Source organism: Nostoc sp. PA-18-2419 (assembly GCF_005869855.1).
In the GTDB taxonomy this organism is placed as follows: domain Bacteria; phylum Cyanobacteriota; class Cyanobacteriia; order Cyanobacteriales; family Nostocaceae; genus Nostoc.
On record NZ_SZNH01000002.1, the window covers coordinates 115,343 to 173,013 of the forward strand.

The 57,671-nt window shown below is 39.8% G+C and carries 49 protein-coding genes and 1 pseudogene (2 of these 50 running past the window's edge); 21 read left to right on the forward strand and 29 right to left on the reverse strand.

Going from position 1 to position 57,671, the window contains the following annotated elements:
• The 3 genes from zwf to FCR06_RS02420 all read left to right on the forward strand — a co-directional run.
• Nucleotides 1-477: the final stretch of a glucose-6-phosphate dehydrogenase gene (zwf, locus tag FCR06_RS02410; protein WP_138497270.1), read on the forward strand. The gene continues 903 nt to the left of window position 1, outside the view; only the last 477 of its 1,380 coding nucleotides appear in the window; the start codon falls outside the window, past its left edge; the stop codon is at nucleotides 475-477.
• Nucleotides 478-741: 264 nt separating this feature from the next.
• The gene (locus tag FCR06_RS02415; RefSeq protein ID WP_138497271.1) at nucleotides 742-1,746 is read left to right on the forward strand and encodes a zinc-binding dehydrogenase; all 1,005 of its coding nucleotides are present in this window, start codon (nucleotides 742-744) and stop codon (nucleotides 1,744-1,746) included.
• 111 nt (nucleotides 1,747-1,857) lie between these two features.
• Nucleotides 1,858-2,256, forward strand: a complete 399-nt coding sequence (locus FCR06_RS02420; protein WP_138497272.1) for a nuclear transport factor 2 family protein — start codon at nucleotides 1,858-1,860, stop codon at nucleotides 2,254-2,256.
• 82 nt (nucleotides 2,257-2,338) lie between these two features.
• Here the strand turns inward: FCR06_RS02420 and FCR06_RS02425 are convergent, their stop codons facing one another.
• The 5 genes from FCR06_RS02425 to FCR06_RS02445 all read right to left on the reverse strand — a co-directional run bounded on the left by FCR06_RS02425 (nucleotide 2,339) and on the right by FCR06_RS02445 (nucleotide 6,625).
• On the reverse strand, nucleotides 2,339-2,827 hold the full coding sequence (locus tag FCR06_RS02425) for a hypothetical protein (RefSeq protein WP_138497273.1): 489 nt from the start codon (nucleotides 2,825-2,827) through the stop codon (nucleotides 2,339-2,341).
• Nucleotides 2,828-3,168: 341 nt separating this feature from the next.
• Entirely contained in the window at nucleotides 3,169-3,735 is a 567-nt protein-coding gene (gene hpsU / locus FCR06_RS02430) for a hormogonium polysaccharide biosynthesis acetyltransferase HpsU (RefSeq protein WP_138497274.1), read from the reverse strand.
• Between the two features lie 38 nt (nucleotides 3,736-3,773).
• Complete coding sequence (locus FCR06_RS02435) at nucleotides 3,774-4,727, reverse strand: glycosyltransferase family 2 protein (RefSeq protein WP_138497275.1); 954 nt, start codon at nucleotides 4,725-4,727, stop codon at nucleotides 3,774-3,776.
• Nucleotides 4,728-4,751: 24 nt separating this feature from the next.
• Entirely contained in the window at nucleotides 4,752-5,684 is a 933-nt protein-coding gene (locus FCR06_RS02440) for a glycosyltransferase family 2 protein (RefSeq protein WP_138497276.1), read from the reverse strand.
• Nucleotides 5,685-5,818: 134 nt separating this feature from the next.
• Nucleotides 5,819-6,625, reverse strand: coding sequence for a hypothetical protein (locus tag FCR06_RS02445; RefSeq protein WP_138497277.1), 807 nt, complete (start codon nucleotides 6,623-6,625; stop codon nucleotides 5,819-5,821).
• 389 nt (nucleotides 6,626-7,014) lie between these two features.
• Between FCR06_RS02445 and cobU the strand changes: the two genes are divergently transcribed.
• Nucleotides 7,015-7,563 carry a bifunctional adenosylcobinamide kinase/adenosylcobinamide-phosphate guanylyltransferase gene (gene cobU / locus FCR06_RS02450; RefSeq protein WP_138497278.1) on the forward strand — a complete coding sequence of 183 codons (549 nt, stop codon included), beginning with the start codon at nucleotides 7,015-7,017 and terminating at the stop codon, nucleotides 7,561-7,563.
• Between the two features lie 56 nt (nucleotides 7,564-7,619).
• Complete coding sequence (locus tag FCR06_RS02455; protein WP_138497279.1) at nucleotides 7,620-8,039, forward strand: hypothetical protein; 420 nt, start codon at nucleotides 7,620-7,622, stop codon at nucleotides 8,037-8,039.
• 314 nt (nucleotides 8,040-8,353) lie between these two features.
• On the opposite strand, the gene FCR06_RS02460 is transcribed toward FCR06_RS02455, so the two are convergent.
• From FCR06_RS02460 to FCR06_RS02475, 5 genes are all read right to left on the reverse strand, one after another.
• Nucleotides 8,354-8,800 carry a tellurite resistance TerB family protein gene (locus FCR06_RS02460; protein ID WP_138497280.1) on the reverse strand — a complete coding sequence of 149 codons (447 nt, stop codon included), beginning with the start codon at nucleotides 8,798-8,800 and terminating at the stop codon, nucleotides 8,354-8,356.
• Nucleotides 8,801-8,974: 174 nt separating this feature from the next.
• Nucleotides 8,975-9,112, reverse strand: coding sequence for a hypothetical protein (locus FCR06_RS32355; RefSeq protein ID WP_180267350.1), 138 nt, complete (start codon nucleotides 9,110-9,112; stop codon nucleotides 8,975-8,977).
• A gap of 553 nt (nucleotides 9,113-9,665) precedes the next feature.
• Nucleotides 9,666-10,586, reverse strand: a complete 921-nt coding sequence (locus tag FCR06_RS02465) for a histone deacetylase (protein ID WP_138497523.1) — start codon at nucleotides 10,584-10,586, stop codon at nucleotides 9,666-9,668.
• Between the two features lie 195 nt (nucleotides 10,587-10,781).
• Nucleotides 10,782-11,471 (reverse strand): SAM-dependent methyltransferase, encoded by a 690-nt coding sequence (locus tag FCR06_RS02470; RefSeq protein ID WP_138497281.1) that lies wholly within the window; start codon nucleotides 11,469-11,471, stop codon nucleotides 10,782-10,784.
• Nucleotides 11,472-11,596: 125 nt separating this feature from the next.
• Nucleotides 11,597-12,178, reverse strand: coding sequence for a dual specificity protein phosphatase family protein (locus FCR06_RS02475; protein ID WP_138497282.1), 582 nt, complete (start codon nucleotides 12,176-12,178; stop codon nucleotides 11,597-11,599).
• A 337-nt stretch (nucleotides 12,179-12,515) separates the two neighbouring features.
• Between FCR06_RS02475 and FCR06_RS02480 the strand changes: the two genes are divergently transcribed.
• On the forward strand, nucleotides 12,516-13,259 hold the full coding sequence (locus FCR06_RS02480) for a DUF561 domain-containing protein (RefSeq protein ID WP_138497283.1): 744 nt from the start codon (nucleotides 12,516-12,518) through the stop codon (nucleotides 13,257-13,259).
• An 87-nt stretch (nucleotides 13,260-13,346) separates the two neighbouring features.
• Here FCR06_RS02480 and FCR06_RS02485 read toward each other — a convergent pair whose 3' ends face one another.
• Nucleotides 13,347-14,495 carry a DegT/DnrJ/EryC1/StrS family aminotransferase gene (locus tag FCR06_RS02485; RefSeq protein ID WP_138497284.1) on the reverse strand — a complete coding sequence of 383 codons (1,149 nt, stop codon included), beginning with the start codon at nucleotides 14,493-14,495 and terminating at the stop codon, nucleotides 13,347-13,349.
• A 323-nt stretch (nucleotides 14,496-14,818) separates the two neighbouring features.
• Between FCR06_RS02485 and FCR06_RS02490 the strand changes: the two genes are divergently transcribed.
• A complete protein-coding gene (locus FCR06_RS02490; RefSeq protein WP_138497285.1) occupies nucleotides 14,819-15,595 on the forward strand; it encodes an ABC transporter permease in 777 nt (258 codons plus the stop codon).
• Between the two features lie 111 nt (nucleotides 15,596-15,706).
• On the opposite strand, the gene FCR06_RS02495 is transcribed toward FCR06_RS02490, so the two are convergent.
• Complete coding sequence (locus FCR06_RS02495) at nucleotides 15,707-17,518, reverse strand: hypothetical protein (RefSeq protein ID WP_138497286.1); 1,812 nt, start codon at nucleotides 17,516-17,518, stop codon at nucleotides 15,707-15,709.
• Nucleotides 17,519-18,291: 773 nt separating this feature from the next.
• Here FCR06_RS02495 and FCR06_RS02500 point away from each other — a divergent pair.
• Nucleotides 18,292-19,515, forward strand: coding sequence for a succinate--CoA ligase subunit beta (locus FCR06_RS02500; protein WP_138497287.1), 1,224 nt, complete (start codon nucleotides 18,292-18,294; stop codon nucleotides 19,513-19,515).
• Between the two features lie 301 nt (nucleotides 19,516-19,816).
• Nucleotides 19,817-20,698, forward strand: a complete 882-nt coding sequence (locus FCR06_RS02505; RefSeq protein WP_138497288.1) for a succinate--CoA ligase subunit alpha — start codon at nucleotides 19,817-19,819, stop codon at nucleotides 20,696-20,698.
• Between the two features lie 71 nt (nucleotides 20,699-20,769).
• Here FCR06_RS02505 and FCR06_RS02510 read toward each other — a convergent pair whose 3' ends face one another.
• The 5 genes and pseudogenes from FCR06_RS02510 to FCR06_RS34730 form a co-directional block, all read right to left on the reverse strand.
• Nucleotides 20,770-22,977: a tetratricopeptide repeat protein gene (locus FCR06_RS02510; protein WP_138497289.1), complete on the reverse strand. Its 2,208-nt coding sequence runs from the start codon at nucleotides 22,975-22,977 to the stop codon at nucleotides 20,770-20,772.
• Between the two features lie 495 nt (nucleotides 22,978-23,472).
• Entirely contained in the window at nucleotides 23,473-23,643 is a 171-nt protein-coding gene (gene psb34 / locus FCR06_RS02515) for a photosystem II assembly protein Psb34 (RefSeq protein WP_138497290.1), read from the reverse strand.
• Nucleotides 23,644-23,798: 155 nt separating this feature from the next.
• Nucleotides 23,799-25,829, reverse strand: coding sequence for a glycine oxidase ThiO (gene thiO / locus FCR06_RS34545; RefSeq protein ID WP_138497291.1), 2,031 nt, complete (start codon nucleotides 25,827-25,829; stop codon nucleotides 23,799-23,801).
• 193 nt (nucleotides 25,830-26,022) lie between these two features.
• Complete coding sequence (locus FCR06_RS02525; protein ID WP_138497292.1) at nucleotides 26,023-26,418, reverse strand: hypothetical protein; 396 nt, start codon at nucleotides 26,416-26,418, stop codon at nucleotides 26,023-26,025.
• A gap of 40 nt (nucleotides 26,419-26,458) precedes the next feature.
• Nucleotides 26,459-26,770 (reverse strand): annotated as a pseudogene (locus FCR06_RS34730) ((2Fe-2S)-binding protein).
• Nucleotides 26,771-26,846: 76 nt separating this feature from the next.
• On the opposite strand from FCR06_RS34730, the gene cimA reads away from it, so the two are divergent.
• The 3 genes from cimA to FCR06_RS02545 all read left to right on the forward strand — a co-directional run bounded on the left by cimA (nucleotide 26,847) and on the right by FCR06_RS02545 (nucleotide 31,681).
• Entirely contained in the window at nucleotides 26,847-28,577 is a 1,731-nt protein-coding gene (gene cimA, locus FCR06_RS02535; protein WP_138497293.1) for a citramalate synthase, read from the forward strand.
• Nucleotides 28,578-29,079: 502 nt separating this feature from the next.
• Nucleotides 29,080-30,519, forward strand: coding sequence for a gas vesicle protein GvpD (locus tag FCR06_RS02540; protein WP_138497294.1), 1,440 nt, complete (start codon nucleotides 29,080-29,082; stop codon nucleotides 30,517-30,519).
• A gap of 61 nt (nucleotides 30,520-30,580) precedes the next feature.
• Nucleotides 30,581-31,681, forward strand: a complete 1,101-nt coding sequence (locus tag FCR06_RS02545) for a sensor histidine kinase (protein ID WP_138497295.1) — start codon at nucleotides 30,581-30,583, stop codon at nucleotides 31,679-31,681.
• A 270-nt stretch (nucleotides 31,682-31,951) separates the two neighbouring features.
• Here the strand turns inward: FCR06_RS02545 and FCR06_RS02550 are convergent, their stop codons facing one another.
• A complete protein-coding gene (locus FCR06_RS02550; RefSeq protein ID WP_138497296.1) occupies nucleotides 31,952-32,185 on the reverse strand; it encodes a hypothetical protein in 234 nt (77 codons plus the stop codon).
• A 160-nt stretch (nucleotides 32,186-32,345) separates the two neighbouring features.
• Here FCR06_RS02550 and FCR06_RS02555 point away from each other — a divergent pair, with 160 nt between their 5' ends.
• On the forward strand, nucleotides 32,346-34,457 hold the full coding sequence (locus FCR06_RS02555) for an NAD(P)/FAD-dependent oxidoreductase (RefSeq protein ID WP_138497297.1): 2,112 nt from the start codon (nucleotides 32,346-32,348) through the stop codon (nucleotides 34,455-34,457).
• Nucleotides 34,458-34,525: 68 nt separating this feature from the next.
• Here the strand turns inward: FCR06_RS02555 and FCR06_RS02560 are convergent, their stop codons facing one another.
• A complete protein-coding gene (locus tag FCR06_RS02560) occupies nucleotides 34,526-36,007 on the reverse strand; it encodes a hypothetical protein (protein WP_138497298.1) in 1,482 nt (493 codons plus the stop codon).
• 1,010 nt (nucleotides 36,008-37,017) lie between these two features.
• Between FCR06_RS02560 and FCR06_RS02565 the strand changes: the two genes are divergently transcribed.
• The 3 genes from FCR06_RS02565 to FCR06_RS02575 all read left to right on the forward strand — a co-directional run bounded on the left by FCR06_RS02565 (nucleotide 37,018) and on the right by FCR06_RS02575 (nucleotide 40,664).
• Nucleotides 37,018-38,472, forward strand: a complete 1,455-nt coding sequence (locus FCR06_RS02565) for an aminotransferase class V-fold PLP-dependent enzyme (protein ID WP_138497299.1) — start codon at nucleotides 37,018-37,020, stop codon at nucleotides 38,470-38,472.
• A 42-nt stretch (nucleotides 38,473-38,514) separates the two neighbouring features.
• On the forward strand, nucleotides 38,515-39,786 hold the full coding sequence (locus FCR06_RS02570) for a sulfite oxidase (RefSeq protein ID WP_138497300.1): 1,272 nt from the start codon (nucleotides 38,515-38,517) through the stop codon (nucleotides 39,784-39,786).
• 86 nt (nucleotides 39,787-39,872) lie between these two features.
• Nucleotides 39,873-40,664 (forward strand): sulfite exporter TauE/SafE family protein, encoded by a 792-nt coding sequence (locus FCR06_RS02575; protein ID WP_138497301.1) that lies wholly within the window; start codon nucleotides 39,873-39,875, stop codon nucleotides 40,662-40,664.
• A gap of 36 nt (nucleotides 40,665-40,700) precedes the next feature.
• Here FCR06_RS02575 and FCR06_RS02580 read toward each other — a convergent pair whose 3' ends face one another.
• The 3 genes from FCR06_RS02580 to FCR06_RS02590 all read right to left on the reverse strand — a co-directional run bounded on the left by FCR06_RS02580 (nucleotide 40,701) and on the right by FCR06_RS02590 (nucleotide 44,158).
• On the reverse strand, nucleotides 40,701-42,200 hold the full coding sequence (locus tag FCR06_RS02580; protein WP_138497302.1) for a hypothetical protein: 1,500 nt from the start codon (nucleotides 42,198-42,200) through the stop codon (nucleotides 40,701-40,703).
• 59 nt (nucleotides 42,201-42,259) lie between these two features.
• Nucleotides 42,260-43,033: a TIGR03943 family putative permease subunit gene (locus tag FCR06_RS02585; RefSeq protein ID WP_138497303.1), complete on the reverse strand. Its 774-nt coding sequence runs from the start codon at nucleotides 43,031-43,033 to the stop codon at nucleotides 42,260-42,262.
• 72 nt (nucleotides 43,034-43,105) lie between these two features.
• Nucleotides 43,106-44,158, reverse strand: a complete 1,053-nt coding sequence (locus FCR06_RS02590) for a permease (protein ID WP_138497304.1) — start codon at nucleotides 44,156-44,158, stop codon at nucleotides 43,106-43,108.
• A gap of 965 nt (nucleotides 44,159-45,123) precedes the next feature.
• Here FCR06_RS02590 and FCR06_RS02595 point away from each other — a divergent pair.
• Nucleotides 45,124-46,482: a sensor histidine kinase gene (locus tag FCR06_RS02595; protein WP_138497305.1), complete on the forward strand. Its 1,359-nt coding sequence runs from the start codon at nucleotides 45,124-45,126 to the stop codon at nucleotides 46,480-46,482.
• 267 nt (nucleotides 46,483-46,749) lie between these two features.
• Here FCR06_RS02595 and FCR06_RS02600 read toward each other — a convergent pair whose 3' ends face one another.
• Nucleotides 46,750-47,073 carry a type II toxin-antitoxin system RelE/ParE family toxin gene (locus FCR06_RS02600; RefSeq protein WP_138497524.1) on the reverse strand — a complete coding sequence of 108 codons (324 nt, stop codon included), beginning with the start codon at nucleotides 47,071-47,073 and terminating at the stop codon, nucleotides 46,750-46,752.
• A gap of 5 nt (nucleotides 47,074-47,078) precedes the next feature.
• Nucleotides 47,079-47,342: a type II toxin-antitoxin system ParD family antitoxin gene (locus tag FCR06_RS02605; RefSeq protein WP_138497306.1), complete on the reverse strand. Its 264-nt coding sequence runs from the start codon at nucleotides 47,340-47,342 to the stop codon at nucleotides 47,079-47,081.
• A 172-nt stretch (nucleotides 47,343-47,514) separates the two neighbouring features.
• Here FCR06_RS02605 and FCR06_RS33325 point away from each other — a divergent pair, with 172 nt between their 5' ends.
• The 3 genes from FCR06_RS33325 to FCR06_RS02615 all read left to right on the forward strand — a co-directional run bounded on the left by FCR06_RS33325 (nucleotide 47,515) and on the right by FCR06_RS02615 (nucleotide 50,368).
• Entirely contained in the window at nucleotides 47,515-48,309 is a 795-nt protein-coding gene (locus tag FCR06_RS33325; RefSeq protein ID WP_223280016.1) for a hypothetical protein, read from the forward strand.
• Entirely contained in the window at nucleotides 48,306-49,526 is a 1,221-nt protein-coding gene (locus FCR06_RS33330) for a hypothetical protein (protein ID WP_223280017.1), read from the forward strand. The genes FCR06_RS33325 and FCR06_RS33330 overlap by 4 nt, the downstream gene beginning before the upstream one ends.
• Nucleotides 49,527-49,627: 101 nt before the next feature.
• Nucleotides 49,628-50,368: a type I restriction enzyme HsdR N-terminal domain-containing protein gene (locus FCR06_RS02615; protein WP_138497307.1), complete on the forward strand. Its 741-nt coding sequence runs from the start codon at nucleotides 49,628-49,630 to the stop codon at nucleotides 50,366-50,368.
• A 411-nt stretch (nucleotides 50,369-50,779) separates the two neighbouring features.
• Here the strand turns inward: FCR06_RS02615 and FCR06_RS02620 are convergent, their stop codons facing one another.
• Nucleotides 50,780-52,993 carry a phosphoketolase gene (locus FCR06_RS02620; protein WP_138497308.1) on the reverse strand — a complete coding sequence of 738 codons (2,214 nt, stop codon included), beginning with the start codon at nucleotides 52,991-52,993 and terminating at the stop codon, nucleotides 50,780-50,782.
• A 189-nt stretch (nucleotides 52,994-53,182) separates the two neighbouring features.
• On the opposite strand from FCR06_RS02620, the gene FCR06_RS02625 reads away from it, so the two are divergent.
• The gene (locus FCR06_RS02625) at nucleotides 53,183-54,559 is read left to right on the forward strand and encodes a cytochrome P450 (RefSeq protein ID WP_138497309.1); all 1,377 of its coding nucleotides are present in this window, start codon (nucleotides 53,183-53,185) and stop codon (nucleotides 54,557-54,559) included.
• 106 nt (nucleotides 54,560-54,665) lie between these two features.
• On the opposite strand, the gene FCR06_RS02630 is transcribed toward FCR06_RS02625, so the two are convergent.
• The 4 genes from FCR06_RS02630 to FCR06_RS02645 all read right to left on the reverse strand — a co-directional run.
• Nucleotides 54,666-55,889: an ABC transporter substrate-binding protein gene (locus FCR06_RS02630; RefSeq protein ID WP_138497310.1), complete on the reverse strand. Its 1,224-nt coding sequence runs from the start codon at nucleotides 55,887-55,889 to the stop codon at nucleotides 54,666-54,668.
• 85 nt (nucleotides 55,890-55,974) lie between these two features.
• A complete protein-coding gene (locus FCR06_RS02635) occupies nucleotides 55,975-56,712 on the reverse strand; it encodes a peptidoglycan-binding protein (protein WP_138497311.1) in 738 nt (245 codons plus the stop codon).
• 112 nt (nucleotides 56,713-56,824) lie between these two features.
• Nucleotides 56,825-57,220 (reverse strand): hypothetical protein, encoded by a 396-nt coding sequence (locus FCR06_RS02640; RefSeq protein WP_138497312.1) that lies wholly within the window; start codon nucleotides 57,218-57,220, stop codon nucleotides 56,825-56,827.
• 196 nt (nucleotides 57,221-57,416) lie between these two features.
• On the reverse strand, nucleotides 57,417-57,671 hold the end of the coding sequence (locus FCR06_RS02645; RefSeq protein WP_189523300.1) for a hypothetical protein. Its footprint extends 486 nt past the window's final position; 255 of the gene's 741 nt are visible here — the last part of the coding sequence; the start codon falls outside the window, past its right edge — the gene reads right to left on this strand; its stop codon occupies nucleotides 57,417-57,419.

Here is a 57,671-nt window from a genome sequence, read left to right on the forward strand (position 1 = left end):
ACGTGGCGGTGGTCAGGAGTTCCTATTTACATCAGGGCTGGGAAGAACTTGCCTGTTAAAACTACTGAGGTCATGGTCAAGCTCAAGTGTCCACCTCTAGATGTGTTCCAGGAAGAAGGAAAAGAAAACACTAATTATGTTCGTTTTTTATTAGAGCCGGAGGTAATTGTGGCATTGGGTACTCGTGCCAAAATCCCTGGAGAAGACATGAGCGGCTCTGCGGTTGAACTGTTGTCCTTTTACGGAGGTGGCAACGAGATGGAACCCTATGAACGTTTATTGGGTGATGCTATGCGAGGCGATCCCACCTTGTCTGTACGGGAAGATACCGTAGAAGAGGAATGGCGAATTGTCCAGGCAATTCTCGATAACGTTACACCCGTTTACGAGTATGAGCCAAATACATGGGGCCCGCCTGAGTCAGATAAACTGCTCTTGCCAAGCGATCGCTGGTATAATCCTTTGGCAAAAGAGTAGCATATATTACTCAAAAATTTAAAACTTGTTGTTGTTTCTATTTCAGGCACTTTTTGGACTTTGGATAAAAAGAAGCTGGTTGGCTAATTCATATAAACCGCAATTTCTGGGGTGAGACGCTACGACATCTCAAAGCTTTGAGGATAGCGATCGCAATTCGCTAACAAAGTCAATATTTACAGGAACACAGCTTTTTTATCAAAGTCCAATACTGACTGACATGAAAAATAATAATTGATGAATAAGCTAAACCTAAAGTTTGGAATGAACCTAAAAACTTACAAAAAATTAATAGCAAAGCAAATTAACCAAGATTTTAAATCTGCCGTTGAAATTGTTGAAATTCCTATTTCAAAACCTGCTGCTAGTGAACTTTTAATTCAAAACAAGTTTGCTGGCGTTAACGGTGGCTTTGATACCTTACTTTGTCGTGGGGAGGTTCCCTATGTCAACTTAATGCCTCCCTTTGATTTAGGTGTGGAAGCTGTGGGAGAAGTTATCGCTATGGGTGAAAATGTTCAAGATTTTCAAATTGGTGATGCTGTAGTAACTACCATACGTGGTGGTTATCGAGAATATCAGGTTATCGATGCAAATTTAGCTTTGAAGGTGCAACAAGCAACGCCAGAGGTACTAACCTTAATACCTACAGGTGTATCAGCTTTGGTTGCATTGGAACAAGTGGGAGAGATGAAAAGTAATGAAGTGGTTTTAGTGACAGCAGCAGCAGGGGGAACTGGTCATATTGCGGTGCAATTAGCAAAACTCGCAAATAATCATGTGATTGGAACTTGTAGTTCTGAGGCGAAGGCAAAGTTATTGAGAGAATTAGGGTGCGATCGCATTATCAACTATCGCACAGAAAACCTCAATCAAGTCCTCAAGCAAGAATATCCCAACGGGATTAATCTCATTTTTGAATGTGTAGGCAAAGACGTATTTGATACCTGCGTTGAAAACTTGGCAGTGCGCGGTCGGTTAGTAGTGGTTGGTTTTATTTCTGAATACGCAAAGAATATCGAACAAATTACACAACCACGCCTTTATCACCAGCTATTTTGGAAAGTAGCTTCTGTGAGAGGTTTTCTCATGCCTCATTATCAAGAATATATGGTAAAGGCACGCGATCGCCTATTAAATTTGTTCTATACTGACAAGATAAAAGTTGCTATTGACCCAACTCAGTTTAACGGCATAGAATCCATTCCGGCTGCTGTCGAATATTTGCTTAGTGGTCAAAATTGCGGTAAAGTAATTGTCAGATTTTAGTTATCAATAATTGCTGTACATTTAATACTCTATAAATAACCTTTAATGGTGATAAATTTATAACTTAAAAAGCAAAATTGTATAAAACTTAAATATTAAAGGCGAATCAGAATGACACAAGAGTCAGAAAATACTTTAAAAGTTGCTCAGCAGGCATTTGAGAATCTGACGCATGGTATGGCAACAGGAGAGTGGGAAGCATTATTAGATATGCTCACAGAAGATTTTACTCTTTGGTTTCCTATGGGAAAATTCCACGGTTTAAATCAGGGAAAAGACCGAGCAAGAGAATTTTTCGAGTATGTTTCTGAATCTTTCAGTCCTGGTTTGAAGTTGACTAATCTAGACCGTGTTACTAGCAATGAAACAACGGCTGTTTTTGAATTTCGTGATGAGGGACCTTTGTTTGGACAGCCTTACAAAAATCGGGTAGCGGTTTCCTTTGATGTGCGTGGAAACCAAATTTGTGGTTATCGAGAATATTTTGGTAGCGATGGAAAATCATATTAAATAATTACGAATTACGTAGCTTGCTTCTCGCCTTTGGCAAGTATTACGAATTACGAATTACGAATTATTTAATTGACTTTTGTTAGTTCCTTTCAGGGTTAAGTTCATTGATTTCTTTACATTTAGCTTCTGCTGCTTGATATGCTGCTAGATAGTCTTTACCACCTAACATTACGTCACCATAATATTCGTAAGGTGGGTCTCCATAGATAGGTAACGGATCGTCTTCTGGATAATCTTCTTTTGATTCTTCAATGATGGCTTTGAGTTTTTTCACTGTTAGCTTTTGTGCAGCAAAATACCAAAGTTGTTGAGGATTTTTTTTCAAGTGGGGTAATGTAGGATCGATAATGCGTACTGGAGAGTCATTGCTGGAACCATCGCCTAGCTCAATCCAACTGTGTTCAATCGGTCTGTATGGCTTTCCAACAAAAGTTAAAAATCCTTGAACATATTTTGCTCCCTCAGTGGACAATGCTGCTTTGTAAGCATTATCAAACGGAGTGCTAGCTCTGCTGTTTATGCGTTCAGCAACTTTGATTGACAGCGTTTCATCCAATAATTTGTTCATCAATAGCAAGGATTAGGGCAGCCATGAAAACATATTATCACTCATTGGGGATGGGGATTTGGGGATGAGAAGGATGAGGGAGATGGGGAGGATGGAGAAGGTGGGACCCCCTCTGGGGATAAGGGGAAATGGGGAGATGGGGAGTATGGGGGAGGCTTTGACAAATGAGCAATGACTAATGACTTGAAATACTACTTGTAAAGGACTGACAAATAAAAAAATATCCCAAATTTTCTTGTGGGATGGATGTCCTCACCCGTCCTATATTCAGGGCGGGCTTTCCTGCCTACCCCACAAGAGGGATAATTTATTCTCTAGAAATCTCTTATCAGTCATCAATCTCAATCGAGCTTTATCCGGACTTTATTTGGACGACAGGGGCTTCCCCAACAAACTTGCCCAGAGGGCATATTAGTAAAAACACTACTACGAGCGCCAATCACAGCATTAGCCCCAATTTTTACTCCTGGGCCAACGAAACAATCTGTCGCCACCCATGCGCCATTTTCAATCGTGATGGTCGCTGTTTTCAAACCAAAGGCAGGGTCTTGGATATCATGACTACCAGTACAGAGATAACTTTTTTGAGAAATTATGCAGTGTTCACCGATGTTAATTTGATCGAGGCTGTATAAAACTACGTTATCTCCAATCCAACTGTAATTGCCTATAGTAATTTTCCAAGGGTAAGTAAAACGGGCGGTGGGTCGAATTAATACGCCTTTACCAATACGAGCGCCAAATAATCGTAGTAGAGTACAACGTAGAATATTTAACGGTTGAGGAGTCAGCGGAAAGGCGATCGCTTGTATAACCCACCATAATAAAATATACCAACCCGGACGCCCGCGATCAAATCCAGATTGGTCATATTTACGTAAATCTACGAAAGGTTTGTCATTAGTCATTAGTCATTAGTCATTAATTTTTCTCCGCTATCTCCCCATCACCCTATCTCCCTCATCTCCCTCATCTCCCTTATCTCCCTCATCTCCCCATCTGCTTGCTTTGGTGTAGTTGCAGTATTTAGATGACCACCACAGTTACGTAATTCGTAAAGTTTAACCCCAATTTGATATTCATATTGACTTAGCAAACGTGCATATATATATCCTGCTTTGCCATCCAAAAAACCGCGTTGAATAAAATAAAATAAAACAAATCGTAAAATCGGTTTAAATGGCAAATGTACCCATACTTTTTTTAAAAAGCGCTTGCGTTGCACTGCGTCACCAAATAAATTCGCGCCAATAGTGCCGCTATCATCTTCACCTGAAAGAATATTATAATAAACACGAGCTTCCCAATTTGAATAACGGTTATGTCGTTCTAACCAGTGATAAAGGTCACGGAAGTCCTCGTGGAGCATATCATTTTTAAGATACCCGACTTTCCCCTGCAAAATTACATGTTCGTGAACTTCGTTGTCACCAGTGTTGGGAATATCTTCGGTATGTAGGTTTTCGTAGCGTCCTTTTTGATGTTTAAATAAACGTAAATTCCAATCTGGATATTTCCCACCATAACGAATCCATTTTCCTAAGAAAAATACTCGGCGATTGAGATAATAACCTGCATATTCATCGTCACAAATTGCTTGTTCTATTTCTTCCCAAAGTTCGGGAGGGATGCGTTCATCGCAATCTACAATTAGTACCCATTCGTTACGAAAAGGTAGATTATCTAAAGACCAATTTTTCTTTTTAGGCCAATGCCCATTAAATTTAAATTGGACAACATTTGCTCCATAAGTTTTAGCAATCTCAACACTATTATCAGTACTTTGAGAATCGACTACAAATATTTCGTCTGCTTTGCTGAGGCTAGCGAGACAAGCTGGCAAGTTGACTTGTTCGTTTTTCGCTGGAATTAATACGGAAACTGGTATTTTAGATGACATATTGAGTATAATTTATGATATTGATTACTTCTTATTTGATGTTGATAAAAGACCTTGAATAGCGGCATTTAAATAGCCAATCTGACCGTAAGCATACACAAGTTTATCAAACCGTTCTGCTGGGTCAAAGAAATATTGCAATGCCTTATACAAGCCACGCAAAAATCGTTCGCCGCCTCGTTGCAACTGAGCAATACCAGCTTTGCCAGCGAGTTGTTCTCGATAGCACTCGCTAATACCTTGCCACCAGCCTCGGTTTAAAAACCAAGAGCGTTGGAGGCGTTCTGGAGCAACATTGTGAGCAACTAGTGCTTCGGGAAGATAAGCGACTTGCCAACCACGTTGTAAGGCAAATTCAGTCATTTGTAGTTCTTCGTTAGATAAGAGATTTTTCCCCACTCGACCAAGATGAGGATCGAAACCGCCAATTTCTTCTAAGAAACTGCGACGGATGGAGTAATTTAAGCCTCTCGGTGTTGAGCCGGGTTGCTCTATATAGATGGTACTGTCACCCAAATCGTATGCACCCAGATTTGCAGCTAGTCCTGGAGATAGCCACCGTGGTTGTTGGATTCCTTCAGGCCACAGGAGAGTGACTTTGCCACCTGCGATCGCTAGTTTAGAGTTATTGTAATAGGCAAAATATAAAATTTGCAGCCAGCCCTTGCTTGCAACGGCATCATCATCCAGATAAGCCAGAATATTAGCACTAGCTACTTTCGCACCCGTGTTGCGGGCAACAGATAAACCGATAGTGGGTTCAAAGACATACTTCAGGCGAGGATTATCAATTCTTTTTTCTACTACTTCACGCGTGCGATCGCTAGACCCATTATCAACTACTACAACTTCAAAATTAGCAGCGAAATCCTGCGCTAAAAGACTATCAATTGCAGCCCCTAAGTAGGCATCTCGATTGTGGGTACAGATAATGGCAGAGATTTGGATATCTGGCATAGATTTAAATTTGGAATTAGAGATTTGGGATTAGAGATTAAAATATAAATCTAATGCACATTTACTCTTTGTTAATTTAAACCAAAATTTATCTACCCACCAACCGAGTTTTTTCGGAAAAAATCTTTAAAACTTCATGTTTGTTGAATATGACTATGTAAAACTACAAGACTTTGAGCCAGTTGAGCCAGACGGGTTTCCAAAGTTTGCTTACGCCCTAGCAGTTGACGTAACTTTTGGTAACGAGCGATCGCTATGCTAACATTGGGAACCTGATCTGCTGGACATGGACGCGACCAAACTTTACCAGAATCGTCTACACCGCAGAGGCGATAGCTAGTACTAGACGATTGATAGGATACTTTTCCACCACTGGCACAAATTTCTTCTACGTAGTTCATTAAGCGGTCAATTTCTGCATGGCGGAGTGTTGCAGTTCCTCCTAGTTCCGGTTCCTGAGCATTGGATTCTAACCAACCATTGACAATTGGCCCTTCTAAATAAATATCTTGGATTTGCTGCAAAATATTTTGTAGTTCTATTTGCCAAGTAGCGACGCTTTCTTGAATTTCTTGCAGTAGATTCATCGCTAAGCCTGGATTTGCTCCGTGGCGATGGCTACTGATGCTAGGAGTTTTGAACTTGGGTAGGCTGGGTGTTTTGCCACCGTTCTCTTCTGCTTGAAAGGTTTGCACAGAGTCATGGTGGCGAAATAAATTTTGTTCAGTATCGACGCTAAGGTCAGCTGTTTGTCCTTGTGCTTTAACTTCACTATCTTCTTTATATGGACTCTGCTGTGTGCTTTTTGTCGGTTCGTTAGCATTGACGCTGATTCTAAAAGAAAAAGGCCGTTTGGTTGAATCTCCTACTTCCTCAGTATCAGTGCCACGAGTCCCTAAATCGTGTAGAGTTGCTTCAATACGTTTTAAGCCTGGTTTCATAAACATATCCTATAGTGTGCTATCTGGTTATCAGTGGGGTTTGAATCCCGAGTTGAAAGATACAGCAGAATTGGTGAATTATCTAAGTCACAAGTAAAACAGGCTTTATCCCCAGCTACCAGACTTAGTTTCTTTACTTCACCAACTTGAAATCTACTATAATTATTAATTTTCCATGATGCTGGTGCTGATTTTATCTTTTAAAAGTTATTTAAAATCAAAAATCTTAACTTATGAAATAAAAAACTGCCTTTAGTAATGCCGAGTTTTGAGTGAAATTCCTTAAATAATAGGGATTGAGGATTCGGTACTCAAGATTCAACACTAAGTACTGCTGTGATGATAAACTGCAAGCGTAGCCATATTGTGAAAATACTTAGGAAATAAATTTGGGTAAAGTCGTCTTAGTAACAGGCCCAGCCCGATGTGGTAAAAGTGAATGGGCAGAAACTCTGGCCATGCAGTCGGGTAAAGCAGTTATTTACGTGGCAACAGCTACTGATAACCCAAATGATCGAGAATGGCACAAACGCATTTTAGAACACCAAAAACGTCGTCCTCAAGACTGGGTAACTCTATCTGTACCTGTGGAACTGTCTGCTACCCTTGCTGATGCCAAACCCCATAGCTGTGTGTTAGTTGATTCTTTAGGAACTTGGGTAGCTAATCTCTTAGAACAAGACGACCAAGCTTGGGAAAATATCCTTACAGAGTTATTAGAGACAGTAGATCTGGTGGCTGCTGATATGCTGTTTGTAGCAGAAGAAGTGGGTTGGGGTGTAGTGCCCGCTTATCCCACTGGCAGGACGTTCCGCGATCGCCTGGGTTCTTTAGTGCGACAGCTAGGTACTTTATGTGATACTGTTTATTTAATCACTGGCGGTCATGTTCTCAATCTTAGTCTTCTTGGTTCACCATTGCCGACGCCAAAGTTTTAATTCCAAATTAAACATTTAACCTGCGAAATATCCTCATTAAAATCTAAAATTATGCTATGGCTACCAAACAAGAAGTTAAAGCATATCTTGCCTACTGGTTTCAACTGGGTAAAAGAGTAATCGTAGGCAACGGCAAGGCAACTATTTTGCCTCAACGAGTGCTAGATGGCGATCACTATAGCGAAGAATTTGAACAATGCTGGCAAAAAATTCTCTCTCCAGAATCTAGTGACTGTTATTTGGAGGGTACAGAGCAAACCATTAGCGAATTGCTGACATCGGCATGGGATATGGAGTCTTGCTGTCGCTGCACAATGCTGATACCTATAAAAAATCTGGGAATGCCACCTTCGTCATGTCCCTGCAATGATTTACCCACCTGGCCTAATACCGAATTACCAAGACCACGAGCTCCAATTAAAACTCAAGAGCAACTTCAAATCATTCGCGATCGGTTGTCGAATAATATTGTATAAACTAACAACCAATTTGTGAATCTGACAGTTTTTGATCATATAGGCAATAGTCAATAAGGAAAAATTAATTACCTGTTATCTCTTGTCACTCACCTTAAGTTGTAGGGTATTTTTTCACTTAATTAAATTAGATTGCTATCGGAGTCCTAAATCATTTATACAAAGTGAGATTGCCAATTTATTAAATAAGTTAAGGTAAGAACAGTACGAAGAATCAAAAAATTAATGCCAAAAAAGCTGAACTTCTTTGGCATAGTTTATTTCTTAGCAGTTTATATTTGATGTAATTAAACTTGGGAATACTTTCTATTTTCCTACCCTCGATTTTTAATCAAAATTACTTGTATAATCTGTATTGCTATTTCACTGGAAACGCCTAAAGCTTGATATAAATCATTTAAAAAGTTTTTTTCTTCTTCAGCTACTATACCTTCAGCCAAGACTAAATCTGTAGCTACTGCAAAAGCTGTTTCGCGCAAGTCTTGAGATAGAGAATCTTTGGCAGCATTAAATAAATTATTAAAATGATCCCCTTGGAAAATAGATAAGATTTTATCGAACAGACTTTTTGTCATCTCATAAGGATAGGTTTTAAAAAGTTTTGTTCGAGATAGCACACAAGTGATAAAATCTGCTTGCTCGACGGAAAGGTTACCGTCTGGGGCTGTTGCCGTCAAGACTATAACAGCAAAAGCTTCCGCTGGATTTAGTACTGGTTGGGTTTGACTTCCTGTAACCAACACAGTATCGAATAGACCCATTGTAGTAACTCCTTATTTAAGGTCTCAAAAGCGATACAGCTACCTGTGTATTTGCTGGATTTTCAGGTAAGACTGCAACGCTGCGAGACTTTTATAGTTTAGTGTTCCCAAAATTGCTTCACAGCGAACACTTGTACCCAATGGTTTTTGGCAATAAGTACACTGGTATCTGTGTTAACGTTCTCCTGTCTTTTCTATTGTTTCAATTACTGCCAAACCTATACCAGAAGCTGCTATTAACAGTATTGCTGATATTAAAAAAGCGTTGGTCAGCATTCGTAGGGCTTCATCGAAAAAAATGTAGGTGGTCATTGCTTCACCTTCTTAACTTTGTACTGCTAGTACTTTTTAATTCTCCACATGGTGATAGGTGAATTTCGTGCAAAAAATGCTAGCAATTGCATCTTAACAAAACTTTAGCTCTTTCAGAAGACTGCCCAAACTTTTTATTTTTGAAGATTTGATGAATTTTCTAGAGGATTTGTCAAAGAAATTACTGAGGTTAAAATTATAACAAAGCTTGTGACACTTTAAATTTACGTAAATATCGTTGTTAAATTCCTCAATGAAATTAAAAATAGCCAAAAAACTAAATATTCACAAACAGCCAATTTGTATAGCCTATCTTATGAAATTTCCAGAAAATATTTGAGAAAATTTACTGAAAAAATTACTATTTATATGCATCTATTTCAGTGCATATACAAAAGGTAGTCAATCAATCATTCCGAGCTTACACTGAGAAAAAATAAAATCCCAAAATTGTTATCAAATAAAAAGACGTTATTTTTCCCTAAACCAGTGAAAGCTGTTGACAGGCGCTCGCACCTGCTCAATGTAAAGAAATGTTGTGATTCAGGTAGGGTTAAAGTAAACAATGTTCAATCGTGGCTAGAACCGATTGAGAAAGTGCATCAAAATCATAGCCACCTTCTAAGCCAAAGAGAATTTTACGAGTTAGTCCTAGACAATAATCGGTAAACAAACCATAATCTTCTGATTGCAAGTTGATACTTGCCAAAGGATCTGCTGCATTGGCATCATAACCAGCGCTGACAATCAGTAAATCTGGGCTAAAGTTAGCTAAAAACGGCACTACTTTTTTTTCAAATAACGGCTGATAGACTGCAATATCACTACCAGGAGGTATCGGTAAATTCAACACATTGTTGTGAAAGCCGCGTTCAGTTGCTCTGCCGGTACCAGGATAGCATGGATACTGATGTAGAGAACAATAGGCAATTTGTCGCTCGGCTTCAACTATTGCTTGAGTACCATTACCGTGATGTACATCCCAATCGAGAATGGCGACGCGATTAATTTGGGGTTGTTGTAAGGCAAAAAAAGCAGCGATCGCGGCGTTAGAAAACAGGCAAAAGCCCATACCTGCACTACTTTCGGCATGATGTCCTGGTGGACGCGCCAGTACAAAAGCCGGATTACCCGATTTTAATACAGCCTCAACTCCATCTAACCAAGCACTCACGGCCAACAAAGCCACATCATAACTGCGCTCTGAAACTGGCGTATCTCCGTCCAAAGGGCCGCCGCCACTAGAGGCAATTTCCCGGACTTTTTTGATGTAAGCTGGCCTGTGAGCCTTAACTAACAAAGACATTAACTCTGGCTGCTCTAGTGCTGGTGTAGGCGATCGCCATGCAATTTTATTTGCAAACGTAGCTGCTTTTAGAGCGTTAGCGATCGCCGTCAACCGTTCTGGTTTTTCCGGATGGTATTTTCCAGTCTTATGATCTAAAAATTCGTCGGAATAAATGACTGGCAGCATAGGGCGAAAAAGAATACCAACACTGAATGCCATTGTATCCTTACTTGTCTATAGCAGTCTGCTTTGGTTTTTGAACTTACTTGACTAGATGCACTTGCATTTGCAATCTTACTATGCACTTGATTATGGGATAATAATTACGAATTACGTTAGCGCAGCGTTAGTCAGTCATCAAGTGTGATTACGAATTAGTAATTATTTTGACAATTTGGTTATTTTCAACATCTGATTTCCACCAGGTTGTAGTTCATATTCAACTTTTTCAATATTTATCTTGTAACCTTTTGCACTATAATATTTAACTATATTATCTAAATATTGCGAAGGCTTTGACATTAAAGTCATCAAGGGAAATATTCTGATTTCTTCAGCAATACGCAGCATTTCAGCCACTGAATTTAAGTGAAAATTATAATCCAGATGGTCTGAATATAAAAACAATAAATGCGAACAAAGGGCTATGTCAAATTCTTGATTATGGGATGCTAAATTTGGCAATTCTCCAAATATATATCTGTTATTCTGTTTGCCATTATCATAATCAGACAGAAATTTTTGAATAACTTTTACTCGACTTTGTCGCAAGTCATCTGGAGATTTATGATAGCTCCATACCCAATCATTCGGTGTAGCCTTGACTTGGTTAATGATATTATCTATCACTTCATTAAATCTTTGCAATATTTCATTGCTGGAAAATTGGTAGAGTGGATCGACAGAAACTACACTTTTACCCTGATGTGTCATTTCCGCATTAAAACTTGCTGGACCATCCCCAACTCCAATAATTCTTTTATTTAAATCTGCATTTGTTAAATTGAATATTTTTATATATTCATCCATTGACCTGCCAAAAGGAACTATTTTATCTAAAATCATTGCCATAGAGTTTACCTTGAATGAAATAACTTTCTAACTTACCTTCTCTAAAATTTCTTTTATCCAGGTTTCTTGCTCAAAGAGTAGCATTGGTTTTGAGCATTGTGAACAACCAATGTTGATACATTTTGCTACTCGCGGCGGACTGTTAAACGGCAATTATTCAAAAGCATATCAAGGTCTTTTACAACTTTCAGAGGATTTTTGCCTCTAAATATAGCAGCGATCGCTGCTTCATAAGGATTTCTACCTGTTTTTTTAACCGCATTGATTGCAGTTTTATTTGATAATCCTCGGACACTAACTAGCCATGCCGCTAATACATGTCCAGTACGTCCTATGCCACCAGAACAGTGGATAACGACTTTCTCATTTTGCTGATCTGCTTCTATTAAAAAAGGAAGTATTTTCTGTGTGAGGGTTTCTAGATTCGATAAATGGAAATCTGCAATCGGTGCCCAACAAACTAGTTGATTACCAAATTCCTGTCTGTATGTTCCGAGCAGATCCCAGTAAGAAGCTAGTTCTTGCTTTGGAAGAAGGCAACAAACTCGCTTAACACCTTGGTGTTTCATGAATTCTGTCCAATTCTCAACCATCTTATTAGTGTATCCAGGTCGCGCAGCACCAAAGACTATTTGCTCGTTCTCACAAGCTGGGGCAAATTTATATGTCTTGAAGTGTCTGATTTCGGAATTTTGAAAGTTATTCATTAGTGTAATTAAATAGTTAGCTTTTTCTAGATGAAATTTATTATTTAACTAGAGCTTTAAAACTAAAAAATAGAGAACTTAAATTTGTATAAGTAATTAATCATACCATTATTAAATATTACATTTTGTTCATAATCAAATTTTTTAGAGAGAAATTGAAGTAAGTAAATGCCGAAAATAAATATATTATCCTGTATTCAATAGCAGTTTGGGCGATCGCTTGCAATCTGTGTTTGCGCTCGAACGATCAAAATTTGGCAATTGTCATCGGAATTGAGGCTCTCTATCACTAGGAACGGTAGAATATACCTAATTTTCGTAGCTTCAAAGCCGAACCATGACGATGCATTCCATACTCCAACGTGCATTTACTAACCGCCGCGTCCTCAAAGTGATCGCCGGCTTAAATAATTTCGATGCCGCTAGCGTCGCCGCTACTGTCAAAGCTGCTGAATTTGGTGGTGCTACTTTCGTCGATATCGCTGCCGATCCTGCCTTGGTTCAGTTAGCTAAAAGTTTGACAAAACTACCAATTTGTGTGTCAGCAGTAGAACCAGAGAAATTTGTTCCAGCTGTGGCAGCTGGTGCTGATTTAATTGAAATTGGGAATTTCGATTCTTTCTATGCTCAAGGACGCCGTTTTGATGCTTCAGAAGTACTAGCCTTAACTAAGCAAACCCGCGCTCTGTTTAGAGAAATAACCTTATCTGTCACCGTTCCTCACATCCTGGAACTAGATCGACAGGTACAACTAGCAGAGGAACTGGTGAAAGCTGGAGCAGATATTATTCAAACCGAAGGTGGTACTAGCAGTAATCCAGTTCACCCTGGAACTCTAGGATTAATTGAAAAAGCTGCGCCTACCTTGGCAGCAGCTTATGAGATATCCTGTGCAGTGACAGTACCAATATTGTGTGCTTCAGGCATTTCTAGCGTTACTGCACCATTAGCGATCGCTGCTGGTGCTGCTGGTGTTGGCGTTGGTTCCGCCATCAACCAACTCAATAGCGAAGTCGCAATGATTGCTGCTGTGCGTAGTTTGGTGGAAGCGTTAGCAACTGCAAATACAGTTAGGAGTTAGGAGCGATGAGTTAGGAGTTATGAGTTAACAGTTGAAGAAACTTGTTAATTCATAACTCCAAACTCCTACACTCCGAATTTCTGAGTTTTAACTCATAATTTCTTTAAGCGCATAAATCACCTGGTCTTGCTGTTGTTGTGTCAGTTCTGGGAACATAGGTAAAGATATGACTTCATGGCAAGCTTGCTCTGCCACTGGTAAGTCTCCAATTTGATAGCCCAGACTTTGATAAACTGGCTGCAAGTGTAGAGGGTAGGGGTAATAAACCATTGAACTGACGCCTTGCTCTTGCAATTGACTACGCACCCAATCTCGATATTTGGCGCTGGCACCATTTCGTCCTTCACCTGAGATGCGAATAGTGTATTGATTCCATACCCCAATACCCTCTGGTAGTTCTTGGGGCGGGACGATTCCCGGAATTTGACTGAGGAATTGATAGTAATAATTGGCAATCTCTCGCCGCCGTTCGTTCCAAATATCTAAATAACGCAGCTTAATTTGCAAAATAGCCGCTTGTAGAGCATCCAAGCGGCTATTTACACCTATTTCCTCGTGTAAATATCGAATTTTACTTCCATGATCCCGTAATATTCGCAGTTTTGTGGCGATCGCTGGGTCGTTAGTCGTGATTGCTCCGCCATCGCCGCAACCACCAAGATTTTTGGTAGGGTAGAAACTAAAGCAACCAATATGTCCAATGCTTCCGACTTTTTGCTCGGCCCAAATTGTGCCTGTGGATTGAGCGCAATCTTCAATTACTGATAAATTGTGAGAAATAGCGATCGCCATCAATGATGTCATATCCACTGGTTGCCCAAATAGGTGGACTGGGATAATCGCTTTGGTTTTTGGTGTAATCGCTGCTGTTATTTGCTCTACATCTAAGTTAAACGTAGTAGCATCAATATCAACGAAAACAGGTTTTGCACCCACAGCGCTAATCACTTCAGCAGTAGCGATAAAAGTGAAAGGGGTTGTAATCACTTCATCGCCTGCACCAATTCCTAACACTCGTAGAGCTAAATAAAGCGCATCGGTACCAGAATTGCAAGCTATAGATTGACTAACACCATGATACGCGGCAAACTGTTGCTCAAAGCCTTCGACTAAGGGGCCGCCGATATAACGACCAGAAGCTAGAACTTCTAAAACTGCTGCACTTACTTCTGCTTCGATGCTGGTATATTGCTGCTTGATATCAAAAGCAGGGACGGGATTTACGCTTTGGATCATGAGTTGTTATTATTTATCGGAGATACAAAGGATGCACTTAGAGAGTCAATTTTTGCAGATTGAATTGTTAATCAAAGATCTGTTAAAAGACTATCGCCTAAATTACGCATCTCTTAGGGTTTTTGCTGGAATTGTGGTGTATTCAACCGCAGATTTAATTTACAGGAAAGTAGTCTTACTAAGTGGTTGCCATGTTAAAGTTGTACCATTTTGAATTTTAAATTGCTGAAGATAATATATATCAATCAAGAGCCAACACGTTGAATCAAAGTTCCTCTTATACGTGCTGCTTTGAGAAGAAAATACCAGGAGATAGAAAACCCATGCAGGAGCCAATCGAGCTAGATTTCGTGGATTTAGCTATTGCTTTAGGATTAATGGCGATCGCTATTGGTGTATCTAGCTGGGAAAAATTAGGACTAGAGTTGAACTTAGCCCTTGCTACTGGAAGAACCATCTTACAACTACTTGTATTGGGATACATCTTAGATTTCATCTTTGCTTGGAACAATGGTTGGGCAGTTTTAGCGATATTAGCAATCATGCTGACGATTACGGCGATTGTCGCACGAAATCGCATCAGTCAAAAAATTCCTGATGTATTGCCTTTGGTATGGGGTGCAATTTTTCTCAGTAGCGCCTTGACAGTGCTTTATACCAACTTCTTAATTCTTCAACCAGACAGATGGTATCAACCACAGTATGTGATTCCCTTAGCAGGGATAGTCATAGGTAATGCCATGAACGCAGCAGTGATCGCTGGGGAACGCCTTGTCAGCACGATTAATTCCAGCCAAGTGGAAATAGAAACTCATTTGAGCTTAGGCGCAACACCAGAGCAAGCAGTTAGCCAGTACCGCAAAGACGCTATTAGGGTGGCATTGATTCCGACTATCAATCAAATGATACTTATAGGTATGGTGGCAATACCAGGAATTACCACCGGACAGTTACTCGCTGGTGTCAAACCTTTAGATGCTGTGTCCTACGAAATTTTAATTACTTTCATGGTTGCTTTTGCTAACTTACTGACAACAGTTTTGTTGACTAAGGGATTGTATCGTCAGTTTTTTAACTCTGCCGCGCAGTTAATTAGGTGAAGCGTTAATATCTCAGAGTATTTCATCATCTTGCCCTGGTAAATCGAGGGCAATTAATAGCAAATGACTTTTAACTTTTGACTTCCCCCTCGTAGGACGCACTTAACTTTTCTATCCTCCTAAAGTCCGCGTATAAATTACCTGACCTTGCGAATCATAAAGGAAAACAGACAAATTGGCATTGTCACTAATTACAGCTAGGGCTTCTCGTAGGATTTGCAAGTGAGTGCTAAAGTCAACAGCAGTATCCAAATTATGTAAATTAGGATTAGCCAAGGTATTTTGTCTTAATTGGTCGTACTCAGGAGTTAACCGCACAATAATTCCTGCATTATCCATACTAAAAGTACAAATCCGAATTCCATTAACACAGGTTTTGTCTAAGTCAGTACGGGTTTGTTGCAAACTACTAACAACTTGTAGTTTTTCTTGTACTTGTTTGAGGGCTGTTGAGTAGGGTTCGATTAAGGACTGAGCCGGAGTGGAGTACAAGCTATCTTGGGAAACTTTTTTAACAGTTTCCAAAGCCTGCTCCCAGTATGTCGCCGCTGCTTGCCATTGGTTTTGTTGCTGATAGACTTTGGCTTGGTTGGCGATACTAACAGCTTGTTGGTAAGTTCTAGCAGCTAATTGTTCTTTAATAGTGCGATCGCGTGCTGCTACTAACTTAGGTTTATAATCTAACAACAACTTTTGGGCTTGTTGATATGTGGGGCTAGTCTGGGGAATCACCCTCAAGGCATTAATGACTATCTGCCAGTTAGACTCCACTTTTTGCCAATCCTTCAAGGATTTAGCACTAGCTTGTCGGTTCTCGGCTGTATTTGCTACAGCTTTTGCTGCTGCTAGTTTTTTCAGCCATTTTTCTTCAATTAGTATCTGCTGATTCACAGCGTGCAAACTGATACGATAGCTAAATAATTTTGCTTGCACTAGGGCATACAGTTCGCTATTAGGAGTTATAGCCTCCAGTGGTGCGATCGCCTGTCGCCATAAATGTTGTCTAGCTTGTATTTCTTCTAAACTACCTGCGGGAGTTTTAATTTTTTCTGCCGCCAAAGATGCGGTCTGCAAAGCCTTAACTACTTGGTCGATTTTTTCTGACCGTCCAGTCAAATTTGCTTTGAGTTCTTCTGATACCTGGTAACGCGGCGACCAACTAGGAATTACGTTTAAGGCTGTGCTAGCCGCTGCAAGTCGCTGCTGCACTGCTACTAATTCTTTTTCTGACTTGGCGCGGCGCATCAATTCGGGGGATTGTGTTTTTAATTGCTCAGCAACTTCTATTTCTTTGCACTCAGACATCATACAAGGGCGAGTCAGCAAATAGCCGCCAACGCCTAAAACGATAAATCCCACCAAGGCTACACCTACAAACAGAGGTTTGAGGCGTCCTGGTTTAGAAGCCGCTAAATTCGGTGCATCTGCAAATGGGTCAAATACTTCTTCTGGTTCAGTTTCATCAAATGATGGTAAATAGGTCAGAGCTGATGAGGCGGATGAAGAGTAGTCAGACAAAGCAGACAAGGAAGATATTGCTCCCTCATCTTTTTGCACTTCCTCATCTTCCCCTACTCCCCTTACTCCCCAAATCCCCATCTCCTTGTCTTCCCATCTTGTTCTTTGCTTGAGAGCTAGAAAACATTTGCTATAAGGAAGTTGTTCGCCAAAAACTCTGAGGAAACATTGCACTCGTTGCTCTCTGTAGGATGCTAAGGACTGAAGTACCTCCTCAATGACTGCAAAGATCACTTGAGCATCAACTATTACACTTGATGGGTGTTGAGTTAAAATCATTAGCTCGTCTTTATTGACGGCACATTTAACTTGAAACACTCCAGATGATGAGACTTCTACCAGCAATTGTTCCTGCAAAGTTTTAGCTAAAAGCTGTAAATCTTCCTGCTGGACTGCTACTTTCATAGAACTTTCGTACTGAATTTCTATATTGTTTTGATTATCTTTAAGGAGATGAAATGAACTTTTTGAATTTGTTGAATAAAGATGCACAGTTTAACCAACCACAGCCTGAAAATATAATCGAACAACTTTCTAACACAAATTCCAGCTTTTAACCAAAAATTAAAATATTAATGATTGTTCGCATGAATACATTTTCAAGCTAGTAGATACAAGATTAGCTAATCTATCTGTAGGTATATATTTTTTGATAAAAAACGGGAACAATAGAATTTTTGAGCATTTTTACTGCATAATTCTATGACAATTAAATTTACAACAGCTAAGTAGAACGGTATAAATAAACCAAAGCATGTAAGGAAAATTAAAGTTAACTAAAATCCTCTTCTCTTCTGCCTTCTGTCCTCTATCCTCTGTTCTCTGCCCTCTACGTGATCTTAATGATAAATATTCACCCCGATTTACTTACTCTTTGGCAAGATTATAGTTGCAGACAAATTGTGACAAAATTATCCACAAGTTAAGGAAATGTGGGAATGTCAGAGGTTTTTGACAGGTATGCTAGTTATCTTCTATGCTGGGAAGTCTACTGAGGAGATTAATTACATCTTCTGGGTAGGAAAATTAATTTGCCTCATCTGCTGAATTCGATAAAATTGATACGTAAAAAATAAGTTTTTCTAGTTGCCAAAAGTTTAATTATGTAATAAAAGTGCTGTCAAATATTTAGATAGTAGTAACCCTCAGCTTGGAAAGTGTCAATACAAGGTGTATCAATGGATTTATTAGAGTATCAAGTGAAAGAATGGTTTGGCAAGATAGGCATTCCTGTATTGCCTTCGCAACGAATTGACCATCCTACAGATTTAAAACGTTTAAAAATTCGCTTTCCAATTGTATTAAAATCTCAAGTACATGGAGCAGAACGGGCAAAAGCAGGTGGGGTCAGGTTTGCCGAAACAACTATCGATGCGATCGCCGCTGCCCAAAATATCTTTAGTTTACCGATATGGGGAGAGTTGCCGGAAGTTGTCCTAGCAGAATCCCAATACGACGCCAACCAAGAATTTTATCTAGCAGTGGTTTTAGACACCGCTGTTTGCCGACCAGTGCTTTTAGGTTCCAAAGAAGCAAACATCGATTGGGAATCTGCTGGAGAAAAAATGCACTATGTGGTTGTCGAACAAGAATTTTCTCCATTTTATGCGCGACGACTTGCTTTGAAAATGGGCTTGCAGGGAACACTGATGCAGTCGGTAAGCAGCGTTGTCCAGAAAATGTACCAGTTGTTTGTACAAAAAGACCTGGATTTAGTCGAAATTAATCCTTTGGCAGTCAATCCTAATGGTGAAGTTATGGCTCTCAATGGTAAAGTCAGGGTGAATGAACGCTCAATCAAGCGTCATCCAGATGTTGCCCAAATGGCAGCAAAAATTATCAGCCGTCATCCAAGTAGTGAAATCAACGGTATTTTGGGCGACTGGGAAGGTGTGCAAATGCACGGAAAAATCGGGATTTTAGGTAATGGTACTGGTTCAGTAATGGCAACTTTGGATTTAGTCGCTAATGCTGGCGGAAAACCAGGTGTTTGTTTGAATCTACGCCATGCTTTCCTCACGGATACCACACCAACTACCTTTTGCGATCGCCTACAAACAGGTTTAAAAATTTTAGCTGCTGATAAAAGCATCGAAGTCATACTAATTAACTTCTTAGGTAGCATTCCTCAAGCCGAGGAAGTAACCCAAGTTATAGCCAAATTTATAGAACAAGACAATAACGAACTCAAATTACAAGTTGTACGCTCTAATGGTAGTAAACACCAAGATGTGAATTTTCCATCCTTAGTTATCCGCCTTGCTGGTTCAGAGTTAAATTCAACTAAAAATTATTTAGCAAGACTTAAAACTAGCAGCAATACTCTTGCTGTGGTAGAAAATTTAGATGAAGCCGTGAAAGTTGCAGTTCGGATTGCTAAACCAAATGCTAATAAGAAGTAGCCGCCAATAACTATTAATTTGTAATCTGTTTTGCTCAGCAACGCTAATGTAAATGAAAAGCGCCAAGCGCGATATGATTAAAAAATAAAATTTGTCAAATGCCATCTAAATTTCCTACTTTTAAATCTGTAGGCTGATTTAGTTAAATTAGTATTACTTTTTAGTTGCGGAGATAAATTTCCAAATGGAATACGAAAACTAATAAATTGCAGTAACTCCTAAAATTAATACAATACTGTATACATATCTTTTATGCCCAGTGGCTCGACTGACTGGTTTGCCAAGCTTACGGTAATTTATTATGAACATAACGCCAGAGAGTAAAGTCTTAATTCAAGGCTTTTGTGAATTTATATCAGGCACTCACGTTACTCAAATGAAAGCTTACGGTACGAATTTGGTAGCTGGTGTTAATCCTGGATGCGGCGGACAGGAAATGCACGAACTGCCAGTATTTGATTTAGTAGAAGAGGTAGTACAAGAATTTGGCGCAATTGACACAACAATTATCTGTGTAGATCCTTACGATGTTTTGGATGCGGCATTAGAAGCGATCGCATCTCAAATTCGCCAAATTATTATTATCACCGCTGGCGTGCCACCTTTGGATATGGTGCAATTACTCCGCAAAGCCGAGGCCTGTGAAACTTTGGTAGTAGGGCCAAATAGTCCGGGGATTATTGTACCGGGAAAAATTCTTTTGGGAACTCAACCTAGCGAGTTTTATACACCAGGGCCAGTGGGGATCGTCAGTCGTAGCAGCACCCTCACCTACGAAGTCGCCTATGAATTAACAAAAGCTGGTTTGGGGCAGTCGATTAGTGTCAGTATTGGTAGTGATGCGATCGTCGGTTCCTCGTTTTTGCAATGGCTGCAAATTCTCGATGAAGATGAAACTACACAAGCGATCGTTTTAGTCGGTCAACCCGGCGGCGGTAGTGAAGAAGCAGCGGCGCGGTACATTGCTGAGGCTATTGATAAACCAGTAATTGGCTACATTGCAGGCAGACAAGCACCACCAGGAAAAAGTTGGCGTCAAACTGGGACTTTAGCAACATTTATCGGACGCGATCCTAATTTTGGTACAGCCCAAAGTAAATTAGCTGCTTTGAAAGAAGTACAAGTTCCTGTAGCTGAACGCCCTTCTCAAATTCCAGAATTGGTAAGAAAAAGGATAAATTAAATTTGGAGATAGTATTAGGTATTACAAAAAAAGTTGTTATGTTTTACTTGGAATACATATAGTTGATTAAACTACAATTTTGACAAAATTTCTGGCAACAACTGACTTGGAACTTTCGATAAAGCAAAATTTTGCCCTTGTATTCCTAATTCATTGTGAAAAGCACGGATAGTTTTCACCATATAGCCGAAGGTTGTTTGATAAACTTCCGTTTGTTTATTCAATCCATTGAGAGCTTGCAAATGATGTTCTAATGCTACTTCTAGATGTTGAGAACGTATTGCTTTATCAGTATTAAAAGATTTATCTATTACTAGCTGATAGTGTGCCAGTCCCAAGTTATTATGAGAGGCAAACAAGTCAAAACTTAAAGAGTTGCTGCTCAGTGAATGAGCCAAAGCTAGAGATTCTTCGTAAGCATTGATGCATAATTGCAGATATTTTTGCCGTGCTTCTTTAGGGGTTTGAGATAGATTTGCTAAATTCCAATAGGCAGTACCCAAATTATTTTGTGTGGCAGCACAAGCACTAGGAACGTTAGCTGGAGTACGATATTTCAGAGCTTCGTTATAGACATCAATAGCTAGTTGTAAATTTTCAGCAGATTGTTCGTATTGTGCTAAATTCCAATAGGCAGTACCAACGTTGTTTTGAATCATGCCATACTTGAGCGGTTCCTCTTGGGGATTATAGTGTATGAGTGCTTGGTTGTAAGCGGCGATCGCTTTGTTTAAATGCACAATCGGTTGATTATATTGTCCTAAATGCCAGTAAGCAGTTCCCAAATTATTTTGGCAAGCAGCATACTTTAATGAATCCATATCTGCTGTACGGTAATTAAGTGCTTCGCTGTAAGCTAAAACTGCTTGTTGCCAATTCTCAGATGGCTGAGAAAAACGAGCTAAATCACCATAAGCTGTCCCTAAGTTGTTTTGGACGCGGGCGTAAGTTTCTGGATGTGTCTGGGATGAGATTGTATTTAACGCCAACTGATAAAATTCTATTGCTTGTTCTATATAAGTTTGTCCTTCTTCAGAATTAGGTGGTGTGCGGTATAACATCCAATAAAGTGTACCCAAGTCATTCAAAATATCTGGGAGTTGCGGTGAAATTTCGTTATAGCTAATTGCCTCTTGATAAGCAATGATTGCTACCATCAAATTTTCTAAGGTTGATTCTCCTTGCTCAATCCGAAGGCGGTATAAGTTACCCAAGCGATGATAAGCTTCTGCCAGTATTTCTCCAGGAAGTTGTTGTAAATGTAATTCTTCAATTTCTAGCAAAATCAGCTGCGGTTGCCAGTCATCTTCTATATCTTGAGTAATCTTTGTGTTAATTGTTGCTAATACTAACTCCGTTAACTCACTGCTAATATGAGATAAAGAAGATAGTAATTGCTGCTCGTTTCCACTGCCAGATCTAATAGTAGATTCCTGTTGTGGCATAGTCTTCGATTCGATGATTGATGCAGTATCTGACTGTATTTTGTGTACATTATTTTCTGGTGTCTGTGCTGAAAAATTGGAATTCTTCTCAAACTTTAATTCACTAGCTGTTGTTTTGAATTCTGCTTGGGTAACAGATTCATCTGAAATCGACTGATCAAGATTCCCTACATCCAAACTTCTAGAATTAGAAAAACGTTCTGGATACCTTGAATTCTGAGTTGCTGGTGTCGGTTCTCCAGCAAACACAAATACCCCAGTACGGCAATGCCAAAATTGTGGTGCTGATTGTTGGATAGCAGACAACCAAGGACGGGGTATCCACAACAGCAAGTTAGATTCTAGAAATCGACTGGATCCTTGTGTGGAGAAATATTGCTCGCTTAAACGGAGATAATGCAAGAATAAACGCTGTGTTGCCACTGGTTGCTTAGTTAGCTGCTCCACACCTACAATTTGAAATGCTGGTATTGGAGAAACTTTTCCTGGAGTATCTTTTGATGCCCCAATAATTGGCGGTGGATAATTGGCCACCCATTGATTGATTTGAACTATGGGATTGGGATCGTTTAAATTCAACCGCAGCGTCACTAATCGTGGATAAGCTGGAGTGCTATTTTCTTGAGCATTTGATGGTTGATATAGCACTTGTCCCACAGGATAAGCCAATGTAGAATGCAAACGAGCTGCTACTTGATTTCTTAAATGTAAATCATCACATACCGCTAAAAAAAGTTGTCGCCGCAAACCAAGACTTAAGGCAAGTTTTAAGCGCTGGTATACTTGTCGATTCCAAGTAAAATTATCGTTGTGTACAGTATCATTCACACTCATGGCGGCTAAAGAGCCAAAAGACAGTATATATCACCTTTATAGGTTCATCGAAGTTAGCTAAAAATTTCATTATCAGCAATGATTTATAGTGAGTGTTGTGCTCCTGAGGATAATAACAATTTTGGATTTTGCAGAAAGTTAAGCCAGTGCTACCTCAGCGCCTTGCATTGGCATCTTCTAGTGTCAAAGCTAAGACTTGCAGCGATTTTTTAGCGCAGCTCTGTTCGAGGTAGCAGCATCACTTTCTAAGACAGATTAGCAATTTTTGATTAAAATTCTTAATTACGAAGCTGTTCAGCGGAATTGCCAATAACATTACTTCTCCAATTTGGTATAAGTTAAACTTTTTAGGTTTGATAAAATAATAAAGTATGTAATTATACTTAGTAACTAAATTAATTTTCACAATAAATAAAAAAGCAGGCTCCTCCTGAAATCGGAACCTGAAAAATTATAAAAATGAAATTTTATTAAAATGTTTTACGCTCAACAGTTTTAGGAAACCAAGAAAGCGACTGAAATCAAGCCACCAACCAAAGCAGCAGCCGCAATTCCTACAAAAATATAGATTCGCTTTTGGCCTTCCGTAGCGGGTTCTGCTTGATAAATCTTAGGTTCCTTGGCAAAATTATTCAGGCGGCCGCCTTCTTCGGTTGTATAGGGCATGAATCAATTCCTTTATCTTTATTCTTCATTTAATGTTACATAAATACGAGTTTTGCTCAAAAAATGCTAGACAAATCGTTACATTGGGGATTGGGTATTAGGAATTGCCCACTGGATATTAAGAGTTAAAAGAATTATTTCCTAGTCCCCATTCCCTAACTAGTAACCTTCCCAGTCAGAGGCGAACTAGCACTGGCGTAATCTTTAATGGGCATTCTGCCAGCAAGGTATGCTAAACGACCGGCAACTGTTGCTAAATTCATCGCACGAGCCATTGCTGCCGGGTTTTGAGCTAGAGCGATCGCACTATTAATCAACAAAGCGTCTGCTCCCAATTCCATTGCCTGAGCGGCTTGGGAGGGTGAACCAATCCCAGCATCTACCACCACAGGTATATCGGCATTTTCAATGATGATTTGGATATTGGCGGTTGTTTTTAGCCCTTGTCCAGAACCAATTGGCGAAGCTAAAGGCATCACCGTAGCACAGCCTACATCTTCCAAGCGTTTGGCTAGCATGGGGTCAGCGTTGATATAGGGCAATACTGCAAAACCTTCTTTAACTAGTTGTTCTGCTGCTTCTAGTGTGCCAATCGGGTCTGGAAGTAAATACTTAGAATCTGGTATTACTTCTAACTTAACAAAATTATTATCTTCTTGTCCCAATAATTTCGCCATTTCTCGCCCCAAACGCGCCACCCGAATCGCTTCATCGGCAGTTTGACAACCTGCGGTGTTGGGCAACATCCAGATTTTTGTCCAATCTAAAGCTTCTGCTAAACCTTCGTGTCCAGGGGCTTTGGTTTGTACTCGTCGGACTGCTACGGTAACAATTTCGCAATCACTGGCGGCAATACTTTGTTGCATTTGTTCAATGCTACGATACTTACCAGTTCCCGTCATCAAGCGGGATTGGAAGGTTTTGCCTGCGATAATTAGTGGCGAGTCGGTAGAGATGCGATTAATTGCGTCTGTAAGGAGTGGGGGGGTAGGGTGTCCGTTGGAGAAATTGGCAGAGTGAGTGAGCATGGGGGTGCGGGTAGATGGCTGGGACTGGAAGCGCGAATAATGGAAATCAGCAAGTAGGGGGTCAGATTTTTGTTCCAAAATGAAATCGGCAATCAATGCTGCTGTTACGGGTGCAAGTAGAATCCCGTTGCGGTAATGACCAGTGGCAAAGGTTAAATTTTCACAATGGCTAGTGCCGAGAATGGGTAATTCGTCAGCAGTGGCAGGGCGAAATCCCCACCAGAATTGGAGTATGGGATAATGCTTTAATTGCGGATACAACCGGATGGCAGCTTGTAATAATGTTTGAATCCCTTCAGGAGTGTTGTGGGGTGTAAAACCAACATCTTCGACTGTTGCCCCAATAATCAGCGAGCGATCGCGTCTCGGTACAATGTAAATATCTTCCCCGAACAAAATCCGCTGCAACGGCAATTCCGGTACAAATTCCGGTATTTTTAGACTCAATATTTGTCCTTTTCGAGGACGCACGGGTAATGGTAACAACTCATTCGCCCAAGCACCTGAAGCTAAAACATAATGGGCGGCGCGAATTACCCCAGTATTCGTTTGGATGCCAACAACTTGTCCCTGTTGCTGTAAAAATGCTTCTACTGTAACGCCATCTTTAAGTTCAACACCAATAGATTCGGCTGCTGTCCGCAGTACTTGAGCTAGAGCCTTATTATCGACTTGGGCATCTTCGGGATACCACCAGCCACCTACTACTTCGGTTCCCAATCCTGGCTGATATTGATGAATTGCTTGTTTGTCTAACCAGTATGAGGGGGAATAGGAGGCAGGGGGGCGGGGAGCAGGGAGCAAAGCGGAAAGAGGTAATTTTTCATTTTCTCTCTTGCCCCTTACCCCTTGCCCCTGTGCCTCTTGAAAAACGGGTGTGAGGATACCGCAAGGCCAATAGTTGGTATTTAAGCCGCTCAATTCTTCCAGTTTACGCGTCCAGTCGGCATATAAAGCACGCGATCGCCAACACAAAGAACGCATTGCCTCGTTCGGGATTTTTTCGGCATCTGGTGCCAACATCCCAGCGGCAGCGTGGGTAGCAGCAGCCTGGAAATCACGACAAACCACGGTGACATTTGTCCCGCGCAGTTTAAGTTCAATGGCGATCGCTAAACCAATAACGCCGCCACCAATAATTACAATTTCACTAGTCATTAGTCATTTAGTCATTGCTCATTAGCCACCGAGCATTAGTGCATGACTAATAAATCATAACTAATAAAGGAATAACTAAAGACTAGTAAAGCGGGCGCCTAAATAAACCAACCATCTCAAATGTCTAAAACGCTTAGGCAACGGTAATTACGAATTACTAATTACTAATCCTGCCAAGCGCTACTAGCAACCATTACCACAAGGCTCGAATTGGTTCGCTGGGATTTGAATCACTTGATGAGCTATCGCTTGTGGAAGAGTCTGTATTAGAGTCTGTTGTATTGTCAGGAGATGAGGTTGAGTCGTTGCTAGGATTCTGGGCAACACTGCTCCTGTTATCAGGTCTTGGGGCGACAATGGAGCGTTTATTTTGATTTGTTTGAGTTGTGGGAGTTTCCTCAGTTGCAGTTTCTTCGTTCTGGCTGCCAGCACTGCTATTAACATTAATATTAGCTGGCAGAACTTCTGATTTTTTACCAGTCGGATTATTGGCGGTTTGTACGCCCATTGGAAAGTTAATGCCTAGTAATGTACCAAGCAAAATGGCTAGACCTCCAGCCATTAATATTAGGGGTGTCCATCTACCCATCTTGTTTTACTCCTTTTTAACCTTTTGGTGTCCACACTTTTTAAGAACCTTGTCCCCAAAATCCATCAAACTTTTGTCACATTCACGTCGTCTAAAACCTGCGTTTTACGGTTTATTACGTAGGTCTATTCTGGGAAAATGGGGAGGAAGCTAACGACGTGTTGCTTGCGCCAATTGGCTGCTGAGACTTCGCCCTCTACTTTAACCGTGCAGGTATTGTAACTGACAATAACCCGACAGTTTATTACCTTAGCATCGTCATTGTAGAGGTCAATACTATTTTGCTGCAAAATTTTGCGGAGATTGCTTGCTTGGATTTAATTGTTTTACCTTGAGCTAATACCTTAGGCATTTTTTAAATTGCCAAACTGGCTTTTTGTTGTATATTGACATATTGCCTCGAAAGTTGTCTCGTCGGCCCGAGTTTTATGACTACAATTTCCTCACCTCAACTTTGGCTCTATGACACTACATTACGGGATGGCACTCAGCGCGAGGGGCTATCTGTATCGATAGAAGATAAGTTACGCATTGCCAAAAGACTCGATCAACTGGGAATTCCCTTTATTGAAGGTGGTTGGCCTGGTGCCAATCCTAAGGATGTACAATTTTTCTGGCAACTGAGAGAAGATCCGCTCAAACATGCAGAAGTTGTTGCTTTTTGTTCGACTCGACGCCCTAACACTTGTGCGGCAGAAGAACCGATGCTACAAGCGATTCTGGCTGCGGGAACTCGCTGGGTGACAATTTTTGGCAAGTCTTGGGATTTACATGTCACAGCCGGACTCAAGACGACGTTAGAAGAAAATTTAGCGATGATTCGTGACACAATTGAGTACCTCCGTTCTCAAGGGCGTCGCGCAATCTACGATGCCGAACATTGGTTTGATGGCTATAAGCACAATCCAGGTTATGCTTTACAGACATTAGAGGCAGCGATCGCATCTGGTGCCGAATGGCTAGTCTTGTGTGATACCAATGGCGGCACTTTACCCCACGAAGTTAGCCAAATTGTTCAAGATGTCATTAGTCATTTGTCATTAGTGAGCCAGTGCGTTGCGGAGGTTCCCTCCGTTGTTCGCGCAGCGTCTTTGTCAGGAGAAGCAACTGGCGTCATTCCTCAACAACCAATGACAAAGGACAAAGGACAAAGGACAATGCCCCAAATCGGAATTCACACTCATAACGATTCGGAAATGGCGGTTGCTAATGCCCTAGCAGCTGTGATGGCAGGGGCAAAGATGGTACAAGGTACAATTAACGGTTACGGCGAACGTTGCGGTAATGCTAACCTCTGTTCACTAATTCCTAATTTACAACTGAAACTGGGTTACAGTTGTATCACAGAAGACCAGCTAACACAACTTACAGAAGCGAGTCGTTTTGTGAGTGAGGTGGTTAATCTTGCTCCTGATGAACATGCCCCCTTTGTCGGACGTTCGGCTTTTGCACACAAAGGTGGTATTCATGTATCTGCTGTGGAACGTAATCCCATAACTTACGAACACATGCAACCGGAAAAAGTGGGAAATCGTCGCCGCATTGTGATTTCCGAACAGTCGGGACTGAGCAATGTTTTAGCTAAAGCCCGCAGTTTTGGGATTGAATTGGATCAGTTAAAGGCAGAGGCGAAGCAAATTCTTCAGCGCCTCAAAGATTTGGAGAGTGAAGGATTTCAATTTGAAGCAGCAGAGGCTAGTTTTGCACTGTTGATGCATGAAGCTTTGGGAGGACGCCAAAAGTTTTTTGAAGTCAAAGGTTTTCAAGTCCACTGTGATTTGATTGAGGGCAAAGAAACTACTAACGCTCTAGCCACAATCAAAATCGCTGTTGACGGTAAGAATATTCTGGAGGCGGCGGAAGGTAATGGCCCAGTTGCAGCGTTGGATGCTGCTTTACGCAAGGCTTTGGTGAACTTTTATCCTCAAATTGCAACTTTTGATTTGACGGATTATAAAGTGCGGATTCTCAACGGACATGCGGGTACTGCGGCGAAAACCCGCGTGTTTGTAGAATCAGGCGATGGTCGTCAACGCTGGACAACTGTAGGAGTTTCCACTAACATTTTGGAAGCTTCCTATCAAGCGGTGGTGGAGGGCTTGGAATATGGTTTGTTATTGCACTCCCAAGCCCAAGCAGCAGTAAAAGCTTCTAGTTGACAAATAACGCTATTTAGTGTAAGCAAAATCTACATTTTTCCATGAGAATGGGAGGCGATCGCCTCCCATTCTCGTGCAACACTTTTAGGCGATCGTAGTTTTGCATGTAGCCAGTGCAAATAAGTGTTTAAGAGTAAGTAATCAGGGGAAGGGTAACTGATTGTTTGTTGCTCAAAAACTTGCTTTTATTTCCTTAGTACAGATAGGATTTTCTCCTTCTTATTTGTGTAATTAATAGTAAGTATAAATACTTACAAATTAATCACAAAAAAATATACATTTGTAGGGTTATGGTTGATGATATCCTAATTGTCGGTGAATTCAAGCTTGAACTTTCAAGCTCCTGCTTGGTTAAAATTTATGCTGCAAAAGAGTGTACTTTCTAAGCTAGTACAAGCCCAAATTTTCCAAATTAAAATTAGCGCTTAAAACGTATGCAGCACGAAGAATATGCCATTCTGGGCTTGAGTTAAGTTAATAGGGAAAGGAAGACTGTTCGCAAATGTCTGAAAATCGTTTGTCTTCGGGAATTTCGGGTTTAGACGAAGTTCTCTGTGGCGGTTATGTTCCAGATCGCACCTATTTAATTCGGGGTGGGCCGGGAGCTGGTAAAACAACACTGGGAATGCATTTCTTAACAACAGGGGCAGCAAATGGCGAACAGGTTTTGTTCATTACCTTGGGAGAAACCGTCACCCAACTAAAGCGTACTGCCCTTGGCCTGGGATTTGATTTAGAAGGTGTCACTTTTCTCGACCTTAGTCCTAGACCTGAATTTTTTGCCCAAGTTCAGACTTATGATATTTTCTCACCAGCTGAGGTAGAACGCGAACCAACAACGCGTCGGATTGTAGAGCAGGTAGAAGCCCTCAAGCCACAACGCATTTTTATTGATTCGATGACGCAGTTTCGCTACCTAGCGAGCGATACCTTTCAGTTTCGCAAACAAGTGCTGTCGTTTCTAAGATTTTTAGTAGAGCAAAGCACAACTGTTTTATTCACTTCAGAGAGCAGTGAAGAGGCGCCCGACGATGATTTACAGTTTATGAGTGATGCAGTAATCAATCTGAACTTTAGCAACAATGAGCGTACACTGTGTATATCTAAGTTTCGGGGAAGTGATTTTCAAGATGGCTATCATGCAATTCGTTTAACCAGTAAGGGAATGCAACTCTTCCCCCGATTAGTACCGAAAGATTACGAACAAGCTTTTAGTACTGAAGTAGTTTCCTCCGGGATCCCAGAAATTGATGAGTTGCTGCACGGTGGTATTGAACGCAGCACGATTACTATCATTAGCGGCCCCAGCGGTGTGGGTAAAAGCACGTTGGGACTCCAGTTTATGAAAGAGGCCGCCGGGCGGGGCGAACATTCAGTGATTTATACTTTCGAGGAAAGAAAGGAAACGCTGCTGCGCCGTGCTGAAGGCATTAATATTGCGGTTGGTGCAATGCAAGATAAAGGGACACTCTCTGTTGTTCAAGTAGAACCGTTATATTATACACCCGATGAATTTGCTAACCTCGTGCGTCAGGAAGTAGAGCAAAAACAGGCGCGGATTGTGATGATTGATAGTGTATCCGGCTATCGGCTTTCGGTGCGCGGAAAAGACTTGATTAGCCACATCCATTCGCTATGTAAGTATTTGCAAAACATGGGCGTTGCTGTGCTGCTGATCAACGAGATTGAAACGATTACAGGAGAATTTAGAGTTACAGAAATTGGAATTAGTTATTTGGCAGACACGATTATATTTCTGCGCTACTTAGAAATGCAAGGCGAACTACGGCGAACGATTGGCGTTCTTAAGAAGCGAATGACTGACTTTGAGAAAACCTTGCGCGAATTTGAAATTAGTCGTTACGGTATCAAAGTTGGTAAGCCACTCACACAGCTGCGAGGCGTGTTGACTGGAGTGCCTGAAATACTAGATGAATTGTGATAGCGTCATTATAAATTACTAATTGGGATGACAGTATTACCTGCCAGCAAAAGAATGAGCGATGAGTCGAATTTTAATAGTTATAGAGCAATTTGAGAATCGTCGCCTGTTAGCAGAGTGGCTAAGTATATATTATGAGGTTGCGATCGCCGACTCAGTTGTGCAGGTAGGAAAAGCTGTACCGCTCTTAGATGAACCATTTGATTTATGCATTCTCGACGGGCCAGCACTTGATCGCCTCTGGGAATGGGTGCAAGCAAGAAAATCCCAAGAACAACCCGTTTTTTTGCCCTTTTTGCTAATTACTTTACGTACTGACGTCAAACTATTGACACGGCATTTGTGGCAAACTATCGATGAGCTAATTACGAAACCGTTGGAAAAGTTAGAGTTGCAGGCACGAGTGGAAATGCTATTGCGATCGCGCCGACTTTCACTAGAGCTTCAGAGCGCGCTAGAGCAAGAACGCGAACTTAGAGAACTAAAATCGCGCTTTGTCTCAATGGTTTCCCATGAATTTCGCAACCCCTTAAGTACAATTTCCGGTTTCACTCGTTTACTGCAAGAGCGTAACTTGCCTCCAGAACAGCGAGATGACTTTTTCAGACGCATTCTAGCTGCTGTTGGCCGAATGATTACCTTGCTGGATGATGTTTTAATCCTGGGAAAATCTGAAGCCGCTCCTCTGGTGTCTAATCCCGTTAAACTTGCACTTGAGCCTTTTTGCCGCAAGCTAATCGAAGAAATCAAATTTAGTACAGGCAGTAATCACACAATTAATTTTAATTGCGAAGACGAATGTGTAGCAGTTCAGATGGATGAAGCCTTACTGCGGCACATTTTAACCAATTTATTATCTAATGCCATTAAATACTCTCCAGCAGATAGCAGCATTCAAGTGAGACTGCAATGTAAATCTGAAGCCGTGATATTTAAAGTGCAGGATGAGGGCATCGGCATTGCTTCAGCAGACCAAGAACGATTATTTGAATCCTTTTATCGTGCTAGTAACGTAGGCAAAATTCCAGGAACCGGATTAGGGCTGACGATTGTTAAACAGGCAGTTGAGCGATATGGCGGAACGATCGCCCTCAAAAGCCAAATCAATGTTGGGACAACGTTCACCGTCACTTTGCCCTTGCAAAATGAAATTTTTGACTAGATTCCAAAGCTTGATTTGCGATCAAACCTTTTCCTTGTGAATCAGCTTTTTGATTTTTGCCTTTTAAAGCAGCAATACTACTGTCCATTGCTGGTATGGTTAATTTAATTGGCTATGTACCGTCAATGTCAAAATACCAGCCCAATTATCTATTTCATCAAAATAATCATTCTCATTTAGAGAAAATGTGTAGGCGTAGCCCGCTGCAAGCATCGCCAATATTCCAAAATATTCCAATATTTAGACGCGCAATTGCGGATTGCTTTCATTTTACGAGAATTTTTCCCAAGCTTGGGCAACTAATTGGCTCAACCAGCGGCGTTGTTGCTGGTCTAGCAATGGATCTTCCGCTAGCAACTGAGCAGTTAATTCTTCCAAAGATTGACCCTGAGCGCGGACAATTTTAATAACTCCAGCGATCGCACTGGCAACTAGTTCTTCATCAATCGGCTGTTGTCGTAGAGCTACAATTTCCTGGGGACTGTCTGGAATGGGATAATTCATGGCGTGGGTTTACACTTTTTCAAAATGAACAATAAATTTGACAAAATCTTAAAATTTCTTCACTGAATCTTTACGTAACTAATAGGGCGGAGTTTACCCTATTATGCGCCTTCATAAAATCTGTCTTTGTGAATAGATTGTTTAGAGATGTCAGGAAAAGATGAAAGAAATCCTTTATTTAGAAGTTCCAACTGCGGATATCGCTGCTGTGCGTAACTGGTTGCGAACAGATTTTCAACCAAGACATGGGGAAAAAGTACTGACCCCAGAAGGCTTCCGTCTCAAAATCACTACCGCTACTACAACTGTTAGTGACGCAATTTCCGAAAACTTGCCTGCGGAACTTTCTGTATTTGTTTGGTCAGTGCAACGAACTACCTATTTAAAAGTGTTTCGTTGGGCACAACAACCCTTCCCCCAAGAGAAAGAAATCCTGCAACACCTGAAAAAAGAAACTAGAAGCCGTTTTGGGCATCATTACCCCCAACCACCAGCTATTGATTTATCCCGGCAATCTATTTTTGCAGCCCTTGCCCCTTACTACCCTCTCACCGTCAAATATTTTCAGAAAATGCCCAACGGGGAATATGACCTTAAGCGTGCCTACTGGTGGGAACAGCGATGGCGCGAAGGGGTACAGAATCCACAGCAGCCCCGACAGGTGGTGTTTTCTAGTTCTGGGGACTGGGGAGGAGGAAATGCCAATAGCCAATCCCCAATACCTAATCCCCAGTACGATCTGATTTACATCGGTGGCGCATTGGGTGTCATCCATGCAGCAGTGATGGCAAAACTTGGATATAAAATTTTGCTGGTAGAACGAATGCCTTTTGGCCGAATGAACCGAGAATGGAATATTTCCCGCGATGAAATTCAAAGTTTGCTTAACTTGGATTTAATCACCCCCGCAGAGTTAGAAACCATCATTGCTAGAGAATACAAAGATGGATTTAATAAGTTTTTTGATGGCAATAATCCAAGTAAATTGCGATCGCCAGTGCTGCACACACCTACAGTCCTAAATTTAGGCTTAGATTCCGAAAAGTTGCTGCAACTATGTGGGCAAAAGCTGCAAGCCGCAGGCGGAGAAATTTGGGATGAAACAGAGTTTATCCGTGCAGATATTAATGAATCACAAGTAGTAATAAAAGTCAAGCATTTACCTAGTGAAATTGAAAAACAAGTAGGTGGGCGGCTACTAGTAGATGCGATGGGAACAGCGTCTCCCATTGCTTGGCAATTAAATAGTGATCGCGCCTTTGACAGTGTATGTCCGACGGTGGGAGCGGCAATTGAGAGCGGATTTGAACCACAGGTATGGGATTGTGAATATGGAGATGTCTTAAACAGTCATGGGGATATTTCGCGCGGCAGACAGCTAATTTGGGAATTGTTTCCTGGCGTAGATGAGGAACTGACGATTTATTTATTTCATTACCACCAAGTCAATGTTGAAAATCCCGGTTCCTTGCTGGAGATGTACGAGGACTTTTTCACAATTTTGCCAGAGTATCGCAGATGCGATATGGATAAATTAGTCTGGAAAAAGCCGACATTTGGGTATATACCGGGGCATTTTAGTGTCGGGAGTAGCGATCGCACAGTAGCCTTTGATCGCTTGATTGCGATCGGTGATGCTGCATCACTCCAGTCTCCTTTGGTTTTCACAGGTTTTGGTTCGCTGGTTCGTAACTTAGAGCGCTTAACAACGCTATTAGATACTGCTCTCAAGCATGACTTATTGAGTTTGGCACACTTAAATCAAATTCGTGCTTACCAAAGTAACGTTTCAGTCACATGGCTATTTTCCAAAGGCATGATGGTACCTACAGGAAAATTTTTACCACCGCAGCGGGTAAATGCCATGCTCAATACCTTCTTTGGACTGTTAGCAGACGAACCTCAACAGGTGGCAGATAACTTCATTAAAGATAGATTTGATTGGTTAACCTTTAACCGCTTAGCACTCAAAGCAGCAAAGAAAAATCCAGCCTTACTTTTATGGATTTGGGAACTTGCTGGACCTAAGGATTTAGGGCGATGGCTGGGCAGTTATTTTAACTTTTCTCGTCATGCCTTGGTTAGTGCTTTATTGAGTCCGTGGTTCCCGCAGTTTTTGAGCAGGGTAGGCTCTTGGCTAGAACCCCGAAATCCGGGATTGTGGTTGCGGCTATTAGCAATTAATTATGCCATCGCCACAGGCAAACCGCGATCGGCTACTCAGGTAGCAAAAACTAACCCAGAAGCCATTATTCAGAAATTTAGTCATTAGTCATTGGGAGTGTGGGAGCGGTAAGAATGAAATTCTGTCCCTATCTCACCATCTCCCCACTTCCTCTTCTAACTATTTCCTTTGGGGCGAAAATTTGGTAGTTCCACAGATGCTAATGACTTACGTCCTTTGGCTGGACGCTGGGGATAAACTACGGGTGAGGGTGAATTGGCATCATCGGCATTATCATTTGATGATGGAGACAATTCCAACTGTGTTAATTGTGGGACTTCTGACCAATAGTCTTCAGTTTCTTCAACAAATATCTTGGTGCCAGATGAAGTGGAGGTAGTTGTAGGAAGGTTAATTTCTACCTGCAACTGCTGCTGTTGTGGATTTTCTACTTCCTCTTCATCCTCCAGAATTGTTACTAAAGTTTCCCAGGCAGGCGCATCACCCACATTACTATCCATATCTGTTTTTGCCGCAACTGCTGGTGATGCAGATACAGGCTGGGAGGTAAAAAACATTTGGATGAGATTATCTAATTGCTGATCTAAGTTTGATGACTCTAAAGGTGAAACAGTTTCTGCTACATCTGGTAAATCACCAATTTCAGGCGAACAAACAGGTTGCGCTGGTGTTGGCGTATCTTCTTTAACTGACAAATTCCAAGAAGATGAGGAAGTCGGCGTGGGTTGATTTGTTTGAAATGGCCGCGGTGGTGATGGTTCTCCCCAAGAATTATCTAGATTATCACTCAAGGATTCTGGCTCTGCTGACCAAGCTTTAATTGGCTGTGCATTAGGAAATAAAGACCGAGCTTTTCGAGAAAATCTTCCTTGTGTAGAAGTGATGTCTTTAGGATGTTTTGCAGTATCATCTAGAGAGTCATAACCAGGAACAGGTGTGTCTAGACATTTCTCCAGAGCCGCTTTAAATTGCAAGGTCTGGCGTTGTTGCCGCATGAGTCTAATACGTAATTCCCGAGAAGCATTTTCTGATTGCAATAACTTTTGAGACTGTTCATTGTTAGTTGTGTGTAGCAACGTACATTCCCGTTCTAGCTGAGCGAGGCGTTGTTGGCTAATTTGTAGCTGTCCTTTATAAGTTTCAATGAAAACTTCTTGGCGTTGAACAGTTTGTACAGCAGTTTCCAATTGTTGAAATAGTGATTTAATTTGTTCTTGAGCAGCAGCTAGTTCCTGAGTTTGTTGGTTAAGCATCGACTCAGTAACGCTGGAACGCGTTTTTTGCCACTGCAAAACTTTTTCAGACTCAGCTAGGTTGTCTTTTAGCTGCTCTACTTGTTCATACAAGTTATTATTAGCCGCACCCAATTCTTCGTTCAATGCCAGCAGCTTCTGAAATTCTGAGTCAAGAAGTGCTTGTTTACCGCTTTCGGGCTCTGCAACCCAGTCCTGCTGAGAACTATCTTCCAAAAATTGTGTATCTTGAGCCGGCATGAGTAGTGGCAATTTTGAAATTGCCATATTCTCATTAGGCATAACTGAGTAAAAGGGACAATTCGCCTGCTTTGATTCTGGCGAACTAGCAGAATTTAGAGATTCCATCATAGCCCCCTTGTTTGAGGTGTCAGCTTGATTCATCACTCTTGACCCACCCGCTTAAAAATATTCAGCACTGCTCGTGTTAGCATTGCCGATTGACTGTGTGCGATCGCGGTTTGCTTTAGAAGCTAAGTTTAACTCTCTCTAACCACGAGTAATTAATCATCAATCGGTTATTACTCATTTTGTATCTAGACTGATGTCGTTATAACACTATGATCCTCTTTCCCGTCAAGAAGAGTGGAGGTTGAGGGAAGAAAGGAAGATGAGGAAAAAGCCAAACCCTATACTTCAAAACTAGATTGTATTCCTTGATTTAGCTGTTTACCCCGGAAGACTTGGCAATTTTATAGTTTTGGCTTTCTACTTACATCTATCTAAAGATATATCTATATGTATATTTAAAGACATAATTTTGTATTGATTTATTTTTTACCTTAGACTAATGTCTCTATAAACATTTAGTATTCTATATAATTTTTCAATTCTGGGCGTAGCTTGCCGCCGTAGGCATCGTAACTGGATCGAGTAAATGACTAAGAATTTCTATCAAAAAATATGTTCTGAAATCTTGACATTTAAGTATAAATATTTAATTAAGTTAGATAAATAAGTATAAAAATATTAAGTATATACATAAAACTTTTTTGAACGACAATCTCAACTTATTAGCAGGTTTTTTAACGAGAAACACATTCTTGGCAAGAATTTTAGGTTTAGTTGGTAAGAAGATTTTTTGAGCAGCTTGGTTTCAATTTGTGAAGTTTATTTAATAACTATATAAAAATCAATTTAAGTATACTTACATACAGTATTATATTTATTACAATGTATAAAAAACTAAAAGATAAGTTTTTTAAATAAGTAAAAATACGAGTTACTTTTTTGAATTATTTATTAAACAATAATTGAAATCACTAGTATTTTCCTTAGCAATCAAGTAATTTAAAACACTAAAATTATTGGATGCAATGCGATGAGTTTGCAAGGGAAACCTTTGTGATATTAAGCTTATCCAAAAATAAAAATTTAAAATTTTGGTGGGAAAAATGACTGATATATTTACGCTAAGTGCAAATGACAACCAAGTAAATGCTCATTTACCGTTATTTGGAGAAAACTTTCATAGTTTTTGGGACAAAGAAATTAGACCATTATTCACACAAGAATCTCTATCTTTCAGAGTGAAAACCTTGAATGGAAACTATGTTAAGTACGTGAACCTGGATAATGGAGCAACAACCACTCCCTTTGCAACTCTCAAGCAGTATATAGATGAAATGCTTGACACTTATGGCAGTGTGCATCGAGGTTCTGGGCAGAAATCCATCATTACTACACAAAAATATGACGCTAGTCGGAAGATAATTCGGGACTTTGTGGGGTCATCTTCACAAAACTATGTAATCTTTGCGAAAAATACAACAGAAGCAATTAATGGAGCCGCTACACTTTGGGCAAAAATACCTGGAAAAATCTTAGTCTCTGATATTGAACATTCATCAAACTTGTTGCCTTGGGTAACTAGAGATGAAGTTGTGCAGTACAGAACCCAGCCAGATGGAAGTGTCAGTCTGACTGAAATTGAAAATATCTTCAAGGCACACCAAAATCATCCGAAAGTTGAGCAAATCAAGTTAGTTACCATTACAGGTGCTTCGACAATTACAGGTTACAGACCTCCGATTTACGAAATTGCAGCTTTAGCACATCGGTATGGTGCAAAGATGTTTGCCGATGTGTGTCAATTAATTCAGCACGAACGAGTAGACATGCGTCCAGATAATGACCCATGTCATTTAGATTTTGTAGCTTTCTCTGGACACAAAATGTATGCACCTTATGGAACTGGGGTTTTGCTAGGACCTAAAGAATTTTTTGATAGCTCCTACCCCTATCAAATCGGCGGTGGAAACCTGCCTTATATCACCAGAAAGTTAGAAATCAAGCGTTTTTACACAGAACGGGCGCATGATCCGGGAACACCAAACGCAATGGGTGCGATCGCTATTGCTAAAGCGATTCAAATTATTGAAGCACTTGGACGTGATCGCATTGCTCAGTACGAACACTCCTTAGTTGAATTTACATATACACGGCTTGAGAGTATTCCTGGTGTGAAAGTACATATTCCAGGAGATAATTTAGCCCATGTTATTCCTTTTGATATTGATGGGTTTGACGGACGCTTAGTAGCAGAAATTCTGGCACAAGAATACGGCATTGGGGTTCGGGCTGGAGCTTTCTGCACATACGAATACATTCGCAAACTCAAAAATATTTCAGACGAGCAAGACTTGGAGATTGCCAAGGAAGTAGAAAAAGGAATTACGCGCAACATTCCTAGTATTATCCGAGCCAGCTTCGCTGTATATAATACATTGGAAGATTGCGATCGCTTTATTGATGCGATCGCTCAAATAGCTAAAAATGGATTCAATTACTATTTGCCCTACTACACACAAGATGAAATTACTGGTGTTTGGACAGTGATAGACAAATAGTCTGGCTATAACAAATGACAAATGACAAAGGACAAATAACAAATGACAAATGACAAGGAGGATTATCTAAAAGCACGGATTGAAGAGTACATCTGGCAAAAAAGCACAGATGCAGGTATTTCCCGCCAGCGTTTTCTGCAAATACTAGCGACTATGGTTGGTGCAACAGCCATTGGGGGGTTGGCTAAACCTGCGCCAGCTTATAGTCAGGTAGGTGTTAAAACCAAAGAAAGTAAAATACTTAAGCCATTGCCACCAGGGTATATCTCTCATAGCAAAGGCACATTAGAGATGAACTGGGAAGCAATGTATGGGCGTGGCTATATAGTACCAAACGATTGGTTTTACGTTCACAACCGCAGTACCCCTCCTCCCTTTGACCCATCTACATGGCGTTTGCAAATTCACGGAACTGGCGTTTCTACCCCCTGTGAGTTCACTTACGATCAAATCATTGCGATGCCATCGATTTCGGTCACTTGCGCCATTGAATGTGCTGCTAATGGTCGGCGCTTTTTTGAAGAAGCTTATAATATTCCACTCTCTGGAACCCGATGGAGGCTTGGGGCTATTGGTGTAGCTGAGTGGACTGGTGTACCACTTGGATTATTATTAGAGCGAGCTGGACTAAAATCTACAGCAAAAGATGTACTCGTTCAGGGTGCAGATTTGGATTCGCTAGATTCAAAGGGAACCAGAAAGTCCAAGTTTAGCAGCGTAGTTCCGATTACCAAGGCATTAGCAGATAACTCGCTCGTGGTCTATGCAATGAACGGAGAACCATTACCTCCAGATCACGGTCGGCCATGCCGTGTATTATTTCCTGGTTGGGGAGGAAACGCTAACGTTAAATGGATTGAGCGGATTGAAGTTTGCGAAACGCCGATATACACTCCGTGGGTGACAGAGCAAATGGTGCTGATTGGTGCAGACTACCCAGCGATTGCACCGTATAAAGGTAAACTAATTACGTACCAAAATGTGAAAAGCGCCTTTGAATTGGCTTGGCCAGCCAGACTTTCTCCAGGAAGTTACTTACTGCGTGGGCGTTCTTGGTCTGGCAAAGGAAAAATTGTACGTGTGGAAGTTAGCCTTGATGGCGGTAGAACTTGGCAATTTGCAAGACTGAGAGAACCAAATTTTCCATTTGCATGGGTACGTTGGGATATCGAATGGAACCCACTTCCTGGGGAATATTTTCTGCAAGCTCGTGCTACAGACAATTTAGATAACACACAACCGAGTACAGTTCCGTGGAATGATACTGGATTGCTCTATGGAGGCGTTGTCAGTCATCCAGTGACAGTAGGGTGAGTATGGGAAGTAGGGGGGTAGAGGGTAGAATTCCTAACTCCTAACTCCCCCTCGGAACTATCAGTTTTGTAGAAAAAGAATTGTTTATGAATGATTTTAGTTGGTTGATTTTAATTGCTGGGGGCTTAATATCTGGAGTGATAGCTGGACTTTTAGGAATAGGTGGGGGTATTATTACAATTCCTCTTTTAGTCACGCTAGGTTATACTCCCGTTCAGGCGATCGCAACTAGTAGCCTTGCTATTGTAATTACTTCAATTTCTGGAAGTTTACAGAATTGGTGGATGGGCTATTTTGACTTTAAACGAGTATTTTATTTAGGAATCCCAGCTTTTTTAACTACTGGAATAGGTGTATATTTCGCTAATAAAATTCCATCATATATAATACTTTTTACATTTGGTATCATATTACTTGCTAATATTTATTTAATAGACCTTCGTAAACAACTATCCTTGAAAGAAAAAGAGGATACTGCACCAATATTTAACCCATTACTTTCTAAAATTGGCACTGGAGGAGCAGCAGGAATTTTAGCAGGTTTATTTGGCTTAGGTGGCGGTACGATTATGGTGCCACTGCAAATTTTGCTATTAGGAGAAGAAATTAAAGTAGCAATTCAGACTAGTTTAGGTGTGATTGTAATCACTGCTTTAGCTGCTTGTACAGGACATACATTAGAGGGAAATATTCTATTTATTCAAGGGATAATTTTGGGATTGGGAGGTCTTGTAGGCGTTCAGATGAGTACTCGCACTTTACCAAAACTACCAGATTTAACTATAAGTTTAGTCCTCCGTATCTTCTTAGGAATACTATCAATTTATATTTTTTGGCAAGCTTGGATAAATTACCAACAAATAATTATTAATTATTAATTCGTAATACTCACCTTTGGCAAGTATTACGAATTCTCAAGGTAGCCAACGGGGATGAAATCCGGATAAGGGGAGTTGTTCTGGTTTAATTTCGACAGTTGCAGCGTCGGCGATCGGCAATAGAGGCATTAACCATAAGCTACTGGTTGCAATGGTATCTCCATCATCAGTTTTCAAAGTGTTTGTAGGTAATGTTGTTGGTGGGTTTTTCTGCGGTACTATTTGGTCAAATAACAAGCCTAAACCGTCAGCAGATAAACTCATTTGCACGTTTCGCTGATCAACAGGCAGTAATAACAGTGGTTTCTGTTGCCCAGTTTTTAGGTCAATTGCCACTACATAAGGTTGTTCTATGTATTGTTCCTTGGATACTAACTGTGTTAGCAAGCAATAAAGGGTGGGTGAGGCGGTATCAAATTGGCAACTAACAATTGAGCCTGTTGTTTTTACTAGTTGTTTCTGCACGCCTTGGTTTGTAACTAAAAACAAATCTCGTGTGTAATCTGTATTAAATTTTACCATTGCGGCTTGAGAACCATCTTTGGAGAAAGCCTGTACTAAGCCAAACTGTGGCAGAAAATCTAAGGGTTTACTGGCGTCTCCTTGCAGTGGTAAGATTGCTGCTCCCTGTCCTTGGGCAACTGCTACGGCTTTACTATCTGGGGTAATCATAAAGTCTCCCCCAGGTTGGCTTTTTAAACGTTTGGGGCTGGGTTTTTCTGCCGAACTGCCACTGGTTGCTGGCATAAACCAGAGCCCAAAGTCGCCAGGATTAGCTTTGTTTCCCCGTTGAATAACAATAGTTTGTCCGTCGGGTGATAAATCAAATTTCAGGTTTTGATAATCTTTACTATCTAAAATCAGATCTACTCTGCTTGCTGGTTCTGCTTGTTGCCCAGATTTACCAGAAACGCCCGTTGTTACTGTGTACAACTGGGCTGAAAGTAAGTCTTGGTTATTACTGCTGCGAGCTGAAAATAAAATTTTCTCGCCATCTGGAAATGACTCAAAGTCTAATACTACCAAGTCTTTGGGGGTAAGTATCTTTTTTTGCTCTTGAGTTAAGTTGTAAAGAATTAACTTTCCTTGTTCTTCATGCTCGGTTCCAATGTAGAGAATAACCCGATCGCGTGTACGGAAGTTGCCGACAAAAGTCTGGATCGTCCGATTTTTACCTTCAAGCTCGGCAAACTTATCTTTGGCTCCCTGTAACTGCACTTTATAATTTGTGCCATAGGGTGCTGGTGTGAGCAATGTATAAACCATTCGCCGCCCTGCCCAACTGAATTTACCTGCTAGAGGCGGCTCAATTTTCAAGTTATCCTCTACGCTTTTACTGTCCATTGGGCGGCTAAAGGTGAGGGCGAAGGAGTTATCTTCTGCACCTATTTGTTGATTTTGCCAAGTAAAATCTCGGACGCGAGCTGTTACCACATCACCTTGCAATATCATCAACCCAATCAGCACACTCAGTAATAGCATCAGTGTGATCGCTATCCGATCCAGTGGTTGAATAAATGCTTTTGATTTAGTCATTGGTTATTGAGCATGGAGCATAGAGCATTAGCAAATGACAAAGGATTAATGACAAATCACTAATAACTATAAGGATTCTGCGGTTGGGGAATCTTTTTGAGCGAATTAGCAACAATGGTAAGTTGACGTTTCCCTGACAAATTTTCTGTTGCCATTTGTCCTTCTACTTCCAACCAGGTATCAGCAGAGTAAGCCTGTTGATTATTTGGCAGTTTAACAGGCAATCCTACAGGATATGCGTCTGCTGCACAGCAAGTTAAGACAAATCGTGCTAAGAACAAATATTCTTTTGCCAAATCTGACGGGTGGATGACAAATCCCTGTACCTTGACTTTTTGTCCTGTATATGTGTCTGGTTCTGGATAGACATTTAAGGTGCGTACCCACTCTACAAGCGATCGTTCCTCTGGACGTACAGTTGCCCGAAAGGCTTGAGGTTTAACGCGTGTGGTTCCCAATAAATCAGCCGTCACACCCCTTTGCAGTGCATTGTCACTAGCAAAAACTTGGGGTGTAAAGATGAAACCCAAAATTGCTGCAATCAACAACAAGGAACTACCCCAACCAGGAGGAAATAAACTAATATGCTGGGTGTTTGGTATGACATCACGACGACGCCGATGCCAAAGTTCCAGCATTTTGAAGAAACCAAAAATTATTAAACTGATACCAGTCACAACCACAAACCAAATGTAATTTGGGTGAATCAACAGGTTCAGCTTGTTAGTTAGCCAATATCTCAACATCAAAATGCCCCAAGCTGTAATTGCCAAAGCATCCAGCCAAGGGAGTAAGAGATGTAGGATTTGAGGTTTGGAATTTTTATTAGTCATTAATCATTGGTTACAAACAACAAAGGACAAAAGATAAAGGGCAACAGACAAATGACAAATGACAAAGAATTTTTAAAATACGTGCAAGTTGAGGAAAAGGGTCAAAACAAATGTTAACTGTGCTGCTAAGGCAAATAAGTAAAACACTGTTTTGGGCTTAAAAATTGATAACATCAAACCAATACCTTTGATGTCAATCATGGGACCAAATACGAGAAATGCCAGTAATGAACCACTGCTAAAAGTTGAAGCAAAAGACAGGGCAAAGAAAGAATCAACTGTAGAACAAATTGACACGACTGCTGCTAATATCAGCATGACTACAATTGAGCTAATGGGCCCAGCACCCAAACTGAGAATTAATTCACGCGGTGCTAGGACTTGAATAGCTGCGGCGATCGCACTCCCTAAAACCATGACCCCGCCTAGTTCCCGCAATTCTTGGATGCTATTATCTACCACTAGACGCAATTTATCTGCAAGGGGTTTATTTGGAGTAGAGATGATAGTCGGCGGTACTAAATTCGCATCTATCCGCATCGGTAAACCTGCTTTTCCTCCTAAAATATAAGTCCCTGATTGCAAGAGATTCGGTACTGCTGCTGACTGTTCTACTTGATAACCTTTACTACGTCGTTTGGTTTCAGGTGGCGCAGGAGGATTAAATTTCATATATCGAGCGATCGCAGGTTGGACTATAGGATTTAAGTCCTTTTGAAAACTGAAAACAAAGCCAACAATTGTGGCAATCAATAGGGAAAATACAACCCGTAATACTACTATTTCTGGCTGATCGCGAAACGCTGTCCAAGTTGCCCAAATGACAACTGGGTTAATTGTTGGTGCTGCTAGTAAAAAACCAATTGCTACAGGTGTGGGCACTCCTTGAATTAGAAACCGCCGCGCTACTGGCACATTCCCACACTCACACACTGGAAATAAAAAGCCGATTGCACTGCCAACTAAAGCACCCAATAGCGGATTTTTGGGCATTTTTTCTACCAATTTGCGCTCATCAACGAAAAACAGCAGCAAACTGGACAATAAAACCCCAAGAAGCAAAAAAGGCATCGCCTCGACTAGCAGACTTAGAAATAGCGTAAAACCATTGTTGAGTTGATTCATGGGCGTCGCTGTCAAAAGCGGTTTTGAGTTTTAAGATTCTGCCTAGTCATTCTATCGAAATGGGGATCAAAAGCAGTTCGGGAAATTAAAGTTCGTTTGGATGACAAATTGTCATCCGGTTTCAACTAACCCTTAAACGCTACAAGGCTTAGATTTCAAGGAGAGAGTAATATTTACCTGAGTGCATTTACTGATGATGACCATTCCTAAGATTGCCTAAGTTCAGAAATTGTTCCGATTCTAGGGAGCAAGTAGCTGCACAGATGATTTTAAATTTCCCTATGTTTATACTTACAGTAATTTCCTAAAATCAGATATTAGCTAGGCTATATTTTCATCAAGGATTTACAGTTATTCAACATTTGGGGATCGCTCTTAGTCGTCGGTCTTTTGTCAGTCCTCCTTGGTTATTTGTCCTTTGTTGGTTGTAACCAATGACTAATAACTAATAGCTATGGCTAGTTTCAGCAAAATGTCATTTGAGCTTTGGTTGATTTTGTACTACAAAAACTATAAAAATGCAAGAGCAAAGTTTAGCAGATACTAAAAATGGGAGAATCGAGGGTGTGGGGAGAGAGAAATTATTGAGTGATAGCTATTTTTCCTACCCATCCTCCCTTTCCACCCCTCCCACACTGCCTGTTTTGCTTATGGTTCATAGTTATACCAATTGAAATAAGAATGTGACAGATGTATGGGCAGAGGCGTACAACTGTACGAATATACAGCCAATTCATTTGTTACAAAGATTTTTGCAAATGGTATTATTACGCAAACAAACCTGATTTTTAGAAAAATTTGTCTTTTTGGCAACTATTTAGAACTCCTATTTGATTGCAACAAAAGCTCCAGCTCCCATTCCACTCAAAAAGGCTGATTCACTACTGCCTACTCCCTTTTGATTAATGGCAGAGGCTAAAATATTAGCTTATTGTTGACTTGTCTCATCAAAATTAGGGTGTCTAGTGCCAGAAGAATTCAGTTGTCAAATTTCACCGCCATTTTTGTCTGAGGGTAGCGATCGCGATCTGAGTTTAGATTCAACCCTCCAAGAACTACCAATGTACAACTTCTCGGTGGAAATTAGCTGCACTGGGATGGAAGTAGCTAGTTTTTTGGAAAAACATCCGCTGTTACCAGGAGTAATTTTGGTAGAACAAGGAAAGTTCGTGGGAATGATTTCGCGGCGGCGACTGTTAGAATTTTTAATTCGTCCTTATGGACAAGAATTACTTGTTCAGCAACCATTAGGTCTTCTTTACGGCTATGCACGGACAACGATTTTGCTGCTTGCTGATACGACATTGATTTTAAGTGCGATGCAACTTAGTTTAAAGCGATCGCCAGAATTGTTAGCAGAACCAATTGTAGTCCAAACTGTTTGCGGTGCTTACAAATTATTAGATGTGCAGGAATTAAATTTTATTTCTTGGCAAATTCGCGGAATCAAAAATTTCGTGCGATATGAACGCAGCCAAGCCCAAATGATTCAAAACGATAAAATGGCGAATCTGGGGCGTTTGGTAGATGGGGTAGTACATGAAATTTTAGACCCTGTGGGTTTTATTTGGGGTAACATAACTTATGTCTCAAATTACAGCCAAGACTTACTCAAGTTAATAGCGGCTTATGATCGAGAGTTACCTTCAGCTTCCCAGACAATTGAGCAAATTAAAGAAGAGATTGAATTTGATTTTTTAGAACAAGATTTATTACAAGCACTTGCTAGTATCCGGACTGGAGCCGAAAGATTAAAAAAACTTGTCACCAGTTTACAAAATTTTTGTCATCTCGAWGAACTTTATCCAAAACCTATAGATTTACATGTTTGTATAGATAATCTTCTTTTATTAATAAATAGCCGGATTCAAGGAGAAATTGAAATTGTCAAATTTTACGGACAATTGCCGCCAGTATATTGCTTTATAGGGCAGTTAAACCAAGTTTTAATCAATATTTTAAGCGAAGCGGTGGATACTTTACTCAATGAAGCAGTGCGACAGCAGTTGCATTTAGAAGATATAAAGACTATTCAAAAACCTAAAATTGAGATTACTACAGAAGTTATTTCACAGAAACCAAGCAAACCAAATGCACCAGATTCTCGCTGGATATTAATTCGCATTGCTGACAACGGCCCCGGAATGTCTCAAGAATTACAACAGCAAATTCTAGAGTCTTTTTCTTTGGAAACCAAAAATGGTAAAGAAACTAGTTTAGCAGTAAGTTATCGAATTATAACTGTCAAACATGGTGGGAAATTCAATTTATCTTCTCAACCAGGTATGGGGACTAAATTTGAAATTCTGTTGCCTTTAGTTTGATGCAATAGCTAGTAGACTGTGGTGGAAATTTGTCTTTCTAATTATTTGATTTTTCAGTATCCAAATACATTTGATTGCTGGAAGATAAATTGGGCGATCGCCCTTAATGAATTAACGCGATAATTGCAATATATTTACTCTTAGGTAATGGGGCGATCGCTTACAGTCCGACTTGAATATATATTATAAATAATTTATTTTTAAGTGCATGTATTTTATTAAAATTTAAATGTTGCAAACTAAAAAAATGATAATTTGCAGAATAAATTATATTTCTAAGTCCTCGTCAAATATTGATTCAAGGTCTCTTGCTCCATGAATAACTCGTAGAATATCAACTGCTGATTCAGTGATGCGGTAAAAAATAAGATATTTTTTAAATCCTTTGATAGATATTTGTCGAGTATCTCCTAGATTAGGATGTGAAAATTGGCAGAATTTTCCTATAGCTGGGGTTTTTGCTAATTGTTTAAATGTTGCTTCGGCTGCTGTTAAAAAGCGGTCTGAAGCATCTAAGTTATCCTCTGCTATGTATGTTGCTAAGTCTATTAAGTCACGGATAACTTGAGGTCTTTTTTTTACTTCAAACATCACGGCTAAACTGTACCTTGACGTTTATTAATTCTTTGCCGAATTGTTTGACGAATATCTTCCCAATCTTGAACAGTCATTTCTGTTGCATCTCCAGAGTTTAATCCTTCTAGAAGCATTGTTTCAAGACGTTCTTTAGCTCTCTGTTTTTGGTCTTGTCGCACTAATTCACGAAAATATTCGCTGACACTGCTGTAACCACCTTGAGCTACCTGTTCTTCTACATAAGCTCGCATTGTGTCAGGTAAGGAAATATTTATACTTTTCACAAGGGTTATTTTCTAAATCTATTTTTCTACATTATGGCAGTTTTTGCCATTTCTTGCCATTGCACAGAAGATTCTATTTAGCATGAGTAGATTGCAGCTTCTTGTTAGATATTCGTACTATCTGGGCATATTGTAATTATCCAGCAAATAACATTAAAACAGGGTAAACATTATGTTGACTATACAGTGGCAAGAAGAAATCGCATCATTACAGCAAAGCTTGAGACGTGAAATTACCAAAATATCAGGTGGATCAGAAATTAATGTAATTAAGCATATTTGTATCAATAACTTAAAATCAAAGTTAGAACGATTAGAAGAAATTGATAAAATTCTGAGTATAGAAAAATATAAAATTATTTTTATTGGTACTATTGGCCAAGGTAAGACAACTGCTATTTGTCATCTTTTTAACTTAATAAGTGACTTTAAGGTTTCCAAAACTATTAATAACAAAACTAAAGATGTAATCGAAACTAGAGAGTTACTCTCAACTGGAGGAGGGAAAACTACTATATGTGAAGTAATTATCAAAGCGGCTGATAAAACTTATATAGAGATAGAGCCTTATACAGTTGATGAGATGGAGAATCTTATTTTTGAATTCTGTGACTATATTGCTAGTAAAGATAATACACAGTTAGAGCATAAAATAATTATTTCAGAAGAAATTGAAAGAGCTATCAGGAATGTTATAGAACTAAAAAAAATTAATAAATCTATTTCTGATGGTGACAAAAATAAAACAATTAGAATTGATCGAGCTAGAGAGTTATTTGATGAATCAGGAATAGAGGTACTAAAAAAGACTGCATTGAATAATGCAAACCTTGAATCTAGAAGTTCGACTAAAATTGAGTTTGATAATCAAAGTAGAGAGCAAGATTGGATAAAAAATACATTTGATAATATAAATAATGCCCGGTTTAAAGATTTTGCTATTCCAAGAAAAATCTTCTTTATGTGAGCTATAATGTTTTATCTGGTTCAGACTTGTCTCAGTTCGATTGCGTAGTTGATACTAAAGGGCTTGATGAGAACCCAATTCGTAAAGACTTGCAGAAATATATTGATAGCCAAGATAGTATCTGTCTTTTTGTAACTCCCTTTCATGCTGCTCCTGAAGCGAATATTACAAAATTAATAAGTTATTATCTGACATCCAAATCTAAAGAATTTCATCATAGATTTGTCACTTTGATATTATCTCAAAAAAGCCAACCTGAAAAAGTACATGGTGCTGATGGAGATAGAGAGTTAGGAATTCAAATTAGACAGGAGGAAGTTCAAGCTACATTCAAGCGTTTAAATTTAGACTTTTTTCAAGAAAATATCTTGTCCTATGATTCATTGCGATACTACTATGATGATATAGTCAAGCTAAATAATATTTATGATGAAGAGGATGTACAAGCAGATAAAGATAAATTTCTCAAAGGTATAGCAGATGTAATAGAACATAGACGAAATCTTTTATTAGACGAAATTAAAAATATTCGAGAAAGTTTTGGGAAAATTAAAAATGGTGATGCTTTGACACTATTAGAAATTCAAGCAATTAAAAATGCGATTCAGAAGATAGAAAATGTCAGAGACTTGAGTAAAAGGATACCTAGTTTTGTTTATGAAGACTTTATTGATAAGTATCTTGAATACTATCATAAAAATTATCAAGCATGGAATACTAAACACGCTATTCATAGGAATTTTGGATATTATGAACCAAGGGATATAGATATATACTATGATGCAAAAGTTTTTGCTGAGGGAATAGATGAAGATGAGATGCTGAAGAAATTTACTAGAGAAGTCAAGCAAGAACTAGAAAATATCTTGTATGAACTTACATCGGCTAATGAATCTTTAAAGACACTTATCCCTGAAATAGTAAAAGAGTTTTACGGATTATATGACGATTTTGTAGACGAAGTAGGAACAGAAATTGAAGAGGAAATTACAAGAATACTACGACTTCGAAGTGAAGATTCTGAGTTTTGGAAGGCTCTAATTGCTGAGAAAGGTAGAGAAAGGAAGAAAGGGGAAACTTTTGCAGGTAATGTATGTGAAATATTTAAGCGAGAGATGACAATAGAAACAAATTTGAATAAATTCTTTCAGGCCAAATCTGAAGAACATTGGAAAAAATTAGTTAGTAAGATACTAAGTTTCTTTGGGGAAAAATAAAAAATTTTGCAATTGCACAGTTAGTATGCAGTTTAGGGCGCAGCAATCTTGCGCTCCTAAAAAGATTGTATCCACGATTAATTAACTCTAATAAAATAGTTATGATATATTTAAATGAAGAAATACAGCAAAAGTTGGAAATATATATTAAAAAATATAAACAACAATATACGAAATGTTTAATTAGAGGTATAGAAATACCAATAAATGGCAGACCAGAAGAGTTGGTGAGGCAAATATTTATTTATTTTCTCATTAAGGAAAGTCCTTTATTGTCAGATAAAATTACTATTAAAGTTGAAGCTAACAATCATGATATAGAAATATATAAAAAAGAAACAAATGAAAATTTTAAGACAAATCAAAATCCTTTAATAATTGTGGAAGTAAAAAGAGAAGATGCGAACTTGCAAAATCACTCTAATCAGATAGAAAGATATTTAACAAATTCTGGTTGCAATATTGGAATTTTGTACAATTATCATGAAATTATTACTTTTATTAAAAAATATAATCAATTTCAAATTTATTATCTTAACAATTTAACAGACATACAAGAATTGATTTTACACGCAACCAGTACTATTAATGATGATTTATTAGAATTTGAAAACGCTCAAAATGGAAATATTGAAAGTTTTATTTATCTTATTAAGAAGTATGGTGAATATACTAATCATACGATAGCTTTTAAATTGAAACACCAGCTATCCGCAATAGATGGATATTTATTTAATGTCCAATATGATAAAATTTATTATAAAATATGTGGTCAATATTCTAAAAAACAGCAAGTTTTTGATTGTCAAGATTTTGAAAAACTAATTTCTATTATTTATTAAAAAGCATAGATGCACATCGATATTTATTTACCTTCATGTGCGGTAACCTTAATTTTAATCCACTAATACGATCGCACCTTTCCTCAACCCTCCACATTCTATGAAAGTATCCCGCTTCATCCTGGCTTTTAAATCAGGTTTTGGACTTATAAATCAGGTTTTGAACTTCTAAATCAAATTTTGAAATCATAAATTAGCTTAAAAACTCATAAATCAGGTTTTAAGCTCAAAATTAGCTAAAAACTATCTTTAAAAAAACAATTACGGCGTTGATCGCTATATTTATCTTTATGGCTAATCCCACCGTACAAAAAATTCTGTTAAATAAAAAAACGCAAATATACGCATTGAACGCAACTTTTCAGCGTTTATATACGTATATTCGCGGTAAAATGAAAAGCGATCGCAGTTTTAATGCACTAGCGCGATCGCTCTTTTTGTTAACGCCTCAGCAGTCAATCCATTAAACGCCATCAACTCTCCAGCACTGGCTGTAGTTTCGCCACGTTTCCAGCAAAAAGTATCGCGGTTGGCTTTACTGCGTAACAAAATCGGCTCTAGCATCGCCCCAGCACCACCTGTGACGCCAATTAATGCATCGCCATCAAATAATTGGGCAAATTTCGCATCATCTAAGAAATCGGCATCCGGTTGAGAACAGGTATCCCAAGCAGTATCATGAGGACGATATAAACGTCTGGGGTTAATCACAGAAACTATCTTCGCACCAATACCTTCATTTTCTAAGAAAGCAGCCGCCTCAAATACTGGCATTAATGTCATATCGCCAATCACAGCAAATACAACTTGCTGATCTCCCGCGACTTCATGCAATACCACCGCACCATCTTCTAACCCTTGGCGACTTTGTTCTAAAGTGGTGCGAATTGGCAATGGCGATTTACTTGCAGTAATCACAACTCCCTTATTCTTAGTTTGCAATGCCCAGTCATAACAAACTTGGATACTGTTAGCATCGGGAGGAAATAATGGGAAAACATTTCCATTTCGCATCAACGAAGCAAAGTAAGCTTCAATTTCTGGACGTTGGTGAGTCCAACCGTTACGCCCTTGCTCTAATGCACCTGCTGTGAATAAAGTAATAGTCGAGGGAGTTAAACGCCGCAATTCTGCCATTGCTTGGATTACAGTTTGCCAAACTGGTAATCCGTTGATGGCAAAAGATTCGTAAGAACACCACAAAGTTCTTGCACCCATTAAGGACAAACCAGCTGCTAAACCCGCACAAGCATCTTCGCTCAAAGGTTCGTAAACTTGCCCGTTTGGTGCTTGGTTATATACATCGTCGGTTGTGGGGTGGATAATTTTTAATGCTTGATTAATGTTAGCAATTCCTGATGCTTCGTTCCCGTCGGCGTTGGTGACGAGGAAATTTTTGTCTTTTTGTCCAACTATTCCTACCAATCGTCCCATTGCAGTTGTAGAAACTTTATGTTCGCCACCTACTGCATATTCTTCTAAAGGTAATTCGCCTAAATCTGGTAATGAAAATTCAAATTCTGTTACCACTGTTTTGGCTGCGGGGCCACCGCCTGCGCGTTCGGCATTTGTTCTGACTAATTGCCAAGCCTCGGCAGATAAAGCACGAGTTTGCAATGCACTTACAATATGCGGCGCATTTAGCGTATCTTTGGGATAAAGATTGTGAGATTTTGCACCCCGCGCGTGGACTCCTGCACCTTTAAGTTGTTTAATAATAAAAACAGTCAGCTTACCACCGAGTGCCGATCGCGCTGCTTTATCTACACCCGAAAGTACTGCTTGGGTAAATTCTAGACGCTTCTCAAAGGAAAAGGCAGTACTATCAACGTAATCCCCTGGTTGGTTTTTATCGTCGAAATCCTTAGCATCCACTAACACGACTTCATCAAAACCGTTACCTTGCCAATATGCTTGCATTTCTGGGTTGGTTTTCAGGGAAACCATGCTGTGGTGTTCTTGGCTATAACCATTCCACACCAGTATCGGCAAGAAATTAGTGACAGTAGGATAAGCAGTATGGAAATGTGCGATCGCACTTACAATATAAGGTTCACCCAATCCACCATCGCCAACTGTGAAGGGAAATAACTTATCGAGGTGCAGTTTTGCGGCTGCCATTGCAAAATGTTGCCCTTGTCCCAAAGGCCCCGCAGGTGCGAGAATACCAGGTATGTAACCAGAAAGGTGTCCTAAAAGTCCGTGCTTTTCTCGAAAGCGATCGCGCAACTGTTGGACTGTAAAAATTCCCATGTCTTCTAGCGAACGATCCAAGAACATGGCGCTATAAAATCCGGGGGCGTGGTGTCCGACTTCCGTGATAATGTTCTTGTATCCCAGCATGACCAGAGATGCATAAGCTTCAGCTTGGCTGGCGAATCCGCCGGGATGCCCAGAGGCTTTACTACCAGTAACTTGCAAAGTGAGATAGCGTAGGGCATCCGCAGCCAGTAAAGTTTGATATACTGCTGTGGGATCTGTGGGAGATGCGATCGCTACATTGCCGGATTCTATAGCAGGTGTTGCACCATAAGTTTCAAAATCTGGCAGTGCTTCACCAAAATATTGAATTCCTTCAGAAAAATTGGCAAGCGYTGAAGAAGCCTTTGGGGTGATTGCAGTCATGCTGAGTACCTTATGACGATGAAATGAAACTGTAGATGCTCGTTGAATTCAATAAAAATTCTACATCTTTGAGGTTGTAACAGTTTATTGCTTTTTGGCAACGTCAGGATAAGTACTTTAAATGGTTCGCTAACTAAAATTTAAGTTAGTTTAAGTAGTATAAAACATATTTAAGCACTAAAAAAATTTATGAAGTTACCAAATGGGCCGCAAATCCCAGCAATTTCACAGATGGTGCGCTGGATAGCTAATCCGATGTCATTTATGGAAGCTTGCGCCAAAAGGTATGGAGAGATTTTTACTCTCAGATTAGACAAAAATCTGCCTCCTATGGTAATTGTCAGCAACCCCCAAATGCTCGAGCAAATTTTAACAAATGATACCAAGGAATTAGCAGCCCCTGGTGAAATGAATCAGATATTTGAATCTTTGGTAGGTAAGCATTCCGTAATTACCATCAGCGGCGCAGAACACCAACGCCAACGCCAGTTGCTAATGCCTCCCTTTCACGGTGAAAGAATGCGAAGCTATAGCCAAGTGATTACTGATGTCACCGAGCAAGTTATCAGCCAATACCCCATAGGTAAACCTTTTAATATTCGGTCTGTTACCCAAGCCATTACTCTGCGAGTGATTATGCAAGCTGTGTTTGGGTTACATGAAGGAACTCGCGCCGAAAAACTACAGCACTTTTTAGGGGATCTTTTAGAAAAAGGCAGTTCTCGATTAATTGTGGCCTTACTTTATTTCCCTGCTTTACAAAGAGATTTTGGCCCGATTAACTTTTGGGGAAAACAACTGCGCCGTCAGCAGGAAGCTGACCAACTCATCTACGAGGAAATTCGAGAACGTCGAGAACAACCAGATTCATCACGCACAGATATTCTCAGCTTACTCATGGCTGCTAGAGATGAAACTGGTCAACCTATGACTGATGAAGAGTTGCGCGATGAATTGATGACTTTGTTAGTCGCCGGTCACGAAACCACGGCTACAGCCTTAGCATGGGCATTCTACTGGATTCACAAACTACCATCAGTACGTCAAAAGCTACTCCAAGAATTAGATAGCTTAGGCAATAACCCAGATCCCAATACCATTTTTAAATTACCTTATCTCAACGCTGTTTGCTGCGAAACATTGCGGATTTACCCAGTCGGTATACTCACCTTTCCCAGAACAGTCACAACACCTTTCTCACTGGGCAATTACAAACTCGAACCTGATACAATCATCATTGGTTCGATTTATCTAACCCACCACCGGGAAGACATTTACCCACAACCTCAGCAATTTAAACCAGAACGTTTTTTAGAACACCAATTTTCTCCCTATGAATATTTGCCCTTTGGCGGTGGTGCAAGGCGCTGTATTGGTCTAGCATTTGCTCAATTGGAAATGAAGCTAGCACTTGCCAAAATTCTTACCAGCCGAGAATTAAAATTAGTTAATAATCGTGAAGTGCGACCCAAACGCCGTGGTTTAGTCACAGGCCCAGACCGTCCCATTGAAATGGTTGTCACGAGTCAACGTCAGCTGAAATCTGCGGTTTTACAGACTGTTTGATGCTTTGCTAGTTGATGATTGCATTTAAAAAATTTCCAAAAAATAAATCATCCAATCTTGTGGGGTGGGCGTCTCGTCTGCCCATGATTACAAGTAAGCAAGATGTTTATTTGATATTTAAAAATGAAAATTTACCCTTCACACCGTTTGGCTCCATCTTCAATTGGGCAACATAAAACTCTTTTTGAATCACATCACCAGCTGATGTAAAAGCAATTTCACCCAGAGGAGTTTGATATGTTCCTTTTAATAACTCTTGATTCAATTGTGTACGCAATTGTGCCAGACTTAATTTGTTAATTTTGCTTTTTTTATCTAAAGATTGCAGAGCTTCTACATATACCTGCACCGCTGCAAAAGCTTGAGCGCTGACTTGGGGTGGTTCTCTTTGATATTGTTCAATGTAAGCTTTACGAAATGCCGTATTAATTTTACTAGGATATACAGGACTATAAGCTTGAGCAACAATCACGCCTTCACAAAACGCTCTGCATACAGAAAATATATGCGATGTATTAAAACCATTGCCACCAATAATTAATCCTTTATAACCAAGTTCTCGTAATTGTTTAACTAAATTACCTCCATCTACAGCTAACCCGGATATAATCGCCAAATCAGGTTTTAAATTAATAGCATCGCTGGCTTGAGCTTGAAAGTCGGTATCTGTAGTTTGAAATTTTTGGACTGTGACTAAATTCAATCCTAAATCTTTAACTGTTTTCTGAAAAATTTCTGTTTCTGATTTATTGAAAGCATCATTTTGAGCGTAGAATACGGCTACTCTTTTGATTTGAGGATTTTGCTGGAGTGCAGCTTTCACAGAATAAGGAGCAACCACAGCCACAGATGAAGAAACACGAGCAACATAATCACCAATTTCCGGAATCCCATTGGCAGTATTTGATGCTCCCAGAACTGGGAGTTTATTACGTTCTGCTACAGGGTCGGCACTAAAAGCTTGTTGTGATAGGGTAGGGCCAATTATACCCACGACTTTATCTTGATTAATTAAAGTTTGAAAAGCATTTATCGCTCCAGCTTCGTCGCCTCCAGTATCTTGAAATACTAATTTAATTGGTTTTCCATTGATGCCTCCTTTGTCATTAAAATACTTTTGGGCAATTTTTACTCCATCAGTGCCCTCTTGACCAAGTAATGCTACGTTGCTTGTTTGGGCAAAAGCGATACCAATGGGAATTACATCAGATGTATTTGTTGTGGGATTATTTGCAGAATTTTGATGAGGATTGCTAGTTTTGCCACAGGCTATTAGTAGCAGAGAGCAGATAAATAAGAATGCGGTTTGATGAGCGGTCGCATTTTTCATGGATACCTAAATTTTATCTGTTTTACAGTTAATTTATCAATATAATATGGTGCGTTATAACTAAACCTATAACGCACCATATTATTTACTTCTTATTCCAGAGAGCAATAAATTCTTTATAGATGGCTGGTGTTATTTGACTTTGTAAGTAATCTAGTGCATCGCGCTGGTTTGGATTGTTGTCATCATAATAAGTGAATACATTTGTCAGCTTGACAATTTCAGGGTTCTGGTCATTTGTTCCCCTCCATTTATTAGTAACTTTCTGTAAAATATCCTTGGGTAGATTTTGTTGTAAGTTATTTAGCGCTGCAATATAAGAAGAATTTTGCGGATTCTTTTTGAATTGCAACCATAAATCTCTCAGCTTGAGTTGCGTCGGAGGTTGGGGTTTATTTGGTGTCAGAGTCGGTTGCTGTAGAATTTGACGCTGTTCAATATTGGCAATACCATTTTCAGTTAAACCTTGAGATTTCTGAAATTTTTTCACAGCTTTATAAGTAGCTGGGCCATAAAAAGGCAGATCTGAAGGGATTTCAGCATTGGTTGCAAAACCGTGAAACTTTAATCTGTTCTGAAGCCCTTTGATTATATCCTCCATCACTTCTCTAGTTTGAGAATCAGCGTTACCATTAACCACAAGTTTTTGTGGATATTGTTTTTGAAACTTTTTAATCGCTTCTTCCGTAGGATCATCTGTTAAGGAGTTATTATTCCGCTTCCAAGGAGCAAATTGAGGATCGGGATTCGGATCGATTTCAGGAGCTAAATATCCCAGTCCAATCAATATATGACGAATTACTTGAGGACTATAAACAGTCATACTTTTCGGTTCCTTTGCTACTAAACTTAAGTTTATGTATTGTATTTTACAAAAAAATATAGGGGTGTATAGCTATACACCCCGAGAAATTGCTTAAAACAATATAATGATACTAAACGGTTTGATTACTCTGTGCCAATTTTTGCTGTGCAATTCGTTTCAAACGAGTTTTTCTACTTTTACGGATGCGATCGCTTGTACGAACACCACCCGCCATCATATATTCGCAACTATCTTTACCGTACTTAACAGCAACTCCTAGCAGGATTCTCCCGCTGATACTATTCAATTCTTTTTCTAATTCTTTAATTTCAACTTGTAAAGTTTCAATCAGTTCTAAAGCTTTATTATAGGCATCAATTTCGCTACGTAACTTCTCAATTTGTTCTATGAAGTTTTTTAAACTGATACCATTTCCTAAATCTAAATTTGGGTCGATTTTTTGCAATCCAGCGGCTCTTAACTCAGCTTTTTGGAGAACGCGAGATATTTGTCTTTTACGAACCATAAGTTGACTCCTATCAAAGGGTTATAAAGCTAGTTTGCCTTAGACAAACTCTATATCGGCTCAGGAGAATCCACAAATAATTCTATTTTGGAGCGTTAGCTTAATCAATTGGCCAAGCATCTGAAAAACTGCTTTTCCCTAAATCTGAGCCGGAAGCTAAAATTAGGCGATCGCATTTTATCTACCCCAGTCCCTTTTATGACAATCCTTTGTCTTTGATTTGTTTAGATGTAGCTTCCATAAAATTGATAAAAACCTGGATAATCTGATGAATTCCCTCACTACCTCCGGCAATTAAACCTCCTGTTAATAAGGCATCCAAAGAACGGAAAATAACTACTTGGGTTTGATTATTTAAATCAAGAACTACCAACGGTTCGATTGAACGAATACCGATTGCACTAATTAAAAGACCGAATACAAGTGATGTCCACAGAGCAATTGTTCGTGT

Bases quoted from the DNA above. Each gene is read 5' to 3' on its own strand.
- FCR06_RS02555 (WP_138497297.1), top strand. From the start codon at position 32,346: ATGAAAGAAATCCTTTATTTAGAAGTTCCAACTGCGGATATCGCTGCT.
- FCR06_RS02500 (WP_138497287.1), top strand. From the start codon at position 18,292: ATGGATTTATTAGAGTATCAAGTGAAAGAATGGTTTGGCAAGATAGGC.
- FCR06_RS02465 (WP_138497523.1), bottom strand. From the start codon at position 10,586: ATGCTGCCAGTCATTTATTCCGACGAATTTTTAGATCATAAGACTGGA.
- FCR06_RS02435 (WP_138497275.1), bottom strand. From the start codon at position 4,727: ATGTCATCTAAAATACCAGTTTCCGTATTAATTCCAGCGAAAAACGAA.
- FCR06_RS02525 (WP_138497292.1), bottom strand. From the start codon at position 26,418: ATGGGTAGATGGACACCCCTAATATTAATGGCTGGAGGTCTAGCCATT.
- FCR06_RS02565 (WP_138497299.1), top strand. From the start codon at position 37,018: ATGACTGATATATTTACGCTAAGTGCAAATGACAACCAAGTAAATGCT.
- FCR06_RS02445 (WP_138497277.1), bottom strand. From the start codon at position 6,625: ATGAAACCAGGCTTAAAACGTATTGAAGCAACTCTACACGATTTAGGG.
- FCR06_RS02600 (WP_138497524.1), bottom strand. From the start codon at position 47,073: ATGTTTGAAGTAAAAAAAAGACCTCAAGTTATCCGTGACTTAATAGAC.
- FCR06_RS02640 (WP_138497312.1), bottom strand. From the start codon at position 57,220: ATGGTTCGTAAAAGACAAATATCTCGCGTTCTCCAAAAAGCTGAGTTA.
- FCR06_RS02440 (WP_138497276.1), bottom strand. From the start codon at position 5,684: ATGCCAGATATCCAAATCTCTGCCATTATCTGTACCCACAATCGAGAT.
- FCR06_RS33325 (WP_223280016.1), top strand. From the start codon at position 47,515: ATGTTGACTATACAGTGGCAAGAAGAAATCGCATCATTACAGCAAAGC.
- FCR06_RS02425 (WP_138497273.1), bottom strand. From the start codon at position 2,827: ATGAACAAATTATTGGATGAAACGCTGTCAATCAAAGTTGCTGAACGC.
- FCR06_RS02415 (WP_138497271.1), top strand. From the start codon at position 742: ATGAACCTAAAAACTTACAAAAAATTAATAGCAAAGCAAATTAACCAA.
- FCR06_RS02630 (WP_138497310.1), bottom strand. From the start codon at position 55,889: ATGAAAAATGCGACCGCTCATCAAACCGCATTCTTATTTATCTGCTCT.
- FCR06_RS02420 (WP_138497272.1), top strand. From the start codon at position 1,858: ATGACACAAGAGTCAGAAAATACTTTAAAAGTTGCTCAGCAGGCATTT.
- FCR06_RS02615 (WP_138497307.1), top strand. From the start codon at position 49,628: ATGATATATTTAAATGAAGAAATACAGCAAAAGTTGGAAATATATATT.
- FCR06_RS02545 (WP_138497295.1), top strand. From the start codon at position 30,581: ATGAGTCGAATTTTAATAGTTATAGAGCAATTTGAGAATCGTCGCCTG.
- FCR06_RS02480 (WP_138497283.1), top strand. From the start codon at position 12,516: ATGACGATGCATTCCATACTCCAACGTGCATTTACTAACCGCCGCGTC.
- FCR06_RS02495 (WP_138497286.1), bottom strand. From the start codon at position 17,518: ATGAAAGTAGCAGTCCAGCAGGAAGATTTACAGCTTTTAGCTAAAACT.
- FCR06_RS02455 (WP_138497279.1), top strand. From the start codon at position 7,620: ATGGCTACCAAACAAGAAGTTAAAGCATATCTTGCCTACTGGTTTCAA.
- FCR06_RS02585 (WP_138497303.1), bottom strand. From the start codon at position 43,033: ATGACTAATAAAAATTCCAAACCTCAAATCCTACATCTCTTACTCCCT.
- FCR06_RS02580 (WP_138497302.1), bottom strand. From the start codon at position 42,200: ATGACTAAATCAAAAGCATTTATTCAACCACTGGATCGGATAGCGATC.
- psb34 (WP_138497290.1), bottom strand. From the start codon at position 23,643: ATGCCCTATACAACCGAAGAAGGCGGCCGCCTGAATAATTTTGCCAAG.
- FCR06_RS02475 (WP_138497282.1), bottom strand. From the start codon at position 12,178: ATGAATAACTTTCAAAATTCCGAAATCAGACACTTCAAGACATATAAA.
- FCR06_RS02560 (WP_138497298.1), bottom strand. From the start codon at position 36,007: ATGAATCAAGCTGACACCTCAAACAAGGGGGCTATGATGGAATCTCTA.
- FCR06_RS02460 (WP_138497280.1), bottom strand. From the start codon at position 8,800: ATGGGTCTATTCGATACTGTGTTGGTTACAGGAAGTCAAACCCAACCA.
- thiO (WP_138497291.1), bottom strand. From the start codon at position 25,829: ATGACTAGTGAAATTGTAATTATTGGTGGCGGCGTTATTGGTTTAGCG.
- FCR06_RS02510 (WP_138497289.1), bottom strand. From the start codon at position 22,977: ATGAGTGTGAATGATACTGTACACAACGATAATTTTACTTGGAATCGA.
- FCR06_RS02625 (WP_138497309.1), top strand. From the start codon at position 53,183: ATGAAGTTACCAAATGGGCCGCAAATCCCAGCAATTTCACAGATGGTG.
- hpsU (WP_138497274.1), bottom strand. From the start codon at position 3,735: ATGACTAATGACAAACCTTTCGTAGATTTACGTAAATATGACCAATCT.
- FCR06_RS02485 (WP_138497284.1), bottom strand. From the start codon at position 14,495: ATGATCCAAAGCGTAAATCCCGTCCCTGCTTTTGATATCAAGCAGCAA.
- FCR06_RS02635 (WP_138497311.1), bottom strand. From the start codon at position 56,712: ATGACTGTTTATAGTCCTCAAGTAATTCGTCATATATTGATTGGACTG.
- FCR06_RS02470 (WP_138497281.1), bottom strand. From the start codon at position 11,471: ATGGCAATGATTTTAGATAAAATAGTTCCTTTTGGCAGGTCAATGGAT.
- FCR06_RS32355 (WP_180267350.1), bottom strand. From the start codon at position 9,112: ATGACCACCTACATTTTTTTCGATGAAGCCCTACGAATGCTGACCAAC.
- cimA (WP_138497293.1), top strand. From the start codon at position 26,847: ATGACTACAATTTCCTCACCTCAACTTTGGCTCTATGACACTACATTA.
- FCR06_RS02590 (WP_138497304.1), bottom strand. From the start codon at position 44,158: ATGAATCAACTCAACAATGGTTTTACGCTATTTCTAAGTCTGCTAGTC.
- FCR06_RS02540 (WP_138497294.1), top strand. From the start codon at position 29,080: ATGTCTGAAAATCGTTTGTCTTCGGGAATTTCGGGTTTAGACGAAGTT.
- FCR06_RS02570 (WP_138497300.1), top strand. From the start codon at position 38,515: ATGACAAATGACAAGGAGGATTATCTAAAAGCACGGATTGAAGAGTAC.
- FCR06_RS02505 (WP_138497288.1), top strand. From the start codon at position 19,817: ATGAACATAACGCCAGAGAGTAAAGTCTTAATTCAAGGCTTTTGTGAA.
- FCR06_RS02575 (WP_138497301.1), top strand. From the start codon at position 39,873: ATGAATGATTTTAGTTGGTTGATTTTAATTGCTGGGGGCTTAATATCT.
- FCR06_RS02490 (WP_138497285.1), top strand. From the start codon at position 14,819: ATGCAGGAGCCAATCGAGCTAGATTTCGTGGATTTAGCTATTGCTTTA.
- FCR06_RS02550 (WP_138497296.1), bottom strand. From the start codon at position 32,185: ATGAATTATCCCATTCCAGACAGTCCCCAGGAAATTGTAGCTCTACGA.